General features: G+C 72.1%; 48 protein-coding genes and 1 pseudogene. 24 read left to right on the forward strand and 25 right to left on the reverse strand.

Translation table 11 applies throughout. The annotated features are described in order from the left end of the window. The 3 genes from AB0M97_RS26740 to AB0M97_RS26750 form a co-directional block, all read right to left on the reverse strand. On the reverse strand, positions 1 to 440 hold a 440-nt coding region (locus tag AB0M97_RS26740; RefSeq protein WP_365963531.1), incomplete at its 3' end, for a fasciclin domain-containing protein. A 70-nt stretch (positions 441 to 510) separates the two neighbouring features. Next, positions 511 to 2,172, reverse strand: coding sequence for a molybdopterin-dependent oxidoreductase (locus AB0M97_RS26745; RefSeq protein ID WP_365963532.1), 1,662 nt, complete (start codon positions 2,170 to 2,172; stop codon positions 511 to 513). A gap of 64 nt (positions 2,173 to 2,236) precedes the next feature. Next, complete coding sequence (locus AB0M97_RS26750) at positions 2,237 to 2,509, reverse strand: chaplin (RefSeq protein ID WP_365963533.1); 273 nt, start codon at positions 2,507 to 2,509, stop codon at positions 2,237 to 2,239. Between the two features lie 466 nt (positions 2,510 to 2,975). Between AB0M97_RS26750 and AB0M97_RS26755 the strand changes: the two genes are divergently transcribed. The 6 genes from AB0M97_RS26755 (at position 2,976) to AB0M97_RS26780 (ending at position 9,216) form a co-directional block, all read left to right on the forward strand. After that, positions 2,976 to 4,244 carry an FAD-dependent oxidoreductase gene (locus AB0M97_RS26755; RefSeq protein WP_365963534.1) on the forward strand — a complete coding sequence of 423 codons (1,269 nt, stop codon included), beginning with the start codon at positions 2,976 to 2,978 and terminating at the stop codon, positions 4,242 to 4,244. Continuing rightward, complete coding sequence (locus tag AB0M97_RS26760) at positions 4,241 to 4,996, forward strand: DUF1365 domain-containing protein (RefSeq protein ID WP_365963535.1); 756 nt, start codon at positions 4,241 to 4,243, stop codon at positions 4,994 to 4,996. The genes AB0M97_RS26755 and AB0M97_RS26760 overlap by 4 nt, the downstream gene beginning before the upstream one ends. An 86-nt stretch (positions 4,997 to 5,082) precedes the next feature. Continuing rightward, positions 5,083 to 6,387, forward strand: a complete 1,305-nt coding sequence (locus AB0M97_RS26765; protein ID WP_365963574.1) for a cyclopropane-fatty-acyl-phospholipid synthase family protein — start codon at positions 5,083 to 5,085, stop codon at positions 6,385 to 6,387. Beyond that, positions 6,384 to 7,673: a cyclopropane-fatty-acyl-phospholipid synthase family protein gene (locus tag AB0M97_RS26770; protein ID WP_365963536.1), complete on the forward strand. Its 1,290-nt coding sequence runs from the start codon at positions 6,384 to 6,386 to the stop codon at positions 7,671 to 7,673. The genes AB0M97_RS26765 and AB0M97_RS26770 overlap by 4 nt, the downstream gene beginning before the upstream one ends. Then, the gene (locus AB0M97_RS26775) at positions 7,670 to 8,494 is read left to right on the forward strand and encodes a DUF1295 domain-containing protein (RefSeq protein ID WP_365963537.1); all 825 of its coding nucleotides are present in this window, start codon (positions 7,670 to 7,672) and stop codon (positions 8,492 to 8,494) included. Before AB0M97_RS26770 ends, AB0M97_RS26775 begins: the two co-directional genes overlap by 4 nt. 35 nt (positions 8,495 to 8,529) lie before the next feature. Next, a complete protein-coding gene (locus AB0M97_RS26780; protein WP_365963575.1) occupies positions 8,530 to 9,216 on the forward strand; it encodes an alpha/beta fold hydrolase in 687 nt (228 codons plus the stop codon). 160 nt (positions 9,217 to 9,376) lie between these two features. Here the strand turns inward: AB0M97_RS26780 and AB0M97_RS26785 are convergent, their stop codons facing one another. Continuing rightward, positions 9,377 to 9,700: a hypothetical protein gene (locus AB0M97_RS26785; RefSeq protein ID WP_365963538.1), complete on the reverse strand. Its 324-nt coding sequence runs from the start codon at positions 9,698 to 9,700 to the stop codon at positions 9,377 to 9,379. Between the two features lie 30 nt (positions 9,701 to 9,730). Next, positions 9,731 to 10,477 (reverse strand): anti-sigma factor, encoded by a 747-nt coding sequence (locus AB0M97_RS26790; protein WP_365963539.1) that lies wholly within the window; start codon positions 10,475 to 10,477, stop codon positions 9,731 to 9,733. 814 nt (positions 10,478 to 11,291) lie between these two features. Between AB0M97_RS26790 and AB0M97_RS26795 the strand changes: the two genes are divergently transcribed. Together AB0M97_RS26795 and AB0M97_RS26800 are read left to right on the forward strand one after the other, a co-directional pair. Beyond that, positions 11,292 to 11,693, forward strand: a complete 402-nt coding sequence (locus tag AB0M97_RS26795) for a hypothetical protein (RefSeq protein WP_365963540.1) — start codon at positions 11,292 to 11,294, stop codon at positions 11,691 to 11,693. Between the two features lie 170 nt (positions 11,694 to 11,863). Then, positions 11,864 to 12,243, forward strand: a pseudogene (locus AB0M97_RS26800) (deaminase); the annotation flags it as partial. 145 nt (positions 12,244 to 12,388) lie between these two features. Here AB0M97_RS26800 and AB0M97_RS26805 read toward each other — a convergent pair. Beyond that, complete coding sequence (locus tag AB0M97_RS26805) at positions 12,389 to 13,438, reverse strand: ScyD/ScyE family protein (RefSeq protein WP_365963541.1); 1,050 nt, start codon at positions 13,436 to 13,438, stop codon at positions 12,389 to 12,391. Positions 13,439 to 13,841: 403 nt separating this feature from the next. Between AB0M97_RS26805 and AB0M97_RS26810 the strand changes: the two genes are divergently transcribed. Further along, the gene (locus AB0M97_RS26810; RefSeq protein WP_365963542.1) at positions 13,842 to 16,076 is read left to right on the forward strand and encodes a transcriptional regulator; all 2,235 of its coding nucleotides are present in this window, start codon (positions 13,842 to 13,844) and stop codon (positions 16,074 to 16,076) included. Between the two features lie 12 nt (positions 16,077 to 16,088). Beyond that, the gene (locus AB0M97_RS26815) at positions 16,089 to 16,646 is read left to right on the forward strand and encodes an XRE family transcriptional regulator (RefSeq protein WP_365963543.1); all 558 of its coding nucleotides are present in this window, start codon (positions 16,089 to 16,091) and stop codon (positions 16,644 to 16,646) included. A 114-nt stretch (positions 16,647 to 16,760) separates the two neighbouring features. On the opposite strand, the gene AB0M97_RS26820 is transcribed toward AB0M97_RS26815, so the two are convergent. The 5 genes from AB0M97_RS26820 to AB0M97_RS26840 form a co-directional block, all read right to left on the reverse strand. After that, positions 16,761 to 17,513 carry a sigma factor-like helix-turn-helix DNA-binding protein gene (locus tag AB0M97_RS26820; protein ID WP_365963544.1) on the reverse strand — a complete coding sequence of 251 codons (753 nt, stop codon included), beginning with the start codon at positions 17,511 to 17,513 and terminating at the stop codon, positions 16,761 to 16,763. Between the two features lie 297 nt (positions 17,514 to 17,810). Continuing rightward, positions 17,811 to 18,215 carry a hypothetical protein gene (locus AB0M97_RS26825; protein WP_365963545.1) on the reverse strand — a complete coding sequence of 135 codons (405 nt, stop codon included), beginning with the start codon at positions 18,213 to 18,215 and terminating at the stop codon, positions 17,811 to 17,813. A 71-nt stretch (positions 18,216 to 18,286) separates the two neighbouring features. Then, on the reverse strand, positions 18,287 to 19,531 hold the full coding sequence (locus tag AB0M97_RS26830) for a cytochrome P450 (protein ID WP_365963546.1): 1,245 nt from the start codon (positions 19,529 to 19,531) through the stop codon (positions 18,287 to 18,289). A 34-nt stretch (positions 19,532 to 19,565) separates the two neighbouring features. Further along, the gene (locus tag AB0M97_RS26835; protein ID WP_365963547.1) at positions 19,566 to 20,477 is read right to left on the reverse strand and encodes an aromatic prenyltransferase; all 912 of its coding nucleotides are present in this window, start codon (positions 20,475 to 20,477) and stop codon (positions 19,566 to 19,568) included. 29 nt (positions 20,478 to 20,506) lie between these two features. Continuing rightward, on the reverse strand, positions 20,507 to 21,580 hold the full coding sequence (locus AB0M97_RS26840) for a polyprenyl synthetase family protein (protein WP_365963548.1): 1,074 nt from the start codon (positions 21,578 to 21,580) through the stop codon (positions 20,507 to 20,509). A gap of 266 nt (positions 21,581 to 21,846) precedes the next feature. On the opposite strand from AB0M97_RS26840, the gene AB0M97_RS26845 reads away from it, so the two are divergent. From AB0M97_RS26845 to AB0M97_RS26855, 3 genes are all read left to right on the forward strand, one after another. Then, positions 21,847 to 22,758, forward strand: coding sequence for an aromatic prenyltransferase (locus AB0M97_RS26845; protein WP_365963549.1), 912 nt, complete (start codon positions 21,847 to 21,849; stop codon positions 22,756 to 22,758). Positions 22,759 to 22,898: 140 nt separating this feature from the next. Continuing rightward, positions 22,899 to 23,366 carry a hypothetical protein gene (locus tag AB0M97_RS26850; protein WP_365963550.1) on the forward strand — a complete coding sequence of 156 codons (468 nt, stop codon included), beginning with the start codon at positions 22,899 to 22,901 and terminating at the stop codon, positions 23,364 to 23,366. Positions 23,367 to 23,440: 74 nt separating this feature from the next. Beyond that, the gene (locus AB0M97_RS26855) at positions 23,441 to 25,000 is read left to right on the forward strand and encodes an MFS transporter (protein ID WP_365963551.1); all 1,560 of its coding nucleotides are present in this window, start codon (positions 23,441 to 23,443) and stop codon (positions 24,998 to 25,000) included. Between the two features lie 257 nt (positions 25,001 to 25,257). On the opposite strand, the gene AB0M97_RS26860 is transcribed toward AB0M97_RS26855, so the two are convergent. The 6 genes from AB0M97_RS26860 to AB0M97_RS26885 all read right to left on the reverse strand — a co-directional run bounded on the left by AB0M97_RS26860 (position 25,258) and on the right by AB0M97_RS26885 (position 32,961). Continuing rightward, on the reverse strand, positions 25,258 to 26,481 hold the full coding sequence (locus tag AB0M97_RS26860; RefSeq protein WP_365963552.1) for an AfsR/SARP family transcriptional regulator: 1,224 nt from the start codon (positions 26,479 to 26,481) through the stop codon (positions 25,258 to 25,260). A gap of 585 nt (positions 26,482 to 27,066) precedes the next feature. After that, positions 27,067 to 28,665, reverse strand: coding sequence for a class I adenylate-forming enzyme family protein (locus AB0M97_RS26865; RefSeq protein WP_365963553.1), 1,599 nt, complete (start codon positions 28,663 to 28,665; stop codon positions 27,067 to 27,069). A gap of 444 nt (positions 28,666 to 29,109) precedes the next feature. Next, complete coding sequence (locus AB0M97_RS26870) at positions 29,110 to 30,105, reverse strand: class I SAM-dependent methyltransferase (RefSeq protein WP_365963554.1); 996 nt, start codon at positions 30,103 to 30,105, stop codon at positions 29,110 to 29,112. Continuing rightward, positions 30,102 to 31,268 carry a DegT/DnrJ/EryC1/StrS family aminotransferase gene (locus AB0M97_RS26875; RefSeq protein WP_365963555.1) on the reverse strand — a complete coding sequence of 389 codons (1,167 nt, stop codon included), beginning with the start codon at positions 31,266 to 31,268 and terminating at the stop codon, positions 30,102 to 30,104. Before AB0M97_RS26875 ends, AB0M97_RS26870 begins: the two co-directional genes overlap by 4 nt. A 4-nt stretch (positions 31,269 to 31,272) precedes the next feature. After that, positions 31,273 to 31,827 carry a cupin domain-containing protein gene (locus AB0M97_RS26880; protein WP_365963556.1) on the reverse strand — a complete coding sequence of 185 codons (555 nt, stop codon included), beginning with the start codon at positions 31,825 to 31,827 and terminating at the stop codon, positions 31,273 to 31,275. Positions 31,828 to 31,893: 66 nt separating this feature from the next. Continuing rightward, the gene (locus AB0M97_RS26885) at positions 31,894 to 32,961 is read right to left on the reverse strand and encodes a type III polyketide synthase (RefSeq protein WP_365963557.1); all 1,068 of its coding nucleotides are present in this window, start codon (positions 32,959 to 32,961) and stop codon (positions 31,894 to 31,896) included. Between the two features lie 449 nt (positions 32,962 to 33,410). Between AB0M97_RS26885 and AB0M97_RS26890 the strand changes: the two genes are divergently transcribed. Continuing rightward, entirely contained in the window at positions 33,411 to 34,736 is a 1,326-nt protein-coding gene (locus tag AB0M97_RS26890) for a multidrug effflux MFS transporter (protein WP_365963558.1), read from the forward strand. A gap of 190 nt (positions 34,737 to 34,926) precedes the next feature. Here the strand turns inward: AB0M97_RS26890 and AB0M97_RS26895 are convergent, their stop codons facing one another. From AB0M97_RS26895 to AB0M97_RS26915, 5 genes are all read right to left on the reverse strand, one after another. Further along, positions 34,927 to 35,286 (reverse strand): DUF3099 domain-containing protein, encoded by a 360-nt coding sequence (locus tag AB0M97_RS26895; RefSeq protein ID WP_365963559.1) that lies wholly within the window; start codon positions 35,284 to 35,286, stop codon positions 34,927 to 34,929. A 213-nt stretch (positions 35,287 to 35,499) separates the two neighbouring features. After that, positions 35,500 to 37,236: a cytochrome bc complex cytochrome b subunit gene (locus tag AB0M97_RS26900; RefSeq protein WP_365963560.1), complete on the reverse strand. Its 1,737-nt coding sequence runs from the start codon at positions 37,234 to 37,236 to the stop codon at positions 35,500 to 35,502. A gap of 407 nt (positions 37,237 to 37,643) precedes the next feature. After that, positions 37,644 to 39,194, reverse strand: coding sequence for an FAD-dependent monooxygenase (locus AB0M97_RS26905; RefSeq protein ID WP_365963561.1), 1,551 nt, complete (start codon positions 39,192 to 39,194; stop codon positions 37,644 to 37,646). A gap of 303 nt (positions 39,195 to 39,497) precedes the next feature. Further along, the gene (pcaB, locus tag AB0M97_RS26910) at positions 39,498 to 40,934 is read right to left on the reverse strand and encodes a 3-carboxy-cis,cis-muconate cycloisomerase (RefSeq protein WP_365963562.1); all 1,437 of its coding nucleotides are present in this window, start codon (positions 40,932 to 40,934) and stop codon (positions 39,498 to 39,500) included. Further along, positions 40,931 to 42,997 (reverse strand): FAD/NAD(P)-binding protein, encoded by a 2,067-nt coding sequence (locus AB0M97_RS26915; RefSeq protein ID WP_365963576.1) that lies wholly within the window; start codon positions 42,995 to 42,997, stop codon positions 40,931 to 40,933. Before AB0M97_RS26915 ends, pcaB begins: the two co-directional genes overlap by 4 nt. A 432-nt stretch (positions 42,998 to 43,429) precedes the next feature. On the opposite strand from AB0M97_RS26915, the gene AB0M97_RS26920 reads away from it, so the two are divergent. From AB0M97_RS26920 to AB0M97_RS26965, 10 genes are all read left to right on the forward strand, one after another. Beyond that, complete coding sequence (locus tag AB0M97_RS26920; protein WP_365963563.1) at positions 43,430 to 43,972, forward strand: hypothetical protein; 543 nt, start codon at positions 43,430 to 43,432, stop codon at positions 43,970 to 43,972. Beyond that, the gene (locus AB0M97_RS26925) at positions 43,969 to 44,163 is read left to right on the forward strand and encodes a hypothetical protein (protein WP_365963564.1); all 195 of its coding nucleotides are present in this window, start codon (positions 43,969 to 43,971) and stop codon (positions 44,161 to 44,163) included. Before AB0M97_RS26920 ends, AB0M97_RS26925 begins: the two co-directional genes overlap by 4 nt. A 111-nt stretch (positions 44,164 to 44,274) precedes the next feature. Then, positions 44,275 to 45,264 (forward strand): mevalonate kinase, encoded by a 990-nt coding sequence (mvk, locus tag AB0M97_RS26930; protein WP_365963565.1) that lies wholly within the window; start codon positions 44,275 to 44,277, stop codon positions 45,262 to 45,264. After that, on the forward strand, positions 45,254 to 46,306 hold the full coding sequence (gene mvaD / locus AB0M97_RS26935) for a diphosphomevalonate decarboxylase (protein WP_365963566.1): 1,053 nt from the start codon (positions 45,254 to 45,256) through the stop codon (positions 46,304 to 46,306). Before mvk ends, mvaD begins: the two co-directional genes overlap by 11 nt. Then, the gene (locus AB0M97_RS26940; RefSeq protein ID WP_365963567.1) at positions 46,303 to 47,394 is read left to right on the forward strand and encodes a phosphomevalonate kinase; all 1,092 of its coding nucleotides are present in this window, start codon (positions 46,303 to 46,305) and stop codon (positions 47,392 to 47,394) included. The genes mvaD and AB0M97_RS26940 overlap by 4 nt, the downstream gene beginning before the upstream one ends. After that, positions 47,391 to 48,485, forward strand: a complete 1,095-nt coding sequence (fni, locus tag AB0M97_RS26945; protein WP_365963568.1) for a type 2 isopentenyl-diphosphate Delta-isomerase — start codon at positions 47,391 to 47,393, stop codon at positions 48,483 to 48,485. The genes AB0M97_RS26940 and fni overlap by 4 nt, the downstream gene beginning before the upstream one ends. Continuing rightward, on the forward strand, positions 48,482 to 49,543 hold the full coding sequence (locus AB0M97_RS26950; protein WP_365963569.1) for a hydroxymethylglutaryl-CoA reductase: 1,062 nt from the start codon (positions 48,482 to 48,484) through the stop codon (positions 49,541 to 49,543). Before fni ends, AB0M97_RS26950 begins: the two co-directional genes overlap by 4 nt. 3 nt (positions 49,544 to 49,546) lie before the next feature. Continuing rightward, complete coding sequence (locus AB0M97_RS26955; protein ID WP_365963570.1) at positions 49,547 to 50,716, forward strand: hydroxymethylglutaryl-CoA synthase; 1,170 nt, start codon at positions 49,547 to 49,549, stop codon at positions 50,714 to 50,716. Between the two features lie 141 nt (positions 50,717 to 50,857). Continuing rightward, positions 50,858 to 51,835, forward strand: a complete 978-nt coding sequence (locus AB0M97_RS26960) for a ketoacyl-ACP synthase III (RefSeq protein WP_365963577.1) — start codon at positions 50,858 to 50,860, stop codon at positions 51,833 to 51,835. Positions 51,836 to 52,554: 719 nt separating this feature from the next. Further along, the gene (locus AB0M97_RS26965) at positions 52,555 to 53,145 is read left to right on the forward strand and encodes a malonic semialdehyde reductase (RefSeq protein ID WP_365963578.1); all 591 of its coding nucleotides are present in this window, start codon (positions 52,555 to 52,557) and stop codon (positions 53,143 to 53,145) included. A 72-nt stretch (positions 53,146 to 53,217) separates the two neighbouring features. Here the strand turns inward: AB0M97_RS26965 and AB0M97_RS26970 are convergent, their stop codons facing one another. From AB0M97_RS26970 to AB0M97_RS26980, 3 genes are all read right to left on the reverse strand, one after another. Next, positions 53,218 to 53,562 carry a DUF6059 family protein gene (locus AB0M97_RS26970; RefSeq protein WP_365963571.1) on the reverse strand — a complete coding sequence of 115 codons (345 nt, stop codon included), beginning with the start codon at positions 53,560 to 53,562 and terminating at the stop codon, positions 53,218 to 53,220. A gap of 21 nt (positions 53,563 to 53,583) precedes the next feature. Continuing rightward, positions 53,584 to 53,736, reverse strand: coding sequence for a hypothetical protein (locus tag AB0M97_RS26975; RefSeq protein WP_365963572.1), 153 nt, complete (start codon positions 53,734 to 53,736; stop codon positions 53,584 to 53,586). A gap of 19 nt (positions 53,737 to 53,755) precedes the next feature. Then, positions 53,756 to 54,027: adenosylhomocysteinase (locus tag AB0M97_RS26980; protein WP_365963573.1), on the reverse strand; the 272-nt coding region annotated here is incomplete at its 5' end.

The raw sequence follows: 54,027 nt of genomic DNA on the forward strand, positions 1-54,027 counted from the left end.
TTGTCGCTCAGGACCTTGTCGAGGTCGGCCTTCGGGATCTTCGCGAAGGCGTCGTTGGTCGGCGCGAACACGGTGATGTTCTGGGCGTTGTTGAGGGTGTCGACCAGACCGGCCTTCTTCACCGCGGTCACCAGCGTGGACAGGGCCGGGTTGTTGGAAGCGGCGGTGGCCACGGGGTCCTTGGCCATGCCGTCGAAGGAACCGGCACCGTCGTTGGGCACCGAGGCGCAGGCGGGGCCGAACGGCTCGTCCGTCGTTGAGGTGCCGGAGTCGGTCATGGCGTCGTCGGAGGGGGGAGCGGACGCCGACGTCTTGGTGTCGCTGTCGGACTTCGCGGAGCCGTTGCTGTCGTCGGAGCAGGCGCTCAGCGCGAGGGGGAGGACGGCTGCGGCTGCGACGGTGGCGGCGATGCGGCGGATGCGGCGGATGCGGGAGTTCACTGGTTTCTCCTGTGAGTATTGCGGCGATTGCCGTTTGTGATGGGTGAGAAAAGGGACAAGTGGTCTGTGGTTACTCGACGGTCACCACGACGGAGTGCCAGCCGCTGGCGCCGTCGGGGACGGTGCGGGTGCGTTTGTCGGTCTGCACCTGGCCGGTGCGGTCGGTGGCGCGGACGGTGAGGGTGTGTCCGCCTTTGGTGGCTCGCCAGGGGAAGGACCACTGGCGCCAGGTGTCCTGGGTGTCTTCGGCGGCCAGGGTGGTTTCCTGCCAGGGGCCGTCGTCGACGCGGATCTCGACTTTGTCGATGCCTCGGGTCTGGGCCCAGGCGACGCCGGCCACCATCACGGTTCCGGCCTTCGGGCGGGCGAACGGCTTGGGGGTGTCGATCCTGGACTGGGTCTTGATGGGAGCTTCGCGGGCCCAGTCGCGCTTGACCCAGTAGGCGTCGTAGGCGTCGAAGGTGGTCAGCTCGATGTCCTTGATCCATTTGCAGGCGGAGACGTAGCCGTACAGGCCGGGGACCAGCATGCGGACGGGGAATCCGTGGTCGAAGGGCAGGGGTTCGCCGTTCATGCCGACGGCGAGCATCGCGTCCCGGCCGTCCATGACGTCCTCGACCGGGGTGCCGAGGGTCATGCCGTCCACCGAGCGGGCGACGAGCTGGTCGGCTCGCCCTCCCTTTGACGGTGGTGTGACGCCGGACTCGGCCAGGAGGTCGGCCAGCCGGACGCCGATCCAGCGGGCGTTGCCGACATACGGGCCGCCGACCTCGTTGGACACGCAGGTGAGGGTGATGTCCCGTTCGATCAGCTCGCGTTTCAGCAGGTCGGCGAAGGACAGTGTGAGGGGGCGGCGAACGCCGGTGCCGTGGATGCGCAGCCGCCACGCCGTGGCGTCGACCTTGGGCACCACCAGGGCGGTGTCCACCCGGTAGAAGTCCCTGTTGGGGGTGATGAACGGGCTGACACCCGCCACCCGAAGCCGGGCTCCCTTCGGTACCGCCGCAGCCGGTGAATCCGGAGCCGGCAGGACGACGCCCTCACGGGAAGCGGCCGCTTGCCTGCCGCTGGAGGTGCCCAGAGCCCGGCCCAGTACGCCTGCTCCCGCTGAGGCGGCAGCAGCGGCAGTTGCCGCGATCACGAAGCCACGCCGGTCCCAGCCCTCGCTTTCCGGCTTGTCCGGATGCTCGGGCGAGCCGTCCGGTGCCGGGCGCGATGCCAAAAGCCGGCCGACGAGGACATACAGGAGCGCGGCGCCGGCCACTGCCCCCACCAGGGAAGGCAGGGCGTCGGTGAAGCCTGCGGAGTCGGGGCGGTTCAGGGCTGCCGCCGTTCCGACGGCTCCGAAGACCAGAACGCCGGCGGCACCGAGACGCCGGTGACGCAGGGCCAGGGCACCGAGAGCCAGTGCGAACACTGCCAGAACGGCGAGGATGCCGGCCTGGAGGATCAGTTTGTCGTTGGTGCCGAAGTTGCGGATCGCCCAGTCCTTCACCGCCGCCGGCGTGCGGTCGATGGCGGCGCCACCGACCGCGACGACCGGACCGGCCTGCGGGCGTATCCCTGCCGCCACCAGTTGGGCGACGGCGAGCGCGGCGAAACCGGCCAGGAGGCCGCTCAGCGCACCCAGCGCGAGACGCAGCCAACCAACCGTATTCCGCGGTTTCTTCTTTTCGTCGCTCACGGGGGTAATCCGGGGCTGTCCGGCGGCCGGATTGGCCCGGAACCCCATCGGATTGAATTTTTTTCCGGGCCAATCCGCGGCGGCCGCAGCTACGGATAATGCGTCGTGCCGGTCAGCTGCGACCCTTCTTCCAGCCGTTGTCGCTGATGTTGGCGCAGGTGTTGCCGAAGGCGGGGTTGAGCAGGCCGATGACGTTGACCGTGTTGCCGCAGGCGTTCACGGGGATCTGGACCGGCACCTGGATGACGTTGCCGGAGGCGACGCCGGGGGAACCGACGGCGGCGCCCTGGGCACCGCTGTCCGCCGACGCGGCCGCGGCAGCGCCCAGCACCATCGCACCGGCAGCGGCCACGAGGCCGGCATTCCTGATCACGCGAGTCTTCATGAAATCTCCCTGTGTCGTGTCCCGGGCGAACGACGGTCCGCCCTGTCCGCCGCATCTCGCGGCGGGCACGGGTAATCCGCTCTGCGGCGAAACCCGGATTGCCGGACGGCACGCCATCCGCTCAAAGGGAGCAAAGGAAATCGGACACCTCATCGACACATGAGAGGGCGTGCGAATCGTGCCTCCAGGCGCCGCAGCAACCGCTGGCCGCCGAGGGGCGTCCACAGCGCACGGGACGGGCGGCTGACCGCGGTTGTGAAGTCGGGTACGGCCGTCTGAACCGGGCGCCGACGGGCGCGCGACATCGCCGTCGTGCGCCTCGCACATGCCGCTTGGTGGTGCCCGCCGCGTCCGGCGGGCGCGGCGGGCAGAGGCCGGAGGCGGCACCAATCCGCTTCGCGTCCTGCCTCGGATCACCCGTGCCGACGTTGATCGGCACGCGTGATACCGAGAGGGGACAACCGCTGTGGCACGCAGACGAGTGGCCGTGGTGGGCGGCGGAGTAGCCGGGCTCACCGCCGCCCACGTGCTGGGGCAAGCCTGTGACGTAGTGCTCTTTGAGGCCGATGACCGCCTGGGAGGGCATGCGCACACCCATGAGCTGGCCCAGGAGGGCTGGACGGTCTGCGTGGATTCCGGCTTCATCGTGCACAACGAGCGGACCTACCCGTACCTGCTGCGTCTGTTCGCCGAGCTTGGGGTGACCACCCAGGACGCCGAGATGAGCATGTCGGTGCGGTGCGAAGGCTGCGGCCTGGAGTACGCCGGGGCGCGTGGGCCGTCGGGACTGTTCCCGGGGCGTGCCGCTCTGCGAGGCCGCTACCTGCAGATGCTGGCGCAGGTGCCGAGATTCCACCGGGCCGCCCGGCGTCTGCTCGCCGCCGCGGACCAGGCCGACGCCGGCTCCGGTCCCACGCTGGGCGCGTTCCTGGCCGATGGCGGCTTCTCCGCGTACTTCGTGTCGCACTTCGCCGTGCCGCTGGTGTCCGCGGTCTGGTCTTGTCCGCCCGAGACCGCGATGCGTTACCCGGCCCGCTACCTGTTCCGGTTTCTGGCGCATCACGGGCTGCTGTCGGTCGCCGGGTCGCCGCAGTGGAAGACGGTCACCGGCGGCTCGGCGCAGTACGTTCAGCGGATCGCCAAGCGGCTGTCGTCGGTGCGCGCGGGCACACCGGTGCGCACCGTGGAACGCTTCGCGGACCGGGCGAGGGTGGTCACCGAGGACGGCGAGAGCGAGGAGTTCGCGGCCGTGGTGGTCGCGGTCCATCCCGATCAGGCGCTGCGTCTGCTGGCCGAGCCCACCGCGCTGGAGCGGCGTGTGCTGGGGGCTTTCCGTTACAGCCGCAATCCCACCGTGCTGCACACCGACACCGCCGTGCTGCCGCGCTCGGCCCGGGCGCGGGCGTCGTGGAACTATCTCCTGCCCTCCTGCACGTCCCCCGCCGACGCGGTGCACGTCAGCTACGACATGAGCCGTCTGCAGCAGCTGCGCGCCGATGAGACGTTCGTCGTGACGCTGAACGCCGCGGGTCGGGTGCCTGAGGACAGGGTGCTGGCGCGCATGGTCTACGAGCACCCCGTCTACACGCCCGAGTCGCTCGCGGCACAGCAGGAGCTGCACCGGCTCAACACGCAGGTGTGCGCGTTCGCGGGCGCCTACCACGGGTGGGGGTTCCACGAGGACGGCTGCCGGTCCGGCGCCCAGGCAGCAGCGGCGCTGGGCGTGCGGTGGTGAGGGCGCTGCGTCCGGCGACGCGCCCCGACCTGCCCGCCCTGTACGACTGCGTGGTCACCCATACCCGCACCACACCACTGCGCAGTTCCTTCCGGCACCGCACGCACCTGTGGCTGGTCGACGTCGACCATTTGCCGCGGCTCCCGTGCCTGCTCAGGCCGTTGGCCGGGTTCCATGCGCGTGACCACTTCACCGCCACGGCCCGTTCGATCCGCGCAGGCGTGGACGGCTACCTCGCCGGGCAGGGCGTGGACCTGCGCGGCGGGCGCGTGGTCATGCTCGCTCACGCCCGCGTCCTGGGGCACGTCTTCAACCCGTTGACGCTGTTCTGGTGCCATGACCGGAGGGGCGCGCTGGTGTGTGTGATCGCGGAGGTTCACAACACCTACGGCCAGCGCCACTGCTACCTGCTGCGCCCCGACGCCGACGGGACGGCCGAGGTGGTCAAGGACTTCTACGTCTCCCCGTTCTTTCCGGTGGACGGCGGCTACCGGATGCGGCTGCCGCTGCCTGCCCAAGAGCTGAACGTCATGGTGCAGCTGCGGCGCGGCGGTCTGCGGCCGTTCACCGCGACCGTCCGCGGCCGTCACCGGCCGGCGACCGCCTGGAATCTGATCCGCTCCTCACTGCGCCACCCCTGGTCGACCGCGGCGGTCTCCGCCGCGATCCGCCGCCGCGGCATCGTCCTGTGGCTGCGCAGGCTGCCGGTTTACCCCCGCCCCGTTGATCGCACGCACGAAGGCAGAACGTGACACCCACTCCCCTTTCCGGCACCCGCATCGGCAGCTCGCACGGTCCCGTCCTCCCCGGTCCGCGGACGCCTTCCTCCGGCCCGCCGCTGCCGGAGCCGGCCGCCGAAGCGCCCGCACGGGTCGACGCCGCACGCTGGCCGGACGTCGCCCGCGTACCCGCCCGGTCCCGGATACGAGGAGGCACGGCCCGCCTCCTTCTCACCCGCGCACTGGGCTCGCTGCCCATCAGGACACGTCTGGGCGACGGCCCCGCGCGCGGCGCCGGCCCGGACCTGACCGTGCACGACCCGGACGCGTTCTTCCGCCGGGTGGGCGCGCACGGCCTGATCGGCTTCGGCGAGTCCTACATGGCCGGCGAGTGGGACAGTGACGACCTGGTCGGCGTGCTGACGGTGCTCGCCTCCCACGTCGACGACCTGGTGCCCGCACCGCTGCGGCGCCTGCGGCACCTGTGGACCGGCCCACGGCCGACGGAACATCACAACACCGAGGACGGGGCGCGCGAGAACATCCACCGCCACTACGACCTCTCCAACGAGCTGTTCGCCCTGTTCCTGGACGAGACGCTGTCGTACTCCTCCGCAGTCTTCGCGGCCTTCCCCGCCCACCGGCGGACCCTGCCCGCGGCACAGCACAGGAAGATCGACCGCCTGCTCGACCTCGCCGGCGTGGGCACCGGCACGCGCCTGCTGGAAATCGGCACCGGTTGGGGGGAACTCGCGCTGCGGGCTGCCGCACGCGGCGCGAGCGTCGTGACCATCACCCTCTCCGCCGAGCAGCAAGACCTTGCCCGCCGACGCGTCGCCCGGGCGGGCCTGGCGGACCGGGTGACGGTGGAGCTGCGCGACTACCGGCAGGTGACCGGCACCTACGACGCCGTGGTCAGCGTCGAAATGATCGAGGCCGTCGGCGCGGAGTACTGGCCGGTGTACTTCGGCACGCTCCGCAGGGTGCTCGCCCCGGGCGGCCGGATCGCCCTGCAGGCCATCACCATGGCGCATGAGCGGATGCTGAACACCGCTCGCACCCACACCTTCATCAGCAAGTACATCTTCCCCGGCGGGCTCATCCCCTCCCCTGAGGCCATCGAGGAGCACGCCACCGCGGCCGGGCTGCACGTGAGCGCCGACCAGGGATTCGGCGAGCACTACGCCGAGACGCTGCGGCTGTGGCGCGAACGCTTCCTCAGCGAAAGCCGGCAGGTGGCGCAGCTGGGCTTCGACACCACCTTCCGCCGCATGTGGGAGCTGTACCTGGCCTACTGCGAAGCGGGCTTCCGCTCCCGCTACCTCGACGTCCGTCAGATCGCCCTGACCAGTGGTGGGGCACTGGCCGGGCCGGCGCGGCAGACCGACCGGACCGGTTCCCCCGACCAGGAGAGCATGCGATGACCACCGTGGCAGTCCAGCTGACCGACCTGCTCCGCCCCTACTTCCCCGGGCCGCTGCCGGTACGGCTGCGGGCCTGGGACGGCAGCGAGGCCGGCCCCGCCGACGCCCCGCTCGTCATCCTGCGCGCACCCGCCGTGCTGCGCCGGCTGCTGTGGCAGCCCGGCGAGCTGGGGCTCGCGGAGGCGTACATCGCCGGCGAACTCGACGTCGAGGGCGACCTCGCGGAGGGCCTGAGCAGCGTGTGGCGCTCGATCCGCTCCCACGGAGCGGCCCGGCTCACGACCGCGGGACTGGCCCGGGCCGCCCTGACCGCTCTGCGCCTGGGCGCCGCCGGACCGCGCCCGCCGGCCCCCGGCGCGCCGCGCGCCCGGCTGCGCGGCACACTGCACAGCCCGGCCAGGGACCGCGCCGCGATCAGCCACCACTACGACCTGTCCAACGACTTCTACGCCCTGCTGCTGAACGAGTCGATGGCCTACTCCTGCGGCTACTGGACCCGGCGCGACGACCCCGGCTACGGCTTGGAAGACGCCCAGCGCGACAAACTCGCCCTGATCTGCCGCAAGTTGGGGCTGGAACCCGGCATGCGGCTGCTCGACATCGGCTGCGGCTGGGGATCGCTCAGCCTGTATGCCGCACGGAAACACGGCGTGAAAGTCACCGCTGTCACCCTCTCGCGGCAGCAGCGGGACTTCGTGACCGCCCGCGCCGAAAAGGAGGGCCTCGCCGACGCGGTCGAGGTGCAGTTGCGTCACTACCGCGACATCGACGAAGGCGGCTACGACGCGGTCGCCACCATCGAGATGGGCGAACACGTCGGCGACGCCGAGTACCCGGCCTTCGCCGCGCTGCTGCACGACGTGCTGCGTCCCCGGGGGCGGGCTCTGGTGCAGCAGATGTCACGTGCCACCCGCGCGCCCGGCGGCGGCGCGTTCATCGAGACGTACATCGCGCCCGACATGCACATGCGTCCCCTGGGCGCCACCGTCGGCCTGCTGGAGGAAGCCGGACTCGAAGTGCGCGACGTCGAGGCCCTGCGCGAGCACTACGCGCACACCATCGCCGCCTGGCACCGCCGTCTTCAGTCCCGGTGGGACGACGTCGTCGCCCTGGTGGGGGAGCCGACCGCCCGGGTGTGGCGCCTGTATCTGGCGGGCAGCGGCCTGGCCTTCACCGAGCGCCGCATGGGCGTCGACCAGATCCTCGCCGTCCGGCCGACCGGGGAGGGCGCCTCCGGGATGCCGGCCGTGCTACCGCGCGCAGACGTCAGCGGCGGCGGACGGTGAGCGCTGTCGACTGGCCGGCCCTGGCACTGAACGCCGCGGTCTGCGCGGGCGCCATCCTTGCGGTCATGCTCGTGACGTTCGCCGTCGCCCTGCGCAAGGGGGTGCACCGGATCGCCGACGTCGCGTGGGGCCTGGCGTTCACCGCCATCGCCGCCGTCACGTACGTCCTGTCCGCCGGTGAGGGCGATCCGGGTCGGCGGACGCTGGTCACTGTGGCGACCTGTCTGTGGGGGTGGCGGCTGGCCGCCCACATCGCCTGGCGCGGCCGCGGACACGGCGAGGACGCCCGCTACGCCCGCATGCTCGACAAGGCCCCCGGCAGCCGGAACCGGTACGCCCTGCGGGTGGTGTACCTCCTGCAGGGAAGCCTGGTGTGGCTCATCTCGCTGCCGGTGCAGGCCGCGCAGTACACACCCGCCCCGCTCGGGCCCTTGGCTGTGGCAGGTGCGGTGCTGTGGGCGGCCGGCCTCACCTTCGAGACCGTCGGAGACCATCAGCTCGCCCGCTTCACAGCCGACCCCGCCAACCGGGGCCGGATCATGGACCGGGGCCTGTGGGCCTGGACCCGCCACCCCAACTACTTCGGCGAGGCGCTGGTGTGGTGGGGTCTGTACCTGATGGCCTGCGGCACCTGGCAGAGCGCGGCACTCGCCGTGATCTCACCGCTGACGATGACCCTGCTGCTCACCCGGGGCAGCGGTAAACGCCTGTTGGAGGAACACATGGCCCAGCGGCCCGGATACGCCGCCTACCAGGCCCGCACCAGCGGCTTCCTGCCGCGCCCACCCCGCCGTCCGCGTCCCTCGGGCCCCGTCGCGTGAACACCGGCAACGGCAGCCGGGCGCACGGGAGCCCCCTGCAGGTACGGACCGCTCCGGCCGACCCGTCGGCCGCCGTCCTGCTCCTGCACGGCGGCCGTGCCGACGCGCTCACCGCGCCGGCACGGCTGAACCTGCCCGCTTGGCGGATGCTGCCCTTCGCCCGCGCCATCACCCGCCGCGTCCTTCCCGGAAAGCTCCTCGTGGCCGACGTCCGCTACCGCCATCGAGGCTGGAACGGTGCCCGCGCGGATGCCGCACGCGACGCCCGGCAGGCCCTGGGCGAACTCACCAGCCTGCATCCAGCGGTGCCCGTTGTTCTGGTGGGACACTCCATGGGCGGCAGGGCAGCCCTCCGCGCCGCCGACCACCCGCAGGTACGGGGAGTGGTCGGCCTGGCACCCTGGTGCCCGCCCGGGGAACCGGTCGCCCACCTCGCGGGCCGGCAGGTCATCTTCCTGCACGACGAGAACGACACCGTCACCGACGCACACGGCTCATGGGACTTCCTCCGGCGCGCCCACCGCTCCGGCGCCATGACCTGCGGCGTCGCCATGCCCCAGGGCCGACACGCGATGCTGGGCGGCTCTGCCGCCTGGCACCGGATCACCGCCGCCGCTGTCGAGGGAATCCTGCAGCCGCACCTCATGCCGCACGCAGTGGCGGCTGCTCAAGCCGGTCCGGTCGGCAGCGTCGTACCAGCCCGCGACGTCACCCCCGCATGAGCTGACAGGCTGCATCTGCCGGATCCCGAAAGCAGTCTGCCGCAGTTCGGAAACCAGGCCGCGAGCGGTACGTGCGGTGTTGTAAGGCAGCAGCGGCGTCGCAAAAGCGGCTCGAACGGGAGCGACCGTGGCACCGGCTCCCGCGGTGCGCTTCGCACGGTCAACGGCACCACGCCTGCCATGCGGTGTCCACGGTGGTGTGCCAGTGAGCCCGGGCATCGGCAGTCACTCGGGTACGGAGCGACTCCGGGGCCAGCAGGTGGAGGGTGTGGGGGTGCGCCGGCCACGGCGCCGGCAGGGCGGCGCCATCGGCGGGGATGTGAAGGTCTCGCAGGTCCAACACGATGACCGCTGCCCCGGCGCATCGGTCGGTCAGCTGGTCGCGCAGGACATCGGTGGTACGAGCGGTCAGGTGGCCCGAGACCGCGCACCACAGGTGGGTGCCCGTCCGCGCCAGGGGGCGAATGCGGAAGATCGCCGACATGATCCTCTCACCGTGTCCGGGCGTGTGCGGTCATACCGGCAGGGTCACCACGGCGAGAGGGGCTGAGGTGGGACGGGCTGATCCTCCGACGGGCTCGACGGTGATGCCCACAGCTGAGGCCGAACGGGCCGGGCCTGACAGGACGACGGCCTGATGGGCGCGGTCGGCGTCCATCACGCCTGCCGGCCGCATGGTGCCGCCCTGGTCGTACCACAGCTGGTAGACCTTGCCTGTCGGTGGCGTGGCCAGGTCGGACGCCACCAGGACGGCCTTGTCCCGTGTGCGGGAGACGACGACGGTGGCGCCGGCGCCGTCGTCCAACGGGACACGGCGTGAGACGGCGTCGGGGGCGCCCAGGACAGCGATCAGCTCGTCCGTCTGCCGGCGGGCCTGCTGTTCCTGTGCGGCGGTGTTCTCGGCCCGGTCGTGTTCCCGGACGGCGATGCCGCCCAGGCCGGCGGCTGCTGCCAGGCAGGCGGCGAGCATCAGACGGGGAAGCCGTCGGCGCAGCGTGGCAGCCGATGGTGTCCGCGGGACGTAGGGGGCCGCCTGCCGGACCGTGGTCACGCGGTGCAGAACCTGGTGTTTCATGGCGGGGCGGGGTGTGACGGCGGCGGCCGCCGCGAGTTTCGCGGCGGTGGCAGTGAATTCTGTGACCTCGTCGGCGCAGGTCCCGCACGCGCTCAGGTGCCGCTCGAACAGCGCGCGCTCCTCGTAGGACAGTGCGTGCAGGGTGTAGGCGCCGGTGAGGGTGTGCAGATCCGTGTCGGTGGTCATGCGCTCACTCCCACCGGATCGTGGCGATGCATACAGGTTCTTTCACCAACATCCGTCCCTGTGCTGGTTCGCACCTGCACCGTTGTCCGTGTGTCTGCGGGCTACCGGAGCCGGGCCCGTCGGTCGCTGTGCTGGGAGCCGAAGGCCCGACCTGCGTCTGCCGGAGTGACAGGGCAAAGCCGCCCGAGTGCCATCCGGAGTGTCCGGGACGGCTGCATCCGGTGCGGGCCGTCGTTGTCTGTGACAAAAGGAATTCGGCTCTGGAAGGCCGGCGGATTGGTCGGTCCGGCAACGAAGTGCGGCTCGTGAGTTGCCGGAAGAAGGCCGGCGGGTCGCAGGTCGCCCGTTTCGGCGGCGTACCCGCCGTGTCGACGCGGCCGGCCGGGCGGGCCTCCTGGTGGGCGGCGGCGAGGCCCTGACTCGCTGAGGCAGCCGAGCGCCGGCGCCGATCGGGGCGGCCCGCGCGCAGCTCCGTCCGCGCCGGTGACGCCGGACCTTGACCTGTCGCAGCAGAGGTCGAGCGTTCTCATCGGAGGTGGAGCGCAGAGACCGCGCGAGGCGGGACGGGCGGAACCGTGTGGCGTCCTGCGCCGCCCTGGGTGTCTGCCGCGCGCCGGCCGGCGCCGCCCCGCCTCCGGGGCAGCCGCGAGTTGTTCAGGGTGAGGGAGCAGGTACTGAACAACCGGGCGGGTGCTGGAATCGATGCGGCGGGGCACCGGCCGGCCGGCTCGGATCCGAGCACCCAGCGTGTCCGGGCCGGGCGGCGCAGGACCTCCCCGCCGTACCGTTTCCGACCGACCGAAGGGCGATTGACGTGAACCGTATCCGCCGACTGACAGCCGCCACCCCGGCGACCACCGCCGGTACGCGCCGGCGGGCCGCGACGACTGCCGTGACGCTGACCATGGCGGGCACACTCGGGTTCGGCGTGATGACGCCGGCGGCGTCTGCCGCCAACGGGCCCTGCTACGACGGGCGGTGCACGACCACCGTGTCGGCGCCCAAGACCATCAAGGTCGACAGCCGCAAGTTCGGGTTCGGGAAGTTGAAGATCACGAGCATCAGCTCCCGATCCGTGAGGATGTCGGCCGCCGACGGGCGCCTCAGCGGCAGCACCAGCCCGGGCGGTACCGTCCAGTTCAACAACCTGAAGGTCTGGGTGAAGTCGGTCTCCGGCAGCAAGGCCAAGCTCCAACTGTTCCCGACGCGGTACTGAACGCGGTACTGAGCCTGTCGTTGGACCCCGGCGCGTTTGTCCCGCGCCGGGGTTCGCCGTTGCCCGGACGGCAGGCGTGGCCGTCCTCGGCGGTCGGTCACCTCGACCTGTTCGACGTCGAGGCGATCACTGCCGGCCCACGACGTGCAACGGGAGCGCTGCACGTCGTGGCCTGGGCCGGCGCCACGGCGAGCCGGCCCAGGCGCACCGACCCCGGGGGGAGCCGGGGCCTCGACGACTACTTCACGCGGGACTACGCCCGCAACATCGGTGCCGAGATCATGGGCCGCAACACGTTCGGGCCGCAACGCGGGCCCTGGCAGGACCGTGACTGGCGCGGCTGGTGGGGAGACGAGCCCCCGTTCCACACGCCGGTGTTCGTCATGACCCACCACCGGCGTCCTTCACCCTGCACGTGGCGGTCTCGCCGGTGAGGGTCGGGTCCGGGCTACGGCTCTGGGAGTCACCCGAGGAGCTGCTCGACCGGTTCCACCTCGAGGTCGTGCCCAGCCCGAGCGGTGTGACGCACCACCTGTTCTGGCGAAAGTGACACGCCGGCCGCTCGTCGTCCCGGCGGCAGAGCGGGAGAGGAGCCGGCACCCCGCCGGTGCAGGTCACACCAGCGGGGCCGACATCACGAGCGCGCCCACGTCGGAAGCGAAAGAGGGAACCGAACCCGCACGCCGTGGACCGTGTCAGTAGGTCAGGCGCAGCAGTTCGCCGGAGGTGCCTCGCCCGTTGTTGACGATGAACACCTGGCCTTCCCGGTTGACGTCGAGGCCCGTGCCCATGATCAGCCTGTCGCCGGTCGGGATCTCGGTGACCGCCTTGGTGTCGGCGTCTATCTTCAGCACCTTGCTCGGCTGCGGCGGGTCCTCGAGGTAGCCCGGGGTGTACGTCAGAGCGATCAGGTCGCCGTTGGGGGCGACGGCGAGGTCCACCACGTTGGTCAGGCCGGTGACCCAGGGCTCGAGGCCGTTGGGGCCGACCTTGTAGATCCGCGACTGGCCGGCGTACACGCCGAGGCCGGCGACGTAGATCGTGCCGTCGGTACCCCGGGCGATACCGGTGGGCACCCCATCGCGGTCGTTCTCGATCGTCGGCATCACGAACGCGGTGGACGTGGTGCCGTTCTCCGTGCGGAGCACGGTGTTGGCGCCCGCGTCGGTGGCCAGGTAGCTGCCGCCGGTGCGCAGGACCTTCCACGGGTTGGAGTACGGGTCGCGGCCATCGGGGTTCAGCCGCGTCTCGTGGTCGACGTAATCCGCGACGACCGAGCCGTCACGGGTACGCATCAGCGTCCCCAGCGTTTTGGCGTCCGGGCCGAGCGCGGCGCGGCCGTTGCTGTCGAAGCCGCCCATGTTCAGAACGAGGTAACCGCCGTTCGGGTCGGGCAGGACACTCGCCGGGCCGACGGCCTGGACCGGTTTCCCGGGCTCGGCGCCCGGGCCGAGGGACGGCAGACCGGTGACGACGCGGCCCTGCCACGAGCCCTTGATCTTGTAGACGGAGCCGGTCTTGCCCACGCACACCTGGCCGACAGGGCAGCCCGGCAGGCCTTCACCCGACTCGGCCACGAGCAGGCTGCCGTCTCCCAGTGCGGTGACGTCGCGGGGGTTCTTCAGTCCGGAGGCGACGACCTTGATGGTCGTCTCGGTAAGGGCCTTGGGCTTGGCCGGCGCGGCGCCGGCGGGCCCGGCGGTGGCCAGGGGTGCGGCGATGACACATGCCGATACCGCAAGCATGCATCTGGTGAAGCTTCTGCGTGATTTCGACATTCCTCCAGCGCTCCTTTTCCCTTGCGCGCTCCGCAATTCAAGAAAGCGGACGACAAAACGCGGTGTCACATTAAAGGAGTACAGAGCGCACGGCTATGCTGGTCGAGTTCCGCTGCCGTCCCTCTCTAGCGGCTCTCCAGAAAGACTCGATGCGCCGCCAGGATTGGAAACAAATTCTGAATTTGTCGTTTATGTTCTTCCGGCCGCAAAGCGGATCAGCGCGGAGGCCGTGGGCGGGGTCAATTCCGGCCGGAGCTTTCGCGCATCACCCGGCACCACCGCCGGTCTGCTCGGTTCGTACGCCATATGTACGCCAAACGTACGCTGATCGTGCGGTTCGTGGAGTAGAGTGCCGGGCGGGAGGTGCTCCATGTCCGAGTTGTTCGACGCGGTCGACGCGTTGCTCGCGTCCCGGGCTCCGCTTCCGCCGCCCGAAGAGCGCAAGCGCCTGCGCAGGGCCCACGGCCTGACCGTGGAGGAGGTGGCCGCCGCGCTGAAGGTGCGCCGGGCGACGGTGTCCGGCTGGGAGTCGGTCAGGAAGACGACCGAACCGCGCGGCCCCGAACGTGAGGCGTACGCGCGGCTGCTGGACAGGCTCGCGGAGCTCTACCCCGCGCCCGCCGCCGCTGCGGAGCCGACGCCGGCCACGTCCACCGGCCGGCCCGCCCCGCAGGAGCGGACTGTGTCCACGGGCCCGGCCTCCGGGGCCGCGGCCGTGAGTGCGCCTCAGGACTCCCGGACCACTCCCGCTCCCGATACGGCCGCTCCTGTCGGACAGGCCGCGTCGCGCCCGGTGCGCACCGCCAGGAGCACACCGGCGTCCCGTCGCCCGAGCGGGCGCAAGGCGGCCCCGGCCGGTGCCCCGGTGGGCGGCACCGACCCGCGCTTCGAGAACGGGCCGCTCGCGGTCGTCGACGTCGAGGACGGGCAGGTGCTGGCGTACTGCACCGGCGGCCTGGTCCTGGAGGTGCCCGCCAAGTCCGTCCCGGCGCTGGTGGAGTGGACGCTGAAGGAGGCCGGGCTCGGGCAGCCGAGGCTGTCCGGCCCGGGCAAGGACGCCGATCCGCTGCTGGTGCTCACCGGGGCCGCGCTGGAGCGCTACGGCCTGCCGGTCGCCCTGACGGATGAGGAGCGGCTCGCCGGGCGGATCCCGGAGCGCCACAAGGTCGTCAAGCAGCTGGCCCGCGCCGACTGGAAGTTGACCAAGAGGGGCTTCGGGCCGTGGGCGAGGATCTACCGCCCCGCCACCGGTTCGGAGCGGGCCTGCGTGCAGCTGTGCATCCCCTCCTGGGGCGCGCTCGACTCCCGGCACTGGGGATACGCCGCACAGCTCCCGCCGGCGGAACTCGCCCGGGTCCTGGGCGTGTACGCGTCCCGGGTGATGACGCCGCGCGGCTCCACGGCCGTGACGGGCCTGGAGTTGATGACCGCGCTGCACCCGCCGACCCGCGCCTCCGAACCCGACGCGACGGGTAAGCGGCACTCCGAGCACAATCCGGGCTCGCTGGGCAAGGACCCGGTGGACTGCGCCCCGTGCGAGGCCCCCGACGGGCACCCGCTCCTGGCGGACCTGCCGCGCTTCCACGTGCGCGGACCTGCGGAGAAGCTGTTCGAGGAGGCGTACGATTGGGCGCGGCCGATGACGGACGCCGAATGCACCCTGCGGCACCTGGTCGGCATCGACGTGAACATGGCCTTCGCCGCCGGAGCGAACGGGCTGGTCGTCGGCCTCGGTGCGCCCACGCACGTCAAGGCGCCGGTGTTCGACCCGAAGCTGCCCGGGTCGTGGCTGGTCGACCTGTCCCACGTCGACCTGTCCCGGGTGAAGGCCGGCAAGGAGTGGGTGGAGCTGGACGCGAGTCTGCTGCCCAGCCCGTTCACGCCGACGGGCGAGCGGCCCGAGGGCCCGGCCTGGTACGCCACCCCGACGGTCGCCTACGCGGTGGAACTGGGCTACGACGTCGCGCCGATCGAGGCGTACGTCCGGTACGAGAACGGCCGCTACCTGGACGGCTGGTACCAGCGGCTGCGCGACGCCTACCTCGCCACGATGGCCGACCTCGGCGTGCACGCCGACATGGAACCGGCCGAGTTCCTGGCGGCGATGGACGGCTACCAGGACCGCGACCCGGACCTGGCGATCGTCGCCTCGGCGATCAAGGCGACGGTCAAGGGCGGCCTGGGCAAGCTGCGCGAGCGCCCGCGCGGGGAGGGCTGGCGGCCCGGCCAGCCGTGGCGGGCGCTGTCCCGCCCGACGTGGCGGCCGGACATCCGCGCGGCGGTCATCTCCCGCACCCGGGTCAACCTGCACCGCAAGATCGTCAAGCACGCGGCGTTCACCGGTCAGTACCCGGTGGCGATCCTGTCCGACTGCATCGTCTACGCGGCGGGCGGCACCTCGCCGCTGGACTTCCTGCCCTACCGGGACGGCAAGCCGCTGCCGGGTGGCTTCAAGCTCGGCGTCAATCCCGGCCTGGTCAAGCACGAAGGCACCCAGACCGTCCTGTGGGGCGAAGAGGTCCGCGAGCGGTTCGACGCCCCCGAGCTCAACCTCGCCCGCTACATCAAGGACGGCACCGTCACCGACGTCGACAACGGAAAGTAGGAGAGGGCGACGATGAGCCTGTTCGGCGACGGCCTGGACACCGCGGTGCAGAAGGCGTTCACCCGCCCGGCGCCCAAGAGCGCGCCCGCGCAGATGCGGTACCTCGTCAAGCAGCTCAAGGGCACCAAGCCGGTCGCCCAGATGCTGCGCATCTCCCAGCGCACCGTCGAGCGGTACGTGAAGGACCAGATCAAAAAGCCCCGCCCGGACCTCGCCGCGCGCCTGGAGCGCGAGGTGAAGGCCCGGTGGCAGCCGCAGGTCCGGGCCAGGGCCCGCCGGAGGGCGGCCACGACCGGCGGCATCGTCGTCGACACCCAAGCCCGCCTCGGCTACACCGCGCCGATCGGTTCGACGGACCAGGACCGCGTCCGGCACCTCACCGTCGCCCTGCCGCCCCGCTACGCCGCCCGCCTCTTCGAGGCCCGGGAGCGGGGCGCCACCGAGCAGCAGCTGCGGGAGATCACCGCCGAAGGACTCAAGGAGGTGTACTTCCAGGACAACGGCCGCCGCGCCGGCCAGCTGGAGGAGGTGCGGTTCACGGACATCGAGCACCTGGAGTTCGAACTCTGACCCCGGCCGGGCCCGAGCGCCGCTCGGACGGGCGAGGGCGGCCGGGCCGCCGAGGGTGACTTCGGCTGTGTGGCCGGCGCGGCCGGCGTGGTCCCTTCCGGGGCCGCGCGGGGTTCACGGGCGGGGGTGCCGGGGCCGGTCGCGCCAGGCGTGGGCGTCCGGGGCGGGCAGGTGCGGGCCGGTCATCCAGCGGACGGTCTGGATCCGTCCGTCGAGGATGTCGAGCGCGAGGGCGCCGAGGACCGTGCCGTGGCGGTCGCGGAAGACCGCGCCGGGGCGGTGGCCGACCTGCCGCGGCTCCAGGGTGACGCCGACGTGGACCAGTGCCGGGACGATCGTGGTGAAGAACCGGGCGGCGTGTTCCGCGCCGACGATGCGCCGCGGCCAGTGGGGGACGGTGCCGCCGCCGTCGCCCGCCCTGGACGCGGCGGCGGCCATCCGGTGACACGCCGATTCCGAGCAGCCCACGGCGGAGGCGATCTGGGCGGGGCCGCAGCCGAAGACCTCCCGCAGCACGAACACCGCCCGCTCCAGCGGGTTCAGCCGCTCCAGCAGCGTCAGGACCGCCGTCGGCGGCACCTCGGTCTGCTCCACCGGCCGCCGGCGGTCCTGGTGGGCGTCGCCCGGCCCGGGGAACCACGGCCCGAAGGGCTTCTCCCGGCGTGCCCGGCGCAGGATGTCCAGGCAGATGTCGGTCAGCGCGACCGTGAGGAACTCCCGGCCCGAGGCGGGCTGTTCGGGGCTGGCCTCATAGTGCAGCCAGGCCTGGTGCACCGCCTCCTCGGCCTGGCTCGCGCTGCTCAGCATCCGGTGGGCGATCGACAGCAGCAGGGGGCGAGCTTCCTCGAATTCCTCCATCCGGCTCATCCGGGCCCCTCCTTGGATCCGGGCGGGCGTCGGGGCGCCGGCACCCTCGCGCATCTCCCGGTCGGCGGTGGGGCCGGCCACCGGGGGCTGGGGCTGCGGGGACGTACGTATGCCGTCCCGCCCGCCCGTCGGGGGAGGGGGGCGGGCGGGACGGCTCGCAGTCCCACCTTAGGAGCGGCGCGGGGTCGTGTCCCGCGCGTTCCAGCGGAGTTCGAGCCCGGCCGACGCGGAGGCCGAGGGTCCGGCGGCGGCACCGGCCCCGCTGACCGGGGTCCCGGGCCGTCGGGCGCTGCGGCCTCAGCGGTCCCGGTCGGCCGCGTCCTCACCGCGGTCCCGGTCGGGCGTTGCGGCCTCGCTGCGGTCCCGGTCGGGCGTTGCGTCCTCACCGCGGTTCCGGTCGGGCGTTGTTGCCTCACTGCGGTCCTGGTCGGGCGTTGTGCGTCTGTGGCGGTCCTGGTCGGCGTACACCGCCAGGAAGGCGGCGAGTCCGCGCACCGCGCCGCCGGTCGGGCCGAGGGCGGTGACCGGGACGCAGTGGCCGAGTCCGGCCGACAGCGCGCTGTGCGCCCGCAGCGCGGCCGCCAGGCAGTCGCGCTGCGGGTGGGAATCGCGGTCCGGCCCGACGCCCGCCATGGAGCGGGCCTCGGCCCAGGCCCGGGAGGTGATCTCGACTGTCCGTGCGTGTGTCGTGGGGGTCGCCATGACGGCACTCCTCGGCTTGTCGGGGCGATCGGACGGGCGTGGGAGGGTCGCCGCCGCTGAGGGAGGGCGGGCTACCTCGGCTGCGGGACCATGAGCAGCCGCTGCGGGTGCAACGTGGTGTGCGGCGCCGCGCGGGCCCGGCTGCCGGGCGGGACGGTCAGCTCCCATTCCCGGGCCACCGCACCGAGCAGGATCTCCAGTTCCCGCCAGGCGAACACCTCCCCGATGCACCCCCGCGCCCCGGCGCCGAAGGGGATGTACGACGCGTCCTGGGCGTTCGGCCGGACGGACAGCCAGCGGTCCGGGTCGAACCGGTGCGGGTCCGGATAGCGGCCGGGGTCCCTGTGCAGCAGATAGGAACTGAAGATCACGTGCGTGCCCGCGGGGAACTCGTGCGCGCCCAGCGTGACCCCCGACAGGGTCTTGCGGCAGGTGATCCACACGGGCGGGTAGAGCCGCAGCACCTCCATCAGGAACCGCAGGGCATAACCGGGCGGGCCCTGCCCGTGACCGGACCGGCCGCCCGCGACCGCGCCCCCGTCGCCCGGCTGCGCCAGGTCCTTGAGGACCTTCTCCTCGACCAGAGGGTCCTGGGCGAGCACGTACAGGGCCCACGACATCACCGACGCCGTGGTGACGGTGGCCGCCGTCAGCATCATGACGGCCTCGTCGCAGACCTGTTCGGCGCTCAGGGCGGCGGCGCCGGTGCGCCCGGCGTCCGTCAGCAGCGCCGAGAGGTAACCCGTCGTCCCGTCCGGCGAGTTCAGCTGGCCGGCGACGCACGAGGCGAGCACCGAACGGAAGCCGGTGAACGCCCGCTCCAGCCGCTGGGACGGCCGCGGCGACCGGGCCGCCTTCCCGTACAGCGGCTTTCTGATCATTTCCCAGGACAGGGCCGCGAGGCGCTCTGCGAGCACCCTCGACGTCTCGCGCGGCAGAGCGCCGAACAGGGTGCTCAGCGCGATGCCGCCGGCCGCCCGGCACATCTCGGCCTGGATGTCGACCGGCTGCCCGGGGCGCCACGAGGCCGCCGTGTCCCGGGCGATCTCCTCCATGACCGGGGCGTGGCCGGCGACCGCGCCGGTCCGCAGATACGGATGCGCCAGTCGCCGGTAGTGCCGGTGCTGGGCGTCGTCCTGCGCGAGAAGGCCCGCCCTGCTGAGGATCCTGGCCTTCTGGAAGAGCTCGCTCTTGCCGTAGTGCTTGGCGTCCTTGACCAGGACGCGGCGGACCAGGGCCGGGTCCGTGACGAACTCGGCGGGCACGCCGTCCACCGTCACGGTGCGGACCGGGTGGCCGCGCAGGAGACGTTCCATCCGGCTGAACCGGAACGCCACGGGCCCGCTCGCGTCACGCCGCGTCGGCGACATGGTCGATCGACGGCATGAGGTCCAGCCGGCTGCGCGCCTGGAACCGGTAGTACGACTGGAGCTTGTAGTACTCCTCGCCCGACGACGTCATGGCCGCGTAGACCATCTTGGGATCGTCGCCGCCGTACGCGACGTTCCTGACGAAGTGCTCGATCTTCGGGCCGAGCCGGGCGGGCAGCGCCAGCGGATCCCGGGTCTTCACGCTGAAGGCGATGCGTTCGATCCCCGGGGAGTTCCAGCTCAGGGTGACGTAGAAGCCGAAGGACTTCTCGCAGAACCTGAGCATCTGCTCGCTCGGCTCGGGCATGCCCGTGGCGCGGTGCATCGCCAGGACCTCGGACGGCCGGCGCAGGTGGTCGGGGAATCCGGTGAAGTAGAGGTTGACGGTGTCGTTGCGGTAGTCGATCGCGACGACGTCCACCTTGTCGGCCAGGCCGCGGTCGGCGAAGAAGGCGAAGTTCCCGGCCAGGCTCGGCGGCATCGAGGGCAGGTCGCGCAGTGCGGCGAGGCTCTGGCCGTGGCCGCCGGGGAAGTACACCCAGATCTTCCTGAAGCCGCCGACGATCCCGAAGTCGATGCCGTAGCTGTCGATGGGGCAGTGCCCCTGGATGTCGGAGAGCAGGGTCTCCGCGGGCCGGCCGGTCTCCGTGATGAGGCCGTGGGCGCGGGCCCGGACATAGGGGTCGACGTGGAGCGGGACGGTGAAGCGGCAGTCGAACTCCCCTTCGTGGCGGACGTTGGTCGCCACCCGGAAGGCGATGATGGCCTGCGGGATGACGTCCTCGAACGCCTCGAGCACGGGCCGCGCCTTCTCGGGTGAGCAGGCCACGTCGATCAGTCCCGCCGATTCCTCGACACCGGCGAAGAGGTCCGCCAGCGTGGTTCCCGACATGGTTCCTCCAGCTGTCGCACTCGGGCGGGTCACTTGTTCCGGTAGGCCACGCGCAGGGCCATGTTCTTCAGTTCGGCGCGCCACTTGGGCGCGACGGGCGCGTCGGCGATGGCAGCGCAGCCCTTGTCGACGAGGCCGGCGATGTGCTGTTCGACCTCCTCGGGGACGCCGGTGTCCAGCAGGCGGCGGCGTATCTCGTCGGGGGTGTGTCCCGGCTCGGTGATGAGGTCGCGGATGCGGGAGTCGCGCTGCATCGCCCAGCCCAGCAGCAGGGTCATCTTGTGCTGGCTGAAGTCGAGGCCGGCCGTCTTGCCGGTCTGGGCGGAGTCGCCGAACGCGTCCAGCAGGTCGTCGCGGAGCTGGAAGGCCTCGCCGACCGCCTCGCCGTACTCCGCCAGGGCGGGGGCGAGGTCGGCGCGGCCCGCCGCGCTCGCGCCGACGACCAGGGGACGGTGGATCGTGTAGCGACCGGACTTGATCAGGGCGATCAGGCGGGAGAGGTCGGGGTCGACGTTGAACTCGGCGGCCGCGGCGACGTCCATGTACTGGCCGATCATCACCTCGGAGCGCAGCCGGTGCCACTCGGCGAACCCGCCGGAGGGGGCGCGGGACATCAGCTCGTCGGAGTACACCAGCGCGAGGTCGCCGACGAGGAGGGCGACGCCCTCGCCGAACCGGCGGGACTCCCCCTGCCAGCCGCGTGTGCGGTGCAGCGTGGAGTGCAGGAGGTGGACGGCGGGCTTGCCGCGCCGGGTGCGGGAGTCGTCCAGGACGTCGTCGTGAACGAGGGCGGAGATGTGCAGCAGCTCCAGGGCCGCGGCCGCGTCGACGATGCCGGGGGTGTCGGGGTCGCCGCCCGCGGCCAGGTAGCCGGTGAGGCAGAAGGCGGGGCGCAGGAGCTTGCCGCCGGCGGCGACGAGGTCGGACAGCGCGTCGATGGCGACGACCGCGTGTGCGTGCACCTCGGCGTAGTGGGCGCGTTCGGCCGCGAGGAAGGAGGTCAGCCGGTGCTCGACGCGCTGGAGCAGCTCCTCGACGGTGCGCCGCGCGGAGGCGGCCGACTCCTGGTCGGTGGTGGCCCGGCGGGTCACTGCAGTGGTCACGACACATCTCCTTGAACGGGGTTTGTGCGCTGGTGCGGAACGCTGAGGGGGTGGCTGCGTCAGCGTGCGCGGTGCGAATGCAGCGAAGGTGGAGTGTGGTTGGAGCGCAAGCCGAGTGGTGCCGTTCCTCTTCGGCGGCTCACCGGTGGTTGTCACCGGTTCCGGCGGCGGCACACGAGGCTCAAGCGGCGGCCAAGTCATCGCCAAGTGGGGTGCGCGAGGGTGGTGTCGCATGCCGATATGCAGGCTGACCCATGGAGGAGCTCATGCCAGAACCCGCTGGATTGGACGAGGTGTATTCGGCGGTCGAGGAAACGGCCCGGCTGCTGGACGTGCCTTGTTCGCCCGACCAGGTCTCGCCGGTTCTGAAGGCATTCGGAGACGAACTCCCCGACTCGCACATTGTTTTCAGCATGGCGGCCGGCGAACGTCATCGCGGGGAGCTCGACTTCGACTTCTCGCTGTCTCCTCGGGGCGCGGATCCGTATGCCACCGCGCTGAAGCACGGTCTCGTCGAGGACACCGACCACCCGGTCGGCTCACTGCTGGCGGAGGTGCAGGCGCGCTGTGCCATCGCCAGTTACGGTGTCGAGTACGGCATCGTCGGCGGCTTCAAGAAGTCGTACGCGTTCTTCCCGCTGGACGACTTCCCGCCGCTGGCGAAGTTCGCCGGCATTCCGTCCATGCCGCCCTGCCTTGCCGAGCATGTGGACACGCTGACGAGCCTCGGCCTGGACGACAAGGTGTCCGCCATCGGGGTCAGTTACCGGAAGCACACGCTGAACGTGTACCTCGCGGCGGCGGAGGTGGAGACGCAGAACAAGCTCGCGCTGCTGCGCGCGTTCGGGTTCCCGGAGCCGGACGCGCGGGTCGCGGAGTTCATCGAGCGGTCGTTCTCCCTGTACCCCACCTTCAACTGGGACTCCTCGGCGGCCGAGCGCATCTGCTTCTCCGTGAAGACCCAGAACCCGGGCGAGCTTCCCGCTCCGCACGACCCGGAGATCGAGAGGTTCGCTCGTGACGTGCCCCACGTGTACTCGGGAGGCCGTGATTTCGTCTCCGCCGTCGCGCTGACACCGTCCGGTGAGGCGTATTACAAGCTCGCCGCCTACTACCAGAAGGCGCGGGAGTCGTCGAACGCCGCTTTCGCGGCCGAGCGCGACGACGACGCGTCGTAAGCCGGTCGCCGGAATCCACCGGATTCCGGCCGCAGCACCAGTGGACGCGCCAGGCCCGCGTCAAGCGCCCGTCAAGTCCGGTGCGAGCGGGAGCGGCGACCATACCGCGAAGCCAAGGTTTCCCCCTGGAGGACCATTTCATGTCTACAGCAGTTGAAGTCGAAGAAGCGTCGGCCATCATCACCGCGTACGGAGAGGCGTTCGCGAAGGCCGGTGCGGCGGCTTACCACGGGCCGCGCGAGAAGCTCGCCGAGAACATCGTCCGGCTCACCCTGGAGTTCTTCGAGGACTCCGAGTGGCAGCCCAAGCTCCGCCAGGCCCTGCGTACCGCGACCGCCAGCAAGGAGGGCGCGGAGCCGATGCGGAACCTGTTCTCCGCCCAGGTCTTCGCGCAGGCGGGCGTGGCGCTCAACGAGGACCCGCTGAGCATCGACGAGCTCGCGGGCAAGCTCAGCATCAAGCCGATCCACATCAACGCGTCGGCCGCGCAGCTGTGGGGCGTCTTCCTGATGCGTTACGTCCTGGGCGTGGAGCCGATCGCGTCGGCGTCGGTGGACGAGGTCGTCGCGCTCCTCACCCCCACGGTAGAGCGCTACATCGTCGGCTAGCACCCATACGGCCAGCGGAACAACCAGCGGAAGGAACCGTCCAGCCCCGGATCCCTGGGAGGACCACCAACGTCATGAGTACTCTCAAAGAATCACCAGACCAGTCCGGCGGCCACACCGCCGGTGACCCCCGGCGCTGGAAGGCGCTGGCCGTCCTCACCGCGGTGCAGTTCATGCTGATGCTGGACGTCACCGTGGTGAACATCGCGCTCCCCAACATCAAGGAGGACCTCGACTTCTCCACCGAGGGTCTCGCCTGGGTGGTCAACGGCTATCTGCTGATGGCCGCCGGCTTCCTGCTGCTGGGCGGGCGTATCGCCGACCTGCTCGGCCGCCGCCGGATCTTCGTGGGAGGCGTGCTGGTCTTCGGCGTCTCCTCCATCATGTGCGGTGCCGCGAACACCGCCGGCGTGCTGGTGGCCGGCCGGTTCCTCCAGGGGTTCGGTGAGGCGCTCGCGGGCCCGGCAGCGCTCGGTCTCATCGCCGTGCTGTTCACCGACGGCAAGGAGCGGGCGAAGGCCCTGGGCATCTGGGGCGGTATGGCGGCCCTCGGTGGCGCCATCGGCTCGGTCGTCGGCGGTCTGGTGACCGACTTCATCGACTGGCGCTGGACCTTCTACATCAACATCCCCGTCGTGCTGCTCGCGCTGGTTCTGATTCCGCGCCTGATGCCGGAGAGCCGGATGGTCCGCCGCGCGGGCCAGCGCCTGGACGTGGTCGGGGCCGTCGGGGTCACCGCCGGACTGGTGGCGATCGTGTACGGCCTGCTGGAGGCCGCCGAGGAGCCGTGGGGCTCCTCGCAGGTGCTGGTGCCGCTGCTGGGCGGTCTCGCCGTGCTGGTCTCCACGCTCGTGTGGGAGGCTCGGGTGCCCGACCCGATGATCCCGCTCCGGTTCTTCACGAACCGCACGCGCGTGACGAGCAACGTCGTGAGCATGATGTCGTTCGCGTCGTTCTACACCTACGCCTTCGTGGCGACGCTGTTCCTGCAGCACGTGCTGGGCTACTCGCCGATGGAGACGGGGCTGGCGTACATCCCGCTCACCATCGCCACGGGCATCGGCATGGGCCTGTCCACCGGGCTGATGCCCCGCCTCGGCGTCAAGCCGCTCGTGGTGATCGCCTTCTTCGGCAGCGCCCTGGGGCAGTTCATCGCCGCCAGCGGCTTCGACCCGGACGCCAGTTACCTCGGCGGGGTCATGCCCGGTCTCGTGGTGTTCGCCTTCTTCAACGGCATGGGCTTCCCCGTCCTGATCAACGGCGGTCTGCACGAGGTCACCGGGCAGGACTCCGGTCTGGCCTCCGGTGTGCAGACCTCGATGCAGCAGATCGGTGCGGCGCTCGGTCTGGCGACGCTGGTGCCCATCGCCCTGCGCTACGTCAACGACCACGCGGCGGACGGCAACCTGCCGGCGGTCGCGTCCGACGGGTACGCGCTGGCGCTGCGTGTCGCGGCCGGCGTTCTCGCCGCCGCCGGCCTGATCGCCCTGTTCCTGCTCGGGAAGGTGAGCGCCAAGCCGCGGGACGCGCACGCGGAGGCCGCCGAGGTGCTGGCGGACGCCCCCGCTCCCGGGGCCCCCGCAGCCACCGGGCCCACCGGGGCCACCGGTGCCCCCGAGGCCGCCAACGCCTGACCGGCGCTCGACCGCACGGCACGTCGACGCACCACCCCCGGCCGGGGGTGGTGCGTCGCACTGTCCGCCGCGCTCCGGGACGTGCCGCGACGGCAAGCAAGACAAGGAAGTCGAGGAAGTCAAGGAAAAGGGAATGGGAACGGGAACGGGGAGACCGGCGGGAGCCTCGGGCCGTCGTGGCCGGCGCCGGGATCACGGCGCTGCGCGGTGAGTGCGTCGATGCGGTGATGAGATGCGGGGCGTTGCGCCGCGTACGGCTACAGTTCCGCCGGCAGGGGTGAGCGGAGGAAGTCGCCCTGCGGCAGCGCCCCGTGAGGCGGCGAGTGCCGGTGGGCGTGCCCGTGCGGTCCGCGCTGATCCGGCAGCGTCGCGGGGTGGGCCGGCCTCGTGGCCTGCCAGGGGTGCGGTCGCCAGTCCAGGGACGGCGCGTGGTTGAGTATCTGCTCCTCCAGCAGTCGCAGCGCCGGCCGCGGATCGATCCCCAGTTCGTCTGCCAGCCGCCGCCGATGGGTACGCAGCACCGCCAGCGCGTCGACCTGCCGGCCGGCCCGGTAGAGGGCCAGGCTCAGCAGTTCGCAGCCGTACTCCCGCAAGGGGTGGTCCTGGACGAATGCCTCCAGTTCGGCCACCGCGATCCCGTGGGCGCCGGCCGCGAGCAGGGCCGCGCAGCGTCCCTCGACCACCGACAGCCGCAGCTCCTCCAGCCGTGCCACGTCGGGCCGCGCATGGGGGGTGTCCGACACCTCGGCGTAGGCCGGCCCGCGCCACAGCGCCAGCGCCCCCTCGAACGCGTGCACCGCACTGTGCGGATCACCCCGGTCCAGCGCATGCCAGCCGGCGACGGCCCATTCGCTGAACCGGTGGACGTCGACCTCCACGGCCCGGCTGTCGAGCAGATAACCGCGCCCGTAGGTGCGCAGCACCGTCGGCTGCGTGCGGGGCGCGCGGCCGGGCTCCAGCACCCGCCGCAGATTGGCGACGTACGCGTGCAGCGAGGAAAGGGCCGCGGGCGGCGGGTGCCCGGTCCACAGCTCCTCGACGAGCACGTCGAAGGCCACCGGCCGGCCGACCTTGCTGACCAGCAGCGCCAGCAGGGCGCGCTGCTTGGGCGCCCCCAGGTCGACGAGGCGGCCGCCGACGACGGCCTCGATCGGGCCCAGGGCGCGGAACGTGACCGTGGGGCGCGGTGCGGGCAGCTGCGGCGACCGCTCCGTGGCCCACCAGGTGTCCTCCGCCCGCCCGGGTGCCGCGGTCGTGTGATGGCGGCCGGCGTTCGTGACGGCCTTGGTGACGCCGTTGACCACGGTCGCCCGGCCTGCCACCGTGAATTCGGGATCGGGTGCGAGGTTTCCGATCACGTATGTCCGCAGCGCCTTGTTGGTGCGGCGGAGTTCCTGGACCTCGCGTTCCAGCTCCGCGATGCGCCACGCCTCCGGAGTGCCGGGGCTCGCGATACCGGCAGCCACCCTCTCGTCCGCCATCCGTGCACTCTCCCTTTCCACGGGTGCGATTCACCTGTCGTGGATTGCGGGCAGGCATTGCTCAGCCATTGTGCGCGGCTTCGGGCGGCGGGGTTCCGTGTGACGAGCCGGCACCGAGCGAGCCTCCAGTGGGCTTCAAGGCGGGTGGCCGATGATGGAGCGCGGAAAGCAGCGGCAGCGGCCGCCCGACGGCATCGTTTCGCGCAGTGGCCCCTCGTGCGGCCGGTCAGCGCGTCGTCGTCCCACCGGTCCGCCCGTCCCGAAGCGGCCGGCGGCGTCGACCGGCGGACGGTAGCCCTCAGTGTCCGGCTCGACGCCCCTGCGGTCACCCGGCCGCCGCACCCGCGGGTCCGCGGGGGCGGCACGGCCTGCTGCGCGCCCGGTGACGTCCGGGGGCGCGCCGAGACGGTGGGCGCCTGCCCCGTCCTGGGCGACAAGACCTCTTCATCCAGCGCGAACGACGGCTGTTCGGTTCGCGTCCGCCTCGGCACCGGCCTTCTCTCCGGGCCGGGCAGCCGTCGGGCCGGGGCCGTCGCGCAGCGCGCCGACGGCCCCGGCTCGAGGACGGACAGCAGGGTCACCCCTTCACGCCTGCTCCTGGTACTGGTCCTGGGACTGCTCCTGAAGCCGCCGGGCCAGTGCCAGGCGCTGCACCTTCAGCGTGGCGGTCCTGGGCAGTTCGGCCTGCGGGATCTGCACGGGGTCGGCGAGCTGGGGGAACGCGGCGACGGCCGCCCGCCAGCGGTCCAGGTCCAGGGGCTTGTCCTCGACGGTGCAGATCACCGGGACCGGCTCGGAGCCGGGGCCCTGCACCACGACCAGCTCGGTCAGCTCGGGCAGCCGGCTCAGCACGACGTCCTCGATCTCCAGGGAGCTCTTCACCCCGGGGATCATGTCGACCTCCCGGTCGAGCATGTGCAGGCAGCCGAACCTGGTGCGGTAACCGACGTCCCCGGTGCGCCACCACTCGCCGTTGCGGTTGGCGTCGTAGCGGTCCTGTTCGCCGAAGTAGGCCTTCGCGATGCCGTCCCAGGCGACCTCGATGTAGCCGGGGTTCGTCTCGGAGGGGGGGTTGCCGTCCCGGCTGACCACGCGGATCTTCGCGGCGCCCTTCGGCATGGCCCAGCCGACGCAGCGGCCGTTCGCCTTGTGGGCGGAGTGCCGGAAGTAGGCGCGGCCGACGGCCGGGCCGACCTCGCTCTGCCCGTAGATCTGGAAGAACAGGGCGCCCCGCCGGTCGGAGGCCTTGAGCAGCCTGCTCATCGTGCCGGGGTGGATGGCGTCGAAGGTGCTGCTGAAGACCTTCACCGACCCGAACGGCGCCCGCGGGTCGTCGGCGAGCTCCTCCCACTCCATCAGCGAATTGGGCAGTGCCTCGACGAAGGCCGGCCGGTGCTTGATGAACTGCTCGGCGACCTCGGCGGGGCCGGTCTCCCGCATCAGCAGGACCGGGTACTCCTTCAGCAGGGCCAGGGACATCGCCGCGACCATCCGCGAGTGCACGAAGGGCACGTTGATGGCGACGGTCTCCTTCTTGCGCATCAGCGACAGCAGCCGCCACTGCGGTACGAGGCGGATGCCCTGGGTGCGCGGCGTGTGCACGACGAGCTTGGGGATGCCGGTGGTGCCGGAGGTGTGGGTGATGACGGCGGCCTCGTCGATGGGCCGGACGACCGGCTTGACGCGCGGCGCGCCGGCGAGTTCGGCGAGCGCGATGGCGCCCGGCCTCTCGTCGGCCGAGGTGATGACCCGGCGGGTGAGGTCCGCCAGCGGCACGTCGGCGAGGACGTCGAGCTTGGCGCCGTCGGTGAGCAGGGTCGGCCGGTCGACCCGCTGCAGCAGGACGCCCACCGTCTTGGCGTCCAGGGCGGGCGAGAGGTTCACGACGATCGCGCCGATGCGGGAGACCGCCGCGGCGAGCATCCAGTGGTCGGCGTTGGCCGTCTTGTAGATGACGACGCGTTCGTCGGGCCGGACACCGGCCGCCCACAGACGGGCCGCCAGGTCGTCGACGTGGTCGGCGTACTGGGCCACCGTCAGACGCCGTCCCGCCTCGGGCAGGACGCCGAGGTCGTGGTCGAGGCTGATCGGGGTGGAGGGGTTGACGGCGGCCGCCATCTCCGGCAGCAGGCCGATGTGAAGACCGCGCTTTTGTATGGAGCGGTAAGCCACGGAGCCCTTCATCTGGGCTTTCTCCTTTGCGTGGGCTGTGGGCGGTGGACGTTCGGGCGGTCGACGGCTCGGTGCGGGTGTGCGGGTGAGGCCCTGAGGTCCTGACGCGAAGTCAGCGGCTGCCGGCGTCGGCGGCTCCGCGTCAGCGGAGGGGGTCCGAGACGGCCCCGGACCACGACGGCGGCGACGGCGAGCGGATCACGTTCATCCGGTCGCCGTGCTCGGCATCGCGCCGGTGCCGCCGGCCGCGACCGTCCGGGTGCTCGACGGTCAACGGCAGGGACGGCGGATCCCCGGTCGTGGCGACGGCGATCCGCGGCCCGGCCTTTCGTCAGGAGCGAGGTGGGCGCCTCGGCCGTGACGGCCGGGGCGCCGCCCCGAAGTGCGGGTTCACCGGCCGGTGCCGGTGGCCGCGATGCCGGTCGTTCGCCTCCTGGGCCCCGGCGTCGCCTCCTGCTAGCGGGCGATGACCACCGTCGCGGGCGGCGCGGCGTGGAACGAGATGTCCTCGAAGCCCGCCTTGACCAGCCAGTCGTGGTAGTCGGAGCGCCGCCAGGTGCCGCCCTCCTTGCTCTTGAGCAGCATCTCCAGGGCGAACAGCAGGGGGAACGCGGGGCCGCTGCGGTCGTCGTCGACGACGTAGTCGGCGATCACCAGGGCGCCGCCGGGCTTGAGGGCCTCGCGGAACCGGGTGAAGACCTCGATGTTGCTCTCGGGGCTCTCCTGGTGGGCGATGTGGGAGTAGACGGCGATGTCGTACGCGGCGGTGCCGAAGTCGGTGGTGTGGAAGTCGCCGTTCACGGTGGTGAAACGGTCTGCCACGCCGTGCTCGGCGACCAGCCGGAGGGCGATCTTGTTGATCGGCTCCCAGTCGAGCTGGACCGCGCGGGCGGCCGGGTTGGCCTTCAGCCAGATCGACGAGTAGATGCCGGAGCCGCCGCCCACGTCGAGGATCGAGATCTCGCCCGCGTCGGCGATGCCGAGCGCCTCGACGCCGACGTGCGCGGCCGGGACCGACACCGCGGCGATGGCCGGGACGATGCCCTCCCAGTGCGGGTTGTCGGCCACCTCGGTCTCGCCGCCCGCCAGCGGCCCGCCGACCCGGACGACCTCGGGCAGGTCGGTCACGCTGTGGAGGTGCTGCAGCTTCAGCTTGGCGAAGCCGGCCAGGGAGGCGGGCTTGCCGTCGACCAGGAAGGCGGACGCCTCGGGCGTGTTGCGGTACCGCCCGTCCTGGAGCACCGCCAGTCCCACGCTGACCAGGCCGTCCAGCAGGCTCTGCGCGCCCCGCTCGGAGATCTCGGCCCGGGCGGCGACCTCCGCTGCCGTGCCCGCGCCGTTCTCCAGGTGGGTGAAGACGGAGTGGGTGGCCGCGGCGCCGATGATGCCGGTGTTCCAGTAGCCGTTGATCAGCCTCATCACACCGTCCGGTGCAGGCTGGTTGTTCGTCATGCCGCTCCCTTCAGGGTCCGGGTGGGCTTCGCGTGGGTGCGCAGCGCGCTGCGCAGGACCTCGGAGACCCGCTCGACCTGGCTCATGGTCAGCTCGGCGTGCATGGGTATGCCGAGGTTGCGCTGGAAGAGGTCCGCCGACACCGGGCACACCTGCTTGGAGTCGAAGGCGGGCTGCACGTGGCTGGCCCAGGTGCCGTGCAGGGTGCCGATGCCCTGGGCGCGCAGCTCGGTGGCGACGGCTCCGCGGTCGACGCTCGGGTCGAGGGTCACCAGGTAGGACTGCCAGGCGTGGGTGCGGTCCGCCGGCACGTGCGGCACCGTCAGCAGCTCCTCGTCGGCGAAGAGCTCGGCGTAGCGGGCGGCGACGGCGGTGCGGCGCTCCAGGAGCTCCTCGATGCGGCCGAGCTGTACCCGCAGGATCGCCGCGGCGATGTCGGACAGCTTGAAGTTGTAGCCGATCTCGGTGAACTCGGGGATGGGCAGGCCGATGACCTGGCCCATGTCGTAGATGCTGCCGATGCCGAACGACGACAGCTGGCGTGCCTTGGCGCCGATGGCCGGGTCGGTGGCGATGAGGGCGCCGCCCTCGCCGCTGGTGGCGCCCTTGCGTCCGTGGAAGGACAGGCAGGCCACCTCGGCCAGGGCGCCCGCCTCGCGTCCCTGGTAGGTGGCGCCGACCGCGCAGGCGGCGTCCTCGATGAGGAACAGCCCGTGCCGGTCGGCGATGGCCTGCAGTTCCGTGTAGTCGGCGGGCAGGCCGACGGTGTCGACGGCGATGATGCCGACGGTGCGGGGGGTGACGAGGTCCGCCACCGATTGCGGGTCCACGGTGCCGGTGTCGGCGCGTACGTCGGCGAAGACGGGCGTGCCGCCGACGTAGCGCACCGCGTGGGCGGGGGCGGGGAAGGTGTAGTCGGCGACGATGACCTCGTCGCCCGGCTGTACGCCGAACGCGAGCATCGCCAGGTGCAGGGCGGCGCCGCAGTTGCTCACCGCGACCGCGTCGCCGGCCCCGTAACGTTCCTTCAGCTCGGCTTCGAGGGCCTTGCCCTTCGGTCCCTGGCCGGCCGGCCAGCCCGAGGCGAAGACCTCGGCGACGGCGGCCAGTTCCTGTTCCCCGAGGCTCGCGAAAACCAGGGGTATCTTGTCGGTGTCGCTCATCTCTTCACGCTCCGCGCGATTCGGAGGAGTGGGGATCGAGAAGGGCAGGCGGTTCATAGCGCTGCGGGGTGATCTGGGTGACGTCGTAGCGCTTGCGCATCTCGTCGATGGCGTCGGGATTGATCCCGCCGGCCGCCCAGATCTCCGCGATCTCCTCGAAGTACAGCTCGTGGACAGGTGACGGATAGCACTGGAAGAGCATCCGTGCCGGTTTGCCGGAGGCGTTCCTGAAGGCGTGCGGAGTTCCGGGGGGTACGAACATGCAGGCACCCTCGGTGGCACGGACGGCCTTGTCCCCGTCGGGGGACTCCCATTCGTGCCAGTCCTGTCCGGTGCGCCGGGTCGGCTCGAAAGCCAGGAGTTCCAGCTCCCCTTCCAGGACGTAGAAGAACTCCTGCGCGTCGCTGTGGACGTGGGCCCCGACATCGAACCCGGGTGGAACGACCACCTCGAAGATCGACACGGAGGAGCCGTGCTCCTTTGTGGCCTTGAAGGTCACTTCCTGCGCCTTGGTGATCAGCTTTCGCCCCTGACCGGGCGGGAGGATGAGGCCAGTCATGTGGTCAGCTTCCTTTGTCCGCGCAGAATTTCACTCGAGTGAGGGTGCCGGTGTGTTCCGCCGGACTCAGTCCAGCTCTCGGGGGCCGTCGGAGCTCCAGCGGCCCAGCGCCATCTCGGCGGTGATGCCGGGGCCGAAGCCCGCGATCAGACCGGTGGCGTCCTGGACGGGCGTGTCCTCCTCGAACAGCCTGCGGGCCGCGTCGAAAACGACGGCGCTGGCGATGTTGCCGTACTCGGTCAGCGTCGACCAGCTGTGGCGGAACACCTGGCGGTCGACCTCCAGGAACTTCGCGAGGTCGTCCAGGATGCGCGGACCGCCGGCGTGGACGATGTAGAAGTCGAGGTTGCCGGCGTCCCAGCTGTGGTCCTTGGCGAACTCGCGCAGCACCGGGGCGAGCGGCTCCATCGTGCCGGGCACCCGGCGGTCGAGCTGGAAGTGGAAGCCGGTGTCCTTGACCGCGTAGGAGATCCAGTCCTCGGTGTGCGGGATGAGGTAGGAGGCGTTGCGCTCCAGGTCGATGCCGACACCGCCGTTGCCGCGCACCACGGCGGCCGCGACCGCGTCGCCGAACAGCCCGTCGGACAGCAGCGAGCCGATGTCGTCGGCGTCGGGCTGGTAGCACAGCGAGCACAGCTCGCAGGAGACGATCAGGACGTTGCTGCCGGGGTGGGCCAGGCAGAAGTCGTGGGCACGGTTGACCGCCGCGCCGCCCGCCGCGCAGCCGAGCTGGGCGATGGGTATCTGGCGGGTGTCGGAGCGGAAGCCGAGCGTGTTGATCAGCCAGGCGGTCAGCGACGGCATCATGAAGCCGGTGCACGACACGTAGATGATGGCGTCGATGTCACGGGCCGCCAGGTCGGCGTTCTTCAGGGCCTGTTCGATGACCGGCGGGGTGAGCTTCTTGGACTCGGCCTCGTAGATGCGGTTGCGTTCCGTCAGGCCCGGGTGGTGGAGGGTCTTCTCGATGGGCTGGACGATGTGCCGCTTCAGCACTCCGGTGTTGCGGATCAGCCGGAGCGCCAGGGGGAGCTGCGGCTTCCCGGCGTGGGCTTCCTCGGCGAATGCGAGAGTCTCTTCGAGGGTGATGACGTGTTCCGGCGCGCTCACCGCGGGCTTGCATAGCCTGGGCATATCGGGGCTCTACTTTCTCTAGAGTCTGCCTTCTGTACGTGACGAATCTGCGCACAGCTTCCCGGAGAGAGCGCAGCACGCGGGAAAACACCGCGGCGCGCGGGGACCAGATGCGAGAGGAAACCTGTGCCTTACCCGGCACGGATGCGGTCTCACCAGTACAGAACCGGTGTACACATGCTCAATTCCCTGTCTCGGAAATGTTTTGGGCAGGGAAGGCGTGCAGGAATAGTGACACGGTGGAATGCCTCGCGCCAAGGCTGTCCGGACAGTTTTTCGAGCCGTCCGAGGGAGACTCGAGCTGCGCACTGACGAGTCTCGACTTCCGCGGACGACGGGCTCCGGCGGAGTATCGCCCGGCCCCGGGCGCCACCCGCGCGCTGCCGGTTCTGTAGCGGTCTGCTGCGAGCATCGGGCACAACCACGCAACCACTCCCCGCGGAGGGCGCATGTCTCAGCAAGCCGAGGAAGCCACCGCCGGAGGCGGGCGATTCCCAGGGGTGCGGTCCCCGACGAAGGACGACAGAGGGGACACGGCCGGCACGGACGCGTCGGGGCGCCGGACCGGGCTCCTGGTCACCGTGCTCCTCGGCGCCCTGGCCGCGGTGCCGCCGATGTCGATGGACATGTACCTCCCGGCCCTGCCGGAGGTCACCCGCACCCTGGACTCGACCGCCACGACCGTCCAGCTCACCCTCACCGCGTGCCTCACCGGCATGGCGCTGGGGCAGCTCGTGGTCGGCCCGATGAGCGACCGGTGGGGACGGCGCAGGCCGCTGCTGGCCGGGCTGCTCACCTACATCGTCGCCGCCCTGATGTGCGCCTTCGCCCAGAGCGCCGAGGTGCTGATCGGCTTCCGGCTGCTGCAGGGCCTGGCGGGGTCGGCCGGGATCGTCATCGCCCGTGCCGTGGTGCGCGACCTCTACGACGGCCTGGCCATGGCCCGGTTCTTCTCCACCCTGCTGCTGATCTCCAGCATCGCCCCGATCGTCGCGCCCATCATCGGCGGCCAGGTACTGCACGTCACCGACTGGCGGGGCATCTTCCTCATCCTCGCGATGATCGGCATGGCACTCACCCTGCTCGTGTGGCGCCGGCTGCCGGAGACGCTGCCGCCCGGGCGGCGGCAGAGCGGCGGGGTGCGCGCAGCCCTGTGGGTCATGCGCGGGCTCTTCGCCGACCGGATCTTCACCGGGTACGTGATGACCAACGGCTTCACGTACGGCGCGCTGTTCTCGTACATCGCCGCCTCGCCGTTCATCATCCAGGACATCTACGGGGCGTCCCCGCAGACCTTCTCGCTGCTTTTCGGTCTCAACTCGCTCGGTCTGATGATCGTCGGCCAGATCAACGGCAAGGTCCTGGTGGGCCGGGTCCGCCTGGTCAAGACCCTGGGGTGCGGACTGGCGGTGCTCGCCCTGGCCGGGGTGGTGCTCCTGCTGGTGACGGCGGGCGCCTTCGGCGACGTGGGCACGGTTCCGCTCGCGGCGGGCCTCTTCGTCATGATCTCCGCGCTCGGTCTGATCCTGCCCAACACCAACGCGCTCGCCCTGATGCGCACCCCGCACGCCGCGGGTTCGGCCTCCGCGCTGGTCGGCACGTCGTGCTTCGTCATGGGGGCGGTCGCCTCCTCGCTCGTGAGCATCGCGGGCAAGGAGACGGCGGTGCCGATGGCCGCGGTCCAGCTGGGAAGCGCGCTGGCCGCGATCGTCTCCTTCCTGACGCTGTGCCGGCCCTGGCGCAACCGGCCCGCGGAGCAGCCGCTGCGCCGCTGAGGGCCGCTCGCCCGGCACCTACGACGACCGTGCACCCGGCCCTGCGACGCGGGCCGGGTGCACGGTCGTCGGCGTGGCGGGAGGGCGGGCTGCCGGAGCGGGCCCGCGGCATCCGCCGCACGGAGCCGGGGACGGCCGCGGGCGCGCGCCCTGCCGGGCCGGGGAAGCGCCGGCGGGCCCCGCTGCCGGGTCAGGCCGCCTTGTTCTGCTCGGTCGGCGGCAGGATCAGGGTGGGTTCGAGGACGACGCGTGGGGCGGGCGCGGTGCTGGACGGGGCCAGCGGGGCGCGCAGGCCCCGCTGTTGACGCCAGCCGGCCTGGGCGGCGACCACGGCGGCATAGGGGATGACGACGCCGCCGGCCAGGGCGAGGACCGCGACGGCCGGCCAGCGGTCCCAGGTGAGGGCCATCAGGGCCACGCACGCGGTGCGGACCAGCATGGCGGTGATGTAGCGGCGCTGACGGCCGCGCAGGTCGTCCGACAGGCTGGTGCGCGCCCGGGTGATGGACTCCGCCCGGGACGCGTCCCGGTGCCGGGGAAAGGTGCTCATGGGGCCTCCGTCGACACTCCGGCGGATACGCCGGACAACCGGATGGGGGACGGGGCCCGGCCGGCTGGACGGGGCTCCCGCGCGGTGCGGACGTTCACCGGCTGCGCCGGGCCACCGGGGCCACGACGAGCGGCGGAAAACGACGGCGGCGCGGGTGACCGTCCCCTGATCACCCGCGCCGCCCCTGCTGCCCCGGCCCTCTGCTCTGCCGGGTCAGTTGCGTGCCTGGTCCGACTCCCGGTCCTCGGCGGGGCGCTGCGCGCCGATCGCCGCGTGCCCGTTCGGCGAACCATGACCGTTCAGTGAGCCGTGGCCGTTCGGCGAGTGGCCGCCGTGCTCCAGGGCCGCCTCCAGCTCCTGCCGCGTCGGCTTCGGGATCTGCCCGCCGTACAGCCAGCGGCTGAGCTTGTGGCGCAGCATCTCCTGGCGCAGCTGCGGGTTGGGCACACCGTTGTGCTCCGCCTGCGGCGCCGGCAGCGGCTGGTAGTCCCTTCGGGCCAGCAGGGTGTACCGGTGCCAGCGGTCGAGCGGCTCGTGCACCTCGACGAACTCGCCGTGCGGCAGCCTGCGGATCCGCCCGGTCTCACGGCCGTGCAGGAGCTTGTCGCGCTCCCGCCGCTGCAGGGCGAGACAGATCCGCTTGGTGATGACGTACGTCAGCGCCGGCACGACGAAGACGCCGATCCGCACCGCCCACGTGATCCCGTTCAGCGACAGGTGGAACCGCTCGGCCAGGACGTCGTTGGCGCCGCCGAAGAACAGCACCAGGTACAGGGAGACGAAGGAGATGCCGAACGCGGTCCGCGTCGGGTGGTCGCGCGGCCGGTCGAGGAGGTGGCGTTCCTGGGTGTCCCCGGTGACCCAGGCCTCCAGGAACGGCCACAGGGCGATCACCGCCATCATCACCGTGGGCAGGATGACGGCCGGGATCAGCACGCCCAGGTTGACGGTGTAGCCGCCGGGCAGGACGAACTCCCAGGCGGGCATGGCACGCAGGGCGCCCTCCAGGAAGCCCATGTACCAGTCCGGCTGGGACCCCTGGGAGATCTGGTCGGACCGGTAGGGACCGTACATCCACACCGGGTTGATCTGCGCGACGCCCGCGAGCAGCGCGAGCAGGCCGGTGACCAGGAAGAAGAAGCCGCCGGCCTTGGCCGTGTAGTGCGGCATCAGGGGCTGGCCGATGACGTTCTGCTCGGTGCGCGCGGGACCCCGGAACTGGGTGTGCTTGTGGTAGAAGACCAGGATCAGGTGGATGGTGACCAGGGCGAGGATGATGCCCGGCAACAGCAGGATGTGGAAGCTGTAGAACCGGCCGATCACGTCGTGGCCCGGGTACTCACCGCCGAACAGGAACATCGTCAGGTACGTGCCGACCAGCGGGATCGCCAGGGTCACGCCTTCGGCGATGCGCAGGCCGGTGCCCGAGAGCAGGTCGTCGGGGAGCGAGTACCCGACGAAGCCCTCCAGGGTGACCAGCACCAGCAGCGTGAAGCCGATCAGCCAGTTGGCCTCGCGCGGCTTGCGGAACGAGCCGGTCAGGAAGTGCCGCAGCATGTGCACGCACAGCGCGGCGATCATCACCAGGGCCGACCAGTGGTGCAGCTGCCGGATCAGCAGACCGCCGCGCACGTCGAAGGTGATCTCGATGGTGGACTCGTACGCCCGCGACATGTGGATGCCGTGCAGCGGGGCGTACGACCCCTCGTACACGGTCTCCGTCATGCTCGGGTCGAAGAACATGGTGAGCCAGAACCCGGTGAGCAGCAGCATGATGAAGCTGTAGAGCGCGATCTCACCGAACATGAACGACCAGTGGTCGGGAAAGACCTTGCGCACCAGGAACCGGAAGTTGTAGAGCCCGAGCCGCGAATCCGTCCAGTCGGCGAGGCGAACGCCCTTCGACACCTCGGTGCGCGCACTCGGTGGCGCAGTTTCGGTAGTGCTCATACCCGCGCACCCTCCCTTCGCCGCTCGATGGTCACAGGCACAACCGATTCGGCCGGAAACCGGTCGTCGGTCCCAGTGGCCTGCCGCGGCGCAAGCGGGCCGGTGCCTTGAAGCAGCTGGAACGCTATCGACGCACGACGTGGCCGGACAACCGCTCTCAAGCCCAAGCCCGGTGCCAACTCAAGCGTCTCTCGAGCGAGTTGCGAGTCACCAGAGTGCATGTCGCCCCTCTTGTTGCTCAACTGGACGCCGTCTGCGCGGCCGTTGCGGGCACCGTGCGGACACATGTCACCCAAGTACGTCTCCGCGGACGCCAGTTGATTTGCTTGTGTCATAGGGAAAGCGTATGACCGCGCTCCGTGCGGCCTGCGGCCGGGTACAGCCTGCCGTGCGCCCGGCCGTGGCGGTCACGGTTCCGTCCGGTCGAGGGCGGATGCCGCGGTCGGCCACTGCGCCGACGATCCGGTGGCGGGCCTCCAGCGGGCGGAGCCGGTGGACACGCCGATGGCGGGCGGGCCCGGCACGACGGCACGCCGCCGGCGCGCGTCCGGGCCGTGGGTGGTGCTGGGCGCACCGGCCGGCACCGGGCCACGCGGACCGCGCAGCGCGGCGCGTACCGCCGACGGCCGCAGCACCGCGGCGGACGGGGCGGCGGCCTGGAGCAGTTCGAGCAGCACGGCCGCCGCGGACGGGTCGGTGGTCGCGGCCTTCGCCAGCCGGGCCGTGTACCACCTGCCGAGCCGGGCGCGCCGGCCCGCCCGCCGGTCCTGGTCCTGGTGCGCCGCCCCCAGCGCGCGGACGCTCGCCTGCCAGACGGGCGTCACACGGTGGGCGAGAGCCCGGCGTAACCGGTAACCGAGGCCGACGGCGGTGCCGTGCGAGGCGAGGAGCCGGTCGAGGACGAGGGCGCACTCCACCGCCACCGTCATGCCCTGGCCGTGCGCCGGGTCGAGGGCGGCGAAGGCGTCACCGACGACGAGGAACTGGTCCGGCCAGCGGCGCAGCTTCTCGTAGTGCCGCCAGCGGCTGCCGCTGGGGCCGCAGCTGTAGACGGGGCCGAGCGGTGTGGCGGCCTCCAGCACGTCGCGCAGCAGCGGATCGCGCAGCGCCCCCGCGGCACGCAGCAGCTCCGTGTGGTCGGCGGGCGGGCGCCCGCCGTCACCGGCGCAGACCGACACCGACCAGCGGCCGCCCTCGACGGGGTGGAGCATGCCCTGCGCCGGGTGGCCGGGCGCGGGCATCAGCAGCAGGCTCTTCCAGTCGGCGACGTGCCCGACGGGCGGCGCGAACACGGCGGTGGCGAACGAGGTACGGGCCTCGACGACCGTCTCACGGGGCGGCGCGTAGCCGAGCTCGGCGAGCCACTCGGGGGCCCGCGAGCCGCGTCCGGCGGCGTCCACCACGAAGTCGGCGCCGAGCAGCCGGGGGGTGCCCCAGCCGTCCGGCGCCGTGCGGTCCCGGCCGCGCACCCACACCCCCGTGACCGTGTCCTCGCGGCCCGGCTCCAGCGCCACGGCCTCGTGCTTCGGCAGGAACGTCACCTTGGGGTCGGCGCGCAGCCGGTCACGTATCAGTGCGTCGATGAGATCCCGGCTGGCGCTGAGCGTCGACAGACCGCAGTCGATCCGGGGCAGCCATCCGCCCGGACCGAGCAGCAGCATGTCCTCGGTCATGCGCACCAGCACCGCACCCGCGCCGGTCAGCTCCTTGACGATGCCCGGGAACAGCAGCTCCAGGCCGCGCTGGGCGGCCGTGGTCAGGCCGTGCGTGTGCCGCGCCTGCGGCACGCCCCGGCGCCGTCCGGGCCCGTGCGGCACCCAGTCGCGCTCGATCACGGTGACCCGGTCCATGTAGGTGGCCAGGACCCGCGCCGCGGTGAGCCCGGCGAGGCTCGAGCCGATGACCACGGCGTGGCCGTGACCGTCCCCACCGTGGACAACACGTGCGTCCTGATTCATCTCGGCCGCCCTCCCCTGTGTGTCGTGGTGTGCATCATGCGGGGCGCGGCCCTGCGAGTGGCCGGGTTTTGCGCCACCTCAAGCGGCCTTCGAGGCCTGCGCGAGGGGGACTTGAGCGAGGGCGGCCCGGCCGGGCGCCGGGCCGGGGGCGGCGTGCGCGGGCAGCGGCCGGAACCCCTCCGCGGCCGGGCGTCCGTCCGCGGCTGTGCCCCGTCCCCGACCGGGCTCTCCCCGCTCCCCCGCCGGGTCCCTCCCCGGCCCGTCGGCGCGTCCTCGGGCGTCCGGGACGCGCCGGCGGGGTGTTCAGGGCGCCGGCGTCCGTGCCGGCCGCGGTGTGCTCAGTGCGCGGTCCACCAGAGGGCCGGCCGCGCCCGTGTAGCCGGACGGGTCGAGCAGGGCGGTCGCCTCGGCCCGGGTCAGCACCCCGGCGAGTTCGGGGAGTTCGGCCAGCACGTCGGCCAGTGGCCGGCCGGCCGCGGAGGCGAGCAGCGAGGCCCGGGTGAGCAGCTCCTTGGCGGCCGCCTTGCCCAGGCGTGGCGCCAGGACGGCCGAGACCCGCTCGGAGACGAGTTGCCCCCCGGTCGCGCCGAGGTTGGCCCGCATGCGCTGCGGGTGGACGGTGAGCCCTCGGGCGAGTTCGACGGCCGTGTGCGCGGCGCCGCCGGTGAGCCGCAGGGCCTCGCGCAGCGGCTGCCACTCCGCGTGCCACACCCCGGCCGAGCGCTCGTCCTCCGTGGACAGGCCCTGAACCAGCACGGTGGCCAGGGCGGGCACCTGGAGGGCGGCGGAGCGGATCATGGTGGCGAGCACGGGGTTGCGCTTGTGCGGCATCGCCGACGAGGCGCCCCGTCCGGCGACCGCGGGCTCGGCCACCTCGCCGATCTCGGTGCGGGTGAGCACCAGCACGTCCGCGGCGATCTTGCCGAGGGCCCCGGACGTGTGGGCGAGGGCCGCTCCCAGGTCGGCGACGGGCGTGCGCAGGGCGTGCCACGGCAGCCGGGGGGCGGCCAGGCCGGTCTCGTCGGCGAAGGCGGCGCCGAGTTCGTCCAGTACGGCCGCGGGGTCGGCGCCCTCTCCCGCGTACTGGAGGTAGCCGGCCAGTGTCCCGGCCGCGCCGCCGAGCGACACCGGAAGCCCGACGGCGACCCCTTCGAGGCGCTCGGCGGCGTCCAGGACCAGGTGCCGCCAGCCGGCCGCCTTGAGCCCGAAGGTGGTGGGCACGGCGTGCAGGGCCAGGGTGCGGCCCGGCATCACGGTGTCCCGGTGCTCGGCCGCGAGGCCGGACAGCGCGGTGGCCACGGTCCGCAGGTCCGCGACGATCAGGCGCAGCGCGCGTGCCGCCACCAGCATCGCGCCGGTGTCGAAGACGTCCTGGCTGGTGGAGCCGCGGTGGACGTACTCGGCGGCCTGCGGGGACCGTTCGGCGACCACGGCCGTCAGCGCCTTGACCACGCCCACGACCGGGTTCGCGGTCTCCCGCGCGGCCAGGGCGAGTTCGCGTACGTCCAGCAGGTCCGCGCGGGCGGCGGCCGTGATGGCCTCGGCCGCGTGGGCGGGCACCGTGCCGCAGCGGGCCTGGGCGCGGGCCAGGGCCGCCTCCGCGTCGAGCATCGCCTGCAGCCAGGCGCCGTCGCCCACCACCGCCTCGACAGGGGTGCCCGTCCGGACCGGTGACAGCAGTCCGGCGTCCAGGTGGGCGGCGAGGGTTCCGGCCGGTGGGGCCTCGTGCAGGGATGTCATGAGCCTGTTCTCCCGCTCGGGGCCGCGACTGCGGCCAGAGCCGTACGGTCCGTCGGCCTGCGGTCCGTCGCCCCGATGCCGCTCGGCCCGGTGTCCGCCGGCCTGCTGTCCGGCTGCCGCGCGGGGGACGGGAGGCCGGGCAGGGCGAGGACCGCCGCCGCGATGGCGTCGGAGTCCTCCAGGGTGACCGAGCCGACGCCGGGTCTGATGCCCGCGGCGGTGACCCAGTGCACGGACTCGGTGGGCACCCCGTAGGCGAAGCGCCGCGGGTGCGGTACGCCCCGGGCGTCGATCAGGTGGTAGGGCCGCTCGGACACCGCGAGGCCACCGGTCTCGTAATCCGCGCCGTCCGTGCCGTCCCCGGCGGGGATGCGGTAGGGACGGCACTGCCCGGTGCGCAGCAGCCGGCTCATCAGCGGGTCGGCGGTGCGCCGCAGATCGATCTCGGGCAGCCGTGCCTCGATGAGTACCGTGGCCCGCACCCGCACGTCCGGTATCTCGCTCGACACGGCGGTGAAGCAGGGGCCCAGCGGGTCGTCCGGGTCGGCGGTGACGCGCAGGCCGGGGCCGGTCACCTCGAGGACGCCCGCGTCGATGAGGGCGGCCATCTCCTCGATGCGGGAGGCCGGGGGGCCGATGGACAGGAAGGCGTTGAGGGGTGTGTACCAGTGGTCGAGATCGTCGCGGTGGGACGCGGCGGTCAGGCCGGCGTGGTCGACGGCGAGCCGCAGCTCGTTGCGCAGGTCCCGCAGGACGTCGAGGGCGGCCTTGACCGGTCCGTCGACGTTGCCCTGGCGGGCCAGGCGGACGTCGTCGGCGAGGTGGCCGCGCAGCCATCCGCGGAAGGCGGCGCGGTCGCGGAAGACGCGGTCGCCCCAGGGGCGGGCGATCCGCTGCCAGTCCCAGCGTTCGGCCGCGGCGATCGAGGTCTCGTCGAGCAGCCGCTCCTCGTCGTCGCCCGGCTCGGCGTGCAGGTAGTTCTCGACGAAGTCCTCGACGACGGCGGGGGGTTCGCCCCGGGAGGCGAGCAGGGCCGCGTAGTAGACGCTGCACACCTCCTTGGAGATGAGCGGCCACAGGTCGGCGGCGAAGTCGATGGCCGCGCGGCCGGGGGCCCGCAGCTTCGCGATGTACCCGGCCGTCAGGAGCCGGGGGTGGTGGCGGCCGTGGGCGCCCTTCTGGTTCTCGCCGCGCGCCTGGTAGGGCACACCGCGCCGCGAGCCCGCGTACAGGCGCGGTTCGCGGCCGGAGGGCCGGTACACCAGCCGGCCGTCGACGCGGGTGAAGACGCCGCCCCTGCCGTGGGTGAACAGCGCCTGGTAGTCGAAGAAGTTGAGGCCCAGTCCGCGCAGCAGCACCGGCTCGCCGGGCCCGATGCCCGACAGGTCCACGTCGGCCGGGTTGGACGGGGCCAGGTAGGTCAGCCCGTTGCGGTCGGCGAAGTCGGCCAGCTCACGCTCGGTGTCGCTGAGCCGGGTCGGCACGTGGCCCTGGGCCAGGACGACCGCGGACAGCCCGGACAGCCGGGTGCCGTCCTCCAGCACGACGGTCTGCGTCGTGTCGTGTCCGGCCGCGGCGCCGTCGTCCTCGAGGGCGACGGCACGTACGTGGTGTGTGCGCACCGTCACGTGCGCGGCGGCGTTCTCGACGACGCGCCGGAACGCCCACGTCAGGTAGCAGCCGTAGAGGGCCCGGGTGGGATAGCTGTCGGGTCCCAGGCGGCCCGCCTCGGCGAGGACCTCGTCGTCGTACCCGGCCGCCGGGCCGTTGTCGAGCGTGCGGGAGTCGAGGGCCTTGGCCCACTCGTACAGGCTCGGTCCCTCCTCCAGCGGGCCGTCGATCCGGACGCTGGCGTCGGTGTAGACCGTGACCTGCGAGGCCACGGTGTTCATCAGCAGGTGCCGGGACTGCGCGGGGCGCCACACCCGTCCCGCACCCGGCGGGTCCGGGTCGACGACGTGCACGGTGACGGCCTCCCAGCGGGGCGACTTCCGTTCGTGTGCGCAGAGCCGCTCCAGTACGGAAAGACCCCGCGGTCCTGCGCCGACGAGACACACCTCGATGTGCGTGGCCGCCGTGCTGTGCGGTGCGAGTCCGGCGCCTAATGCGCGTTCGCTTCCATGCGTACCGTCCACAGTGCCTCCTTCTTCCGCCACCGTCGGGGCAGGCGCTCAACCATTGCTGGGCCCCGGGTGGAAATCGGCTCGAAGGCCGGCGGCGGGCATGCGGCGGCCTGCGTCCGAGCGGCGCCGCAGGGCCGGCGGGGGACCTCAGGCGGGCCGCGAACGAGGCTGTATCGAGACTCCAGCACCGGTGACTACGTTCCGGACAAAGGCGTCACCAGGATCGACTCGGCGATTCGGCGCAGCACGGTCGCGGAGGGCGAGCCGCCTCATGAAGGAGATGCGTTGATGGTTCACCCGTGCCCCGGACATCACACTCATGAGAGCCGTGCCGTTTCCGGATCCGTCCTCTGCGCTTCCTGTGTCAGCCAGGTGGAGCGCGATCTGCGCACCCTTCCCGCCTTGCACCAGGAGTGTCTGCACCACGTATCTCCGAGCCACCGGCGGACCAACCCCACCCGGGTTTCCGGAAGCCGTAACCGGGACCACCTGAACATCTCGGTGCTCGACGCCCGGTACAACATCCGCGCCATTCTCGAGTCGTGGGCGGAAATCGTCGTGGAACAGCTCGGGGTGGCCGCGCCGGCCCGTTCGGTCCCGCACCTGACCCGGTTTCTGACCCAGCATCTGCAGTGGCTCGCCGCGCAACCCCCGGCCGCCGACTTCGCAGGTGAGGTGGCGGGCCTCGTCGCCGAGCTGCGCAGCATGATCGACCCCGAGCCCGGTGCGCTGCACACGCTGGTCCTGCACTGCGTCGTGGACGGCTGCGCGGGCACGATCAGCGCCTCGCCGAAGAGCACCGGCACGTCGGGGAGGAAAAGCATCGAGTGCTCGGCAGGGCATTCCTGGGAAACGCACGAATGGCTGAGGCTGAGGCAGCTCATGGAACGGCAGCGAAAGGGTGTCACCGCATGACGAAACCGCCACGCCACCGGCTTGTTCCCACGAAGGTGGCCGCACTTGCCGTGGGGGTGTCCGAAGCGACGATCCGCAAATGGGTGAGCCGCGGGAAGATCACCCGCTACGGCGCGCCGAACTGCCGCTCGGAATTCGACATCGAGGAACTCACGGAGATCGCCATGCGGCGTCCTCCCGCCACCCGGTGACGATGACGCATTCCGCCCGCATCAATTCCTGCCCGACACCATGCAACCGCCCGTCTCGAAGACTTTCGTGAAACGACAAGGGAAGTGAGTGCGTTGACGCTACCGACCTCAGTGGAGGGGGTTTCGGAGAACCATCGGGCTCGCTCGGTCGGCATCGGTCGCGCCCACGCCAAGGCCATCCTGCTGGGCGAACACGCGGTCGTGTACGGGACCCCGGCGCTCGCGCTGCCGATTCCGCAGCTCACGGCCACGGCCAGCGCCGGATGGTCTTCCCACGCCTGTGACGCCCGGGGCGGCTTGTCCTTCACCATGACCGGTTCCGCCTCGCGGGCGGTGGTGACGCTGGCCTCCGACGGTCTGCAGCGGCTTGCCGCGGCCTTCGCGGAGCGCATGGGCCTGGTGCGCATGCCGCACCTGGACGTGATCCTCGACGGTGCGGTCCCGCCCGGCCGCGGGCTGGGCTCCAGTGCCGCGAACGCGCGCGCGATCGTGCTCGCCCTGGCGGATCTGTTCGGCCGTGAGCTGTCCGAGGCCACGGCGTTCGAACTGGTGCAGACGGCGGAGAACATGGCGCACGGCCGGGCCAGCGGCGTCGACGCCATGGCCGTCGGCGCGGCGGCCCCGCTGCTGTTCCAGGCGGGCCGGGCCGAGGAGCTGGCCATCGGCTGCGACGGCCTGTTCATCATCGCGGACAGCGGCACCGCGGGCAGCACCAAGGAAGCGGTCGAGCTGCTGCGTGACGGTTTCCGGCGCGAAGCGGGGGCCGAGGAGACATTCCTGTCCCGTGCCGCGCAGCTCGTCGAGGAGGCCCGGCGGGCGCTCGCCGACGGCTCGCCCGAAGAGCTCGGTGCGCGGCTGACCCGCTATCACGAGCTGCTGCGCGCGGCCGGCCTGAGCACCGACCGCATCGACGCGATGGTCGAGGCCGCGCTGCGGGCGGGCAGCCTCGGCGCCAAGATCACCGGGGGCGGCCTGGGTGGCTGCGTCCTCGCCCTCACCCAGCCGGAGCAGGCCGGGGAGGTCGCCCGGCGTCTGCACGACGCCGGCGCCGTCCAGACGTGGGTCGTACCGTTGAGGAGGCGTACCCGGCATGCACACTGAGCAGCTCGTGCGATCGCGGGCCAAGGGCGGGGGCGGGGCGCAGGACGCCACCGCCGTCGCGCACCCGAACATCGCGCTCATCAAGTACTGGGGCAAGAGCGACGAACGGCTCTTCCTGCCGCGCACCGACAGCCTGTCGATGACGCTGGACATCTTCCCGACGACCACCCGCGTGCGGCTCGCTCCCGGCGCCGGGCACGACACGGTCACGCTCAACGGCCGGCCCGCGACGGGCGAGGCCGAGCGGCGCATCGTCGCCTTCCTGGAGCTGGTGCGCGAGCGGGCGGGGCTGGCTCACCGGGCCGTCGTCGACACCGAGAACACCGTTCCCACCGGGGCCGGACTCGCCTCCTCCGCCAGTGGGTTCGCCGCCCTCGCGGTCGCCGCGGCCGCCGCGTACGGGCTCGGCTACGACGCCACCGCGCTCTCCCGGCTGGCCCGGCGCGGCTCCGGCTCCGCGTCCCGGTCGATCTTCGGCGGGTTCGCGCTCTGGCACGCCGGGCGGGCGGGCGGCACCGACCAGGAGGCGGACCTCAGCTCGTACGCCGAACCGGTGCACGCCGCGGACCTCGACCCGGCGCTGGTCATCGCGGTGGTCAACGCGGGCCCCAAGGCGGTCTCCAGCCGTGAGGCCATGCGCCGTACCGTCGACACCTCACCGCTGTACGAGCCGTGGGCCGTCTCCAGCAAGGCCGACCTGACCGAGATGCGGGCGGCGCTGAGCCGCGGTGACCTGGAGGCGGTCGGGGAGATCGCGGAGCGCAACGCCCTGGGCATGCACGCGACCATGCTCGCGGCGCGCCCCGCCGTGCGCTACATGTCGCCGGCCTCCCTCACCGTCCTCGACACCGTGCTGCAGCTCCGGCAGGACGGCACACCGGCCTACGTGACCATGGACGCCGGACCGAACGTCAAGGTGCTGTGCCGGCGTACGGACGCGGACCGGGTGGCCGCGGCCGTACGCACCGCCGCCCCCGGCGGCGCGGTGCACATCGCCGGACCGGGCGAGGGCGCCCGCCTGCTCACCGGGGACGGACGATGACCTCCCGGCGCACGGTCGTGCGGCGCGCGCCGGGCAAGCTGTACGTCGCGGGCGAGTACGCGGTGGTGGAGCCCGGCAACACGGCGATCCTGGTGGCGGTCGACCGCTGCATCACCGTCACCGTCACCGACGCCGATCACACCGGCGTCGTGATCTCCTCCGACCTCACTGCGCGAGCCGTGCGCCACCGGTGGCTGGACGGCCGGCTGACCGGGGGTGACGGCAGCACGGCCCATGTGGTCACCGCGATCGAGGCCGTGGCCGATCTGCTCGCCGAACGCGGCCTCGCCGTACCCCCGTTGAGCGTGTCGGTCACCAGCACGCTGCACGACAACGGCAGGAAGTACGGCCTGGGCTCCAGCGGCGCGGTGACCGTGGCGACGGTCGCGGCCGTGGCGGCGTACTGCGGACTTCAGCTGCCGGCCGACGCCCGGTTCCGCCTGGCCCTGCTCGCGACGGCCCGGATCGACCCCAAGGGCTCCGGCGGTGACCTCGCCGCCAGCACCTGGGGCGGCTGGATCGCCTACCGGGCACCCGACCGGGCGTTCGTGCTCGACGTGGCCCGCCGCCGCGGTGTGGAGGAAGCCCTGCGCACCCCTTGGCCGGACTTCGAGGTACGCCGGCTGCCGGCGCCCCACGGTCTGTCGCTGGAGGTCGGCTGGACCGGGAACCCGGCCTCCACCACCTCCCTCGTCCGCGGTCTGCACCGGCGGGCCTGGCGGGACAGCCCCTCGTACCAGAAGTTCCTCGAGACCACCGCCGACGTCGTCCACGCCGCGATCGGCGCCCTGGAGGCCGGCGACCGCGAGGACCTGCTGCACCAGATACGGCGGGCCCGGCAGGAGCTGGCCCGCCTGGACGACGAGGTCGGCCTCGGCATCTTCACACCCGGGCTGACGGCGCTGTGCGACGCGGCCGAGGACGTCGGCGGTGCGGCCAAGCCATCGGGGGCGGGGGGCGGCGACTGCGGCATCGCCCTGCTGGACGCCGACGCCCCGCACGACATCGCGCACGTACACGGGCGGTGGGCCGCGGCCGGGGTGCTTCCCCTGCCCGTCCGTCCCGCTCCGGAAGGGAACGAAGAATGAGTAGTGCTCAGCGCAAGGACGACCACGTCCGCCTCGCGATGGAGCAGCAGCACGCGCACAGCGGACGCAACCAGTTCGACGAGGTCTCGTTCGTCCACCACGCCCTGGCCGGCATCGACCGCCCGGACGTGTCCCTGGCCACCGCCTTCGCCGGCATCTCCTGGCAGGTGCCGCTCTACATCAACGCGATGACCGGCGGCAGCACCATGACCGGCGCCATCAACCGGGACCTGGCCATCGCCGCCCGCGAGACCGGGGTGGCCATCGCCTCGGGCTCCATGCACGCCTACTTCAAGGACCCGTCCTGCGCGCACACCTTCCGAGTGCTGCGCGAGGAGAACCCGGACGGGTTCGTCATGGCGAACGTCAACGCGACGGCGTCCGTCGACAACGCGCGGCGCGCCATCGACCTGCTGCGGGCCAACGCCCTGCAGATCCACCTCAACACGGCGCAGGAGACGCCCATGCCGGAGGGCGACCGGTCCTTCGGGTCGTGGGCGGCGCAGATCGAGAAGATCGCGGCGGGCGTCGACGTCCCCGTCATCGTCAAGGAGGTCGGCAACGGGCTGAGCCGCGAGACGATCCTCGCCCTGCCCAACCTGGGCGTGCGGGCGGCCGACGTCAGCGGCCGCGGCGGCACCGACTTCGCCCGTATCGAGAACGGGCGGCGCGCACACGCCGACTACGCCTACCTGCACGACTGGGGTCAGTCCACGGCCGCCTGCCTGCTCGACGCGCAGGACGTCGGCATCCCCGTGCTGGCCTCCGGCGGGGTCCGCCACCCGCTCGACGTGGCCCGCGCCCTCGCCCTCGGCGCCCGTGCCGTCGGCTCGTCCGGCGGCTTCCTGCGCACCCTGCTCGACGGCGACGTCTCCGCGCTGGTCGCGAAGATCTCCTCCTGGATCGACCAGCTGGCGGCCCTGCAGACCATGCTCGGGGCCCGCACCCCCGCCGACCTCACCCGCTGCGACCTGCTGATCCACGGCGGGCTCCGGTCCTTCTGCGCCGACCGGGGCATCGACACGCGGCGGCTGGCCCAGCGCTCCAGCTCCATCGAAGCCCTCCACGAGATGACGGGAACCACACGATGACCGAAGCACACGCGATCGCCGGAGTCCCCATGAGGTGGGTGGGCCCGCTCCGCATCTCGGGGAACGTCGCCGAAACCGAGACCCAGGTGCCGCTGGCCACCTACGAGTCCCCGCTGTGGCCCTCCGTGGGCCGCGGCGCGAAGGTCTCCCGGCTGGCCGAGAAGGGCATCGTGGCCACCCTCGTCGACGAGCGGATGACGCGCTCGGTGCTCGTCGAGGCGACCGACGCGCTGACCGCGCTCACGGCCGCGCGGACCATCGAGGCGCGCATCGACGAGCTGCGCGAAGTGGTGCGCGGCTGCAGCCGGTACGCGCAGCTCATCGGCGTCCGGCACGAGATCAACGCCAACCTGCTGTTCATCCGGTTCGAGTTCTCCACCGGCGACGCCTCCGGCCACAACATGGCGACCCTCGCCTCCGACGCGCTCCTCGCCCACCTGCTGAAGACGATCCCGGGCATCTCCTACGGGTCGATCTCCGGCAACTACTGCACGGACAAGAAGGCCACCGCCATCAACGGCATCCTCGGCCGCGGCAAGAACGTCGTGACCGAGCTGCTCGTGCCCCGTGACGTGGTCGGCGACGTCCTGCACACGACGGCCGCCAGGATCGTCGAGCTGAACATCCGCAAGAACCTGCTCGGCACCCTCCTCGCCGGCGGTGTCCGCTCGGCGAACGCCCACTACGCGAACATGCTGCTCGCGTTCTACCTGGCGACCGGCCAGGACGCGGCCAACATCGTCGAAGGCTCGCAGGGCACCGTCATGGCCGAGGACCGGGACGGCGACCTCTACTTCTCCTGCACCCTGCCCAACCTGATCGTCGGCACGGTCGGCAACGGCAAGGGCCTCGGCTTCGTCGAGACGAACCTGACCCGGCTCGGCTGCCGGGCCGACGGCGCCCCCGGTGAGAACGCCCGCCGCCTCGCCGTCCTCGCCGCGGCCACCGTGCTGTGCGGCGAGCTGTCGCTGCTCGCGGCACAGACGAACCCCGGCGAACTCATGCGCGCCCACGTCCAGCTCGAACGCGACAACAAGACTGCGAAGGTTGGTGTCTGAGACATGTCCATATCCATCGGCATCCACGATCTGTCGTTCGCGACGAGCGAGTTCGTCCTGCCGCACACGGCCCTGGCCGAGCACAACGGCACCGAGATCGGCAAGTACCACGTGGGCATCGGCCAGGAGTCGATGAGCGTGCCCGCCGCCGACGAGGACATCGTGACCATGGGTGCGACGGCCGCCGCGCCCATCGTCGCCCGGCACGGCACCGACCGGATCCGCACGGTCGTGTTCGCGACCGAGTCCTCGATCGACCAGGCGAAGTCGGCCGGCGTGTACGTCCACTCCCTGCTCGGACTGCCGTCGGCGACCCGGGTCGTCGAGCTGAAGCAGGCCTGCTACGGGGCGACGGCGGCCCTGCAGTTCGCCCTCGGCCTGGTGCAGCGCGACCCCGCGCAGCAGGTCCTCGTCATCGCCAGCGACGTCTCCAAGTACGAGCTGGACAGCCCGGGTGAGGCCACGCAGGGCGCGGCGGCGGTGGCCATGCTGGTCGGCGTGGACCCGGCCCTGGTGCGCATCGAGGAGCCGTCCGGCCTGTTCACCGCCGACGTCATGGACTTCTGGCGGCCCAACTACCGCGAGGCGGCCCTGGTCGACGGGCAGGAGTCCATCGGCGCGTACCTCCAGGCGGTCGAGGGCACGTGGAAGGACTACTCGGAGCAGGGCGGCCGCCCGCTGGAGGAGTTCGCCGCGTTCTGCTACCACCAGCCGTTCACCAAGATGGCCTACAAGGCCCACCGCCACCTGCTGAACTACTGCGGCTACGACACCGACCAGGACGTCATCGCCGGCGCCCTCGGCCAGACCACGGCCTACAACACGGTGATCGGCAACAGCTACACGGCGTCGATGTACCTGGGCCTGGCCGCGCTGCTGGACCAGGCGGACGACCTGACCGGCCGGCCGCTCGCCTTCCTCAGCTACGGCTCCGGCTCCGTCGCCGAGTTCTTCGCCGGGACCGTCGTCGCCGGCTACCAGGACCACCTGCGCACCGACGCGAACCGCGAGGCGATCTCCCGGCGCAGGACGGTCGACTACGCCGGCTACCGGGAACTGCACGAGTGGCGGTTCCCGACCGACGGCGGCGACCACGCCACCCCGGAGCAGACCACCGGGCCGTTCCGGCTGGCCGGCATCACCGGTCACAAGCGGATCTACCAGGCGCGTTAGCGCGTCTCGCGGGCCCGCGAACCAGGTGGGCGGCCCTTCCCGGGCTGCCCACCCGCCGGCCCTCGGTACAGCCATCCACAGACCACGTGAGGGGAGGGCAGCCGCATGGCACACACCACGATCCCCGCCCCCGGCAGCCCCATGAAGGACATCAGGATCCTCGGCACCGGTGCCTACGTGCCGGAGCGGATCGTCTCCAACGACGAGGTCGGCGCGCCGGCCGGGGTCGACGACGCCTGGATCACCCGTAAGACGGCGATCCGCGAGCGGCGGTGGGCCGCCGCCGGCCAGGCCACCTCGGACCTGGCCACGGCCGCGGCACGCGCCGCGCTGCGGTCGGCGGGCATCACCTCGGAGCAGCTGTCCGTGATCGCGGTCGCCACCTCCACGCCGGACCGGCCGCAGCCGCCCACGGCGGCCTACGTCCAGCGCAACCTGGGCGCGTCCGGCACGGCGGCCTTCGACGTCAACGCGGTCTGCTCCGGCACGGTGTTCGCGCTCTCCGCGGTCGGCAGCACGCTCCTGCGGCGGGGCGGCCACGCGCTGGTGATCGGTGCGGACGTGTACTCGCGCATCCTGAACCCGGCCGACCGCAGGACGGTGGTCCTGTTCGGGGACGGGGCCGGCGCGATGGTGCTCGGCCCGACCACCCGGGGCCCGCTCGTGCGGCATGTCGCCCTGCACACGTTCGGCGAACTCGCGGGCCTGATCCAGGTGCCGGCGGGCGGCAGCCGGCTGCCGCTGGACTCGGCCGCCCTCGATGCCGGGCTGCAGTACTTCGCGATGGAGGGGCGGGAGGTGCGCCGCTTCGTCGTGGAGCAGCTCCCGCAACTGGTCAAGGGGTTCCTGCACGAGGCCGGTGTCGAGGCCGCGGACATCAGCCACTTCATCCCGCACCAGGCCAACGGCGTCATGCTGGACGAGGTCTTCGCGGGCCTGGCCCTGCCCCGCGCCACCATGCACCGGACGGTGACGCGCTACGGCAACACCGGGGCCGCCTCCATCCCCATCACCCTGGACGTGGCAGCCCGTGACGGCGCCTTCCGCACGGGCGAGCTGATCCTGCTGGCCGGGTTCGGCGGTGGCATGGCGGCGAGTTTCGCACTTCTCGAGTGGTGAAAGGGCTGTACGGAACACCGCCGGCCACCGTTCGGCGCGGGGGCCGGGTCACGCGGACAACCGCGTGCCGGCCGCGCGTCTTCGCCGCCTTCGTCCGTTTCGTGTTGTGCGGCGGTGCGGTCGGCCTCGCCGCGAGCGCCGCCGTCGTCGCACTCGCCGCCGTCGTGCCGTGGGCCCTCGCCAACGCCCTGGTCACCGTCGCGTCGACGGTCCTCGCCACCGAGCTGCACGCCCGGTTCACCTTCGGCAGCGGGCGCAGCACCCTGCGCCAGCAGGTGCAGTCCGCCGGTTCCGCCGTGGCCGCCTACGCCGTGACCTCCACGGCGATGTTCGTCCTGCACGTGTGCGTGGCGGCGCCGGGGGTGCTGCTCGCGCAGACCGTGTACCTGTCGGCGGCCGCGCTCGCCGGGCTGGGGCGGTTCGTCGTGCTGCGCCTGGTGGTGTTCGCCACCGGCCGCGCGAAGTCCGCGCCCGCGGAAGCCGCCGGCGCGACCGGCACCGCGGGGAGCGCCGGTGCCGCGAGGATGCCTTCCGCCGCGGCGCCGGCCGCCGCCGAACCCGGGTACCGCGCCGGCGCGGGGACGCGCCGGTGCGGCCGTGTGCCGCGCGGTCCGAGCCGGTACCCCAGTCCCGGCCCGCCGCGCCGTCACCGGCCGGCCCGGGCCCGATGCCCTGTCGCATCCCTCTTTCCGTCGATACTCCCGTCGAAAGGCCGACCCATGTCACTCGAACTCGACACGACTGCCCAGGACCTCCTCTTCCGTGAGGCCCGCACCGCGAACACCTTCACCGACGAACCGGTCACCGACGAGCAGATCCGGGCCGTGTACGACCTGGTCAAGTACGGTCCGACCGCGTTCAACCAGTGCCCGCTGCGCATCACCCTGGTCCGCTCCCCCGAGGCCCGCGCGCGTCTGGTGCGGCACATGGCCGAGGGCAACCGCGCGAAGACCGAGGCCGCCCCGCTGGTGGCGATCCTCTCCGCGGACAACGAGTTCCACGAGGAGCTGCCCCGGCTGCTTCCGCACTTCCCGCAGGCCAAGGACGTGTTCTACGCCGAGCGCCCGGTCCGTGAACGGTCCGCCCTGCTCAACGGCGCCCTGCAGGCCGCGTACTTCATCATCGGCATCCGGGCCGCGGGCCTCGCCGCCGGGCCGATGACCGGCTTCGACCCGGCCGGCGTGCGCAAGGAGTTCCTGGACGACGACCACACCCCGCTGGTGGTCGTCAACATCGGCAGGCCCGGCCCGGACGCCTGGGGGCCGCGTTCCCCGCGGCTGGACCTCGACGAGGTCGTCACCACCGTGTGAGCCGGCGGCCGGCGGGCGCGCGGCTGTCCGGCCGCGGGTCCGCCGGCCTCCCGCGGCCACCGCGGGAGGTGGTCAGCCGTCGCCGGGGGCGCGCCGTGCGGAGTAGTACGCCGGCCACAGTTCGCGGGCGAGCAGCCGCTCCGCCTCGGTCAGCGGAGCATCCTCGCGCAGCCGCTCGGGGTGGGCGGGCGGCGGACCGCCGGTTCCCGGGGGCAGGCCTGCGCGGACGAAGAGCGCGGCGGGATCGAGGGGGTGTGCGGCCGGCCCGCAGGCCGGCAGCGCGTTGAAGTAGACCGTCGGACCGGCGTACGTGGCGCCGAAGGCCACCAGGGACCGCCAGAGCGATCGCAGGCAGCGGTCCGCCAGCGTCCAGCGGCGGCGACGCGACATCCGGCGGCGACGCGGCAACCGTCCCATGTCCGCCCTCCCGTCTTCACATCAGTCGATGCCGCGTACGACATGCGGCTCCCAGGTCTCGTCCTCGTCGACACCGGCGAGCCTGAGCGGCGGGGTGCGGGGCGCGGCGAGGGCCGGGACGTCCTGGGACAGCCGGCCGTCCCGCCGGCCGCCCTCCTGCGGGGTGTCGTACACGTCGTCCTCCTGGGTCGGTTCAGTAGCGGTAGTGGTCCGGTTTGTAGGGACCCTCGACCTTGACGCCGATGTACTCGGCCTGCTCCGGGCGCAGGGTCGTGAGCTTCACGCCGAGCGCGTCGAGGTGGAGGCGGGCGACCTTCTCGTCCAGGTGCTTGGGCAGCGTGTAGACGCCCACCGGGTACTGGTCGGGCTGGGTGAACAGCTCGATCTGGGCCAGGGTCTGGTCCGCGAAGGAGTTGGACATCACGAACGACGGGTGGCCGGTGGCGTTGCCCAGGTTCAGCAGGC

Source organism: Streptomyces sp. NPDC051207 (assembly GCF_040682395.1).
Lineage (GTDB): Bacteria > Actinomycetota > Actinomycetes > Streptomycetales > Streptomycetaceae > Streptomyces.

Bases quoted from the DNA above. Each gene is read 5' to 3' on its own strand.
- AB0M97_RS26745 (WP_365963532.1), bottom strand. From the start codon at position 2,172: ATGGGGTTCCGGGCCAATCCGGCCGCCGGACAGCCCCGGATTACCCCC.
- AB0M97_RS26750 (WP_365963533.1), bottom strand. From the start codon at position 2,509: ATGAAGACTCGCGTGATCAGGAATGCCGGCCTCGTGGCCGCTGCCGGT.
- AB0M97_RS26770 (WP_365963536.1), top strand. From the start codon at position 6,384: ATGACCACCGTGGCAGTCCAGCTGACCGACCTGCTCCGCCCCTACTTC.
- AB0M97_RS26785 (WP_365963538.1), bottom strand. From the start codon at position 9,700: ATGTCGGCGATCTTCCGCATTCGCCCCCTGGCGCGGACGGGCACCCAC.
- AB0M97_RS26790 (WP_365963539.1), bottom strand. From the start codon at position 10,477: ATGACCACCGACACGGATCTGCACACCCTCACCGGCGCCTACACCCTG.
- AB0M97_RS26805 (WP_365963541.1), bottom strand. From the start codon at position 13,438: ATGCTTGCGGTATCGGCATGTGTCATCGCCGCACCCCTGGCCACCGCC.
- AB0M97_RS26810 (WP_365963542.1), top strand. From the start codon at position 13,842: ATGTCCGAGTTGTTCGACGCGGTCGACGCGTTGCTCGCGTCCCGGGCT.
- AB0M97_RS26815 (WP_365963543.1), top strand. From the start codon at position 16,089: ATGAGCCTGTTCGGCGACGGCCTGGACACCGCGGTGCAGAAGGCGTTC.
- AB0M97_RS26820 (WP_365963544.1), bottom strand. From the start codon at position 17,513: ATGAGCCGGATGGAGGAATTCGAGGAAGCTCGCCCCCTGCTGCTGTCG.
- AB0M97_RS26825 (WP_365963545.1), bottom strand. From the start codon at position 18,215: ATGGCGACCCCCACGACACACGCACGGACAGTCGAGATCACCTCCCGG.
- AB0M97_RS26830 (WP_365963546.1), bottom strand. From the start codon at position 19,531: ATGGAACGTCTCCTGCGCGGCCACCCGGTCCGCACCGTGACGGTGGAC.
- AB0M97_RS26835 (WP_365963547.1), bottom strand. From the start codon at position 20,477: ATGTCGGGAACCACGCTGGCGGACCTCTTCGCCGGTGTCGAGGAATCG.
- AB0M97_RS26845 (WP_365963549.1), top strand. From the start codon at position 21,847: ATGCCAGAACCCGCTGGATTGGACGAGGTGTATTCGGCGGTCGAGGAA.
- AB0M97_RS26850 (WP_365963550.1), top strand. From the start codon at position 22,899: ATGTCTACAGCAGTTGAAGTCGAAGAAGCGTCGGCCATCATCACCGCG.
- AB0M97_RS26855 (WP_365963551.1), top strand. From the start codon at position 23,441: ATGAGTACTCTCAAAGAATCACCAGACCAGTCCGGCGGCCACACCGCC.
- AB0M97_RS26860 (WP_365963552.1), bottom strand. From the start codon at position 26,481: ATGGCGGACGAGAGGGTGGCTGCCGGTATCGCGAGCCCCGGCACTCCG.
- AB0M97_RS26865 (WP_365963553.1), bottom strand. From the start codon at position 28,665: ATGAAGGGCTCCGTGGCTTACCGCTCCATACAAAAGCGCGGTCTTCAC.
- AB0M97_RS26870 (WP_365963554.1), bottom strand. From the start codon at position 30,105: ATGACGAACAACCAGCCTGCACCGGACGGTGTGATGAGGCTGATCAAC.
- AB0M97_RS26875 (WP_365963555.1), bottom strand. From the start codon at position 31,268: ATGAGCGACACCGACAAGATACCCCTGGTTTTCGCGAGCCTCGGGGAA.
- AB0M97_RS26880 (WP_365963556.1), bottom strand. From the start codon at position 31,827: ATGACTGGCCTCATCCTCCCGCCCGGTCAGGGGCGAAAGCTGATCACC.
- AB0M97_RS26885 (WP_365963557.1), bottom strand. From the start codon at position 32,961: ATGCCCAGGCTATGCAAGCCCGCGGTGAGCGCGCCGGAACACGTCATC.
- AB0M97_RS26890 (WP_365963558.1), top strand. From the start codon at position 33,411: ATGTCTCAGCAAGCCGAGGAAGCCACCGCCGGAGGCGGGCGATTCCCA.
- AB0M97_RS26895 (WP_365963559.1), bottom strand. From the start codon at position 35,286: ATGAGCACCTTTCCCCGGCACCGGGACGCGTCCCGGGCGGAGTCCATC.
- AB0M97_RS26900 (WP_365963560.1), bottom strand. From the start codon at position 37,236: ATGAGCACTACCGAAACTGCGCCACCGAGTGCGCGCACCGAGGTGTCG.
- AB0M97_RS26905 (WP_365963561.1), bottom strand. From the start codon at position 39,194: ATGAATCAGGACGCACGTGTTGTCCACGGTGGGGACGGTCACGGCCAC.
- pcaB (WP_365963562.1), bottom strand. From the start codon at position 40,934: ATGACATCCCTGCACGAGGCCCCACCGGCCGGAACCCTCGCCGCCCAC.
- AB0M97_RS26925 (WP_365963564.1), top strand. From the start codon at position 43,969: ATGACGAAACCGCCACGCCACCGGCTTGTTCCCACGAAGGTGGCCGCA.
- mvaD (WP_365963566.1), top strand. From the start codon at position 45,254: ATGCACACTGAGCAGCTCGTGCGATCGCGGGCCAAGGGCGGGGGCGGG.
- AB0M97_RS26940 (WP_365963567.1), top strand. From the start codon at position 46,303: ATGACCTCCCGGCGCACGGTCGTGCGGCGCGCGCCGGGCAAGCTGTAC.
- fni (WP_365963568.1), top strand. From the start codon at position 47,391: ATGAGTAGTGCTCAGCGCAAGGACGACCACGTCCGCCTCGCGATGGAG.
- AB0M97_RS26950 (WP_365963569.1), top strand. From the start codon at position 48,482: ATGACCGAAGCACACGCGATCGCCGGAGTCCCCATGAGGTGGGTGGGC.
- AB0M97_RS26955 (WP_365963570.1), top strand. From the start codon at position 49,547: ATGTCCATATCCATCGGCATCCACGATCTGTCGTTCGCGACGAGCGAG.
- AB0M97_RS26960 (WP_365963577.1), top strand. From the start codon at position 50,858: ATGAAGGACATCAGGATCCTCGGCACCGGTGCCTACGTGCCGGAGCGG.
- AB0M97_RS26965 (WP_365963578.1), top strand. From the start codon at position 52,555: ATGTCACTCGAACTCGACACGACTGCCCAGGACCTCCTCTTCCGTGAG.
- AB0M97_RS26970 (WP_365963571.1), bottom strand. From the start codon at position 53,562: ATGGGACGGTTGCCGCGTCGCCGCCGGATGTCGCGTCGCCGCCGCTGG.